A 55,482-nucleotide genomic window follows, 5' to 3' on the forward strand; every position below is an offset into this window, starting at 1 on the left:
GTCAGCCGCGCTCCGGCGCCCCTCGGCCTGACGGACCATCCGAATCACTCCCCCAACTCCTTCGCGCCCCATGGTTCCCCCGGGCGGGGGTACCGTCGGCCTGCGCCGATGGCACCCCCGTGCGACACGGGAACCGGGTCGGGGGCGTCCGGCCCCCGGTCAGTTCGTGATCTTGACGGAGTCGCCGCCGTCGAGCTGGCTCGCCACCGTGAACGGGGTGTTGTCGTTCACGTCGGTGCACAGCCAGTAGGTGGAGTCGTTGACGCTGTGGCTGCCGTCGGAGGCCCAGACGTAGCCCTTGTTACAGGTGTGCCAGACACCGCTGGAGTTGCGCAGCCGGCCGGCGTAGTAGTCCCCGTACGGGGAGGTCGAGTCGTCCGAGTAGGTGAGGTTGAGGTCGCTGCAGCTGCTGCTGGCCGACTTGTAGCGGATGGTTCCGACGCCCTCGTTGCCCCCGGTGGTGAGGGTCGTGGTCACGCAGGCCTGCGGGGCCTGCGGGGCCGCGGAGGCCGCGGGAGCGAGCGTCAGGCAGGTCGCGGCGGACACGAGCGCGAACGCGCCCGCGACGATTGCTCGGGTCATGCTTCCCCTTTTCGGTCTTCCGGTCGTCTGTCGTGCCCACGCTCGTGGACACGACCGTGGGTCCCGGGCGGGCAGTGACTGCCGTGTCCGGGGTGCACGCCGCAGACGCTCGCAGAGCGGGACCCGTACGGACCACGACCTTCGAACGGGCTCGAAAGTCCCCGGCAGGGCGGCGGAGCCCCTTACTCCAGCGGTGTCCGTGCGACCCGTGGGACCCATGGGACGGAACGAGACGTGCTCGGCCCGTCGCGGGCGGTGGGTCATGACCGGAAGTCGACGTGCGTGGCCGATGCGTTTCCCGGGGCCGCCGGTGTCCGGCGGAGCATGGCCGCCCCCAGCGGTGTGAGGGTGTGCAGCACGGTGTTGTGCCACCGCCGGCTCGTGATCAGACCCGCGTCGCGCAGCACCGTGGTGTGATGCGTGGCGGTGGAGGGCGAGACCCCGAGGGAGCGCGCCAGCTCCGAGGTGGTGGCGCCGAGGGTCAGGGACCGGAGCGCGGCGGCGCGCGTCCCGCCCAGCAGTGCGGCGAGCGGGGCGTCGCCGGCCGGGACGGCGGCGGGCGGGCGGGAGTCGTGCACGGGGTAGACCAGCACCGGGTGCAAGGTGTCGTCGGCCAGCGAGATCGGTGACTGCCAGCAGAAGTACGACGGGACGAGGCGCAGTCCGCGACCGTCGAGATGCAGGTCCCGGTCCTCCACGTAGTCGACGTGGAGGACCGGTGGATGCCAGCGCATGACCGGCGACAGCCCGTCGAGCAGTCCGTCGATGCCGGTGTCGAGGGCCTGGCGGGCCCGCAGGGCGCGCTCCCCGGCGATGCCCGCGTGGATCCGGTCGTGGTGGGGTGCGATGACCGCTTCGTGGTAGGCGCGCAGGGCCTTCACGAGCTCCTCGCGGGTGCCGCGCTCCACCAGCCGGGGAGCCCAGGCCGGGGCTCCGCTGATCCGGTCGAGCATGCTCACCTCGCGGGCGACGCGGGCGGGCGGGGTGTCGACGATCGCCGCCAGTCCCCGGTCCAGCCCGTCGGCCGCCTCGTGCGGGGTGAGGAAGTCGGGGAGGTACACCGCGCGGGGCAGGACCGGGACGAGCAGCTGGCGGACCGCCGCGCCGAGTCCGGTGCCCGCGAGGGTGGCCCGGGTGGTGCGGTACCAGTCGGCGTAGGCCCAGCGTCCGCGCGTGGTCTGCAGTCTGTGCAGGCTGCTGGTGATCTCCCAGAGCGGATCGGGTGTGCCCGCCACCCGGATACGGGTGAAGTCCTCGGGCGTGAAATGGATGCGCAGCACGGGGTTCGCTCCCCCCGGATCGACCGTCGTCCGGCTCACGAAGCAGCCTGGGACACCTGTCGTCACAGAGGCAACGGGCGGATTCGGCCGGTCCCGGCGGGTCACGGCCCGTGCACGGGTCCCGGCCACGACGCCGCACGGGTCCCGGCCATAGCGCCGCACGGGTCCCGGCCACGGCGCCGTGCGGGCCGCAGTGCTGTCGTCACCTGAGCGCCCGGACCACCGACCACAGCAGACGCCCGTTCTCCGGGGCGGCGCCGCCCGGGAAGGCGTACCGGCGGCGGGTATAGGCGTAGACGAAGCCCTGCCGCGGGTCGGCGAGGGCGAGGGAACCCGCGGCTCCGCTGTGGCCGAAGGCTCCGGCGCCGACGGAGGCGAAGTCGGTGCCGAAGGTCTGGAAGCCCAGGCCGAACGCCTTGGCCTGACCGCTCACCAGGTCCTTGCCCTCGGAGTGGATCCGGGCGAACTCGGCCGCCGTGTCCGGCTTGAGGAGCGGGCTCCGGCCGTCCAGACCGAAAGCGGCTGCCGCGTACATGCCGGCCAGACCTCGGGCGGAGCCGATGCCGCCCGCCGATGCCTGCCCGTGCGCGCGGACGGTGCGGGAGTTCGGGAAGTCGGACAGCTCCCCGTTGCCCGGGGCGTGCGCGTTGAAGGCGATGCCGCCCAGGCCGTACGGGGTCTGCTCGGCGGCCTCGATCTCGGCCTGCTGCGCCGGCGTCGGCAGCATCGGCAGGGTGGTGAGGAACCGTGGCTCCTCGGTCTCCGGCAGGCCCAGCCACAGGTCGAGGCCGTACGGGGCGCGGATCCGCTCCTCGTACCACTCCTGGAGGGTGCGTCCGGTGGCCCGGAACACGACCTCGCCGATGAGCGCGCCGATCACCACCGCGTGGTAGCCGAAGAACCGTCCGGGCTGCCAGAACGGGCGCTGCCCGGCCAGGCGGTCCGCGATCGCCCGGTCGTCGGCCAGCTCCTGCGGGGCGAAGCCGGCGTCCAGTCCGATCACGCCGGCACGGTGTGCGAGCAGTTCGCGCAGGGTGATCCCGCTCTTGCCCTCGGCCGCGAAGTCCGGCCAGTACGAGGCCACGGTGCGGTCAAGGTCCAGCACACCGTCCTGGACCAGGAGCGCGGTCACCAGGTACGCCGCGCCCTTGGTGGAGGAGAAGACACCGACCAGCGACTCCCCGGTCACCCCGTCCGACCACAGGTCCACCACCCGCTCGCCGCTCCGGTGCACCACCAGTTGCGCGCCCGGCGCGTGTTCCTCCCCCGCGAGAAAGGCGGCGAACTCGTCCCGCACTCCCTCGAAACCATCGGCCACCGTGCCGTGGACTGCCATGGACCCTCCCCAACTGCCGTACGGATCTGGTGTTTCGGCAACCCGTCGGCTCCGGGCCGGTATTCCCGGCATACACCCTGCCCCACGGCGGGCCGGGCGATAGGGTCGGGATGTGCGTTGATCTTCGAGGTGGCGGCCATGTGCGGCCACGGACGGTGCGGGGCGCCCACGACGGGTCGCCCCGGCAGGCATGCCCACCTGTCGTCACCCCACCGGAGATCCACACCATGAATGCTCAGAAGCCCCTCACCTACGACGCGTTCGTCGAGCTCGCCACCGCCGATCCCGACGTCGTCGGTCTCGTCCTCAAAGGGTCCCGGGCCCACGTCGGCATGGTCACGCCGTACTCCGACCACGATCTGTACGTGGTCGTCGCCGACGGCGCCGGGACCGGCCCGGCCCGGTTCGCGGGTCACCGCAGCGCCGGGCTCGACCTCGTCGTCGTCACCCTCACCGAGTTCCGCGGGGCCGGGATGCCGGGTTGGGAGCGTTACGCCCTCGCGCGTGCCAGGATCGTGCTCGACCGGCTCGACGGCGGCATCGCCGAGATCCTCGCCGGCTGGGCTCGGCCGGACCCCGACGAGGCGTTCCGGAACTCCGGCGCATGGCTCGACGCGTACGCCAACTCCCTCTACCGCTCCCTCAAGAACCACCGGGACGGCCGGGCTCTCGCCGCTCGCCTCGACGCGGCCGACAGCATGCGGTTCCTGCTCGAACTGCTCTTCGCACTCGACCGCCGCGTCCGCCCGTACAACACGTATCTGGAGTGGGAGCTCGCCCGGCACCCGCTGCCGGGCTGGGACACCGACGGACTGCTGCATGCCGTGGACCACATCACGGCCACGGGTGACGCGGCCGCGCAACGACGTCTGTTCACGCTGGTCGAGACGGCGGCCCGGGAAGCCGGACACGAAGCGGTACTGGACGCGTGGGGCGACGGCCTCGGCCTCATGCGGCCGCAACAGGCAGCCCCTGACCTCGACCGTCGGGTTCGGCACCCCGGGGTTCTTCCCGGGCCGCCGATGCGGTCGTAGAGGCGGGGTACCGGAAGGTGGTGCTCAGCTCCGGCGTCCAGCGGGCCGGGGCTGAGCACCGAGGATCAGGTGTGCGCGCTCCGGGGCGGGTCAGAGCGCCGGTTCGGGCAGCTCTCCGGGCTTGACCACGACGACCTCGACACAGGTGCAGCCGACCGCTTCCAGGGCACGTCGACGCCGCGTGGCGGAACGCTTGTCGTAGCGACCGGCGGCAGCCTGCGACGCGCCGTCCGGGTCGGTCCACGTCAGGCTGTAGCAGCGCTTCGCTGTCGACATGCCGCCATCCTCTCCGACACCGGCTCGTGCGGGTCCCACCGACCGGTTCATGGTCCATACGATGCAGCAGCATCACATGCTTGGGACCGCACCGGAAGAACCAACAGGTGTGGCGGACGTCATCACCTCAAGGCATGGGCCGGTGGCAGCCCGTACACATGCCGGCGGACGAACCGCGGGGAGCCGGACGCGGGCGGGTCTCCGGCCTCCGGCCTCCGGCGGCGAAGGTGCCGGCCGCAGCGCGCGTCGACGTACACGCCGGAGAAGTGGGCGAGCCGGGTGACTGCCCGGCCGGTCATGCCGCCGGCCGGCCGCGACGCGGTGGCGAACGCCTTCGCCGGGGCAGGCGCGGCCGCCCGTGCCGGGCCCTGTGCCGCCATACCGTGCCCGACCGCCAGGACGAGGCCTGCGGCGACGGCCGCGCGGCGCCCGGACGACGGTGTCCGGACGGCGGTGTCCGGACGGCGGTGTCCGGCGCGTCCCCGTCGGCTTCGATCGACAGCCGGCCCCCTGCGGTGGCCGGGCTCGCATCGCGGCCCGACACGCCGCTTCGGCTGATGTGACGCGGGTCACATCTGCTTCATGTCACGAACGGAAGGGCAGCTTGCGTCTGGTGGTCGTCCAACGGGAACGCGGGAAAGACGACACGAAAGCGGTGCACAGTGATGAAAGCGAAGACGGCGCAGCGGCACGAGATCGTGGTCCTGGGCGCCGGGTACGCCGGGCTCTCCGCGCTGGTCCAGCTCGCGGCCCGCACCAGGAAGCGCGGGAACCTGCGCGTGACGCTGGTGAACCCCTACGACACCTTCACCGAGCGGCTCCGGCTGCACATGACCGCCACCGGTCAGGAGACGGCCGAGATGAACATCCCGGAGCTGCTGGAGGGCACGGGCGCCGTCTTCGTCCGCGGCTGGGTCACGGCCGTGGACGCCCGGACCAGGACCGTCCGGGTCGACGACGACCGGGTGCTGCGCTACGACACCCTCGTCTACGGCCTGGGCAGCATCGCGGACACCGTCGCCGTCCCCGGCGTGGACGACCACGCCTACACCCTCGACAGCCCCGAGAACGCGGCCCTGTTCGCCGCCCGGCTGGCCTGCCTCGACGACGGCGCGACCGTCGTCGTCGCCGGCAGCGGCCTCACCGGTGTCGAGGCCGCGGCGGAGATCGCCGAGCGGCATCCGGGGCTCGAGGTGGTGCTGCTGGGTCGGCACGAACCGGGAGCCGACATGCACCCCAGGGCCAAGGCCTACCTGGACGCGGCGCTCGCCCGGCTCGGCGTGCGCGTGCGCGCCCGCGTCGAGGTGGCCAAGGTGCTGCCGGACAGTGTCGAACTCGGTGACGGCTCGGGCATCCCGGCGGCCGCGGTGCTGTGGACCAGCGGCACCCGCGTCTCACCGCTCGCGGCCGCCGCGGGCCTGAGCGTCGACGAGCGCGGCCGTGTGGTCACCGACAGCGCGCTGCGGTCGGTCTCCCACCCGGACGTCTACGCCGTGGGCGACGCGGCGGCGATCCGTCAGGGCTACGGCGTGATGCACGGGACCTGCCAGGGCGGCATGCCCACCGGCGTGCACGCGGCTCTCTCGATCCTGCGGGTGCTGGCGGGCAAGGAACCCAAGCCTTTCCGCTTCGGCTTCTACCACACGCCGGTCAGCCTGGGCCGCAACGATGCCGTCGTACAGTTCACCCGCCCCGACACCAGCCCGCGCCCGCTCGTGCTGACCGGCAAGCGGGCCGCGAAGTACAAGGAGACGGTCACCTCCGCACCGTGGCCGACCTTCAGCCGTATGAAGAAGATGCCCGCCATGGGCGCGTTCTGGCCGCACGGCGGCCGCTACACCCGGATTCGGAGCGCCAAGTGACCCAGCCGCAGCAGACCGGCCCCGACCAGCTCGCCTTCCAGCAGTACCGCACCCTGCTCTTCTCCGTCGCCTACCGCCTCCTCGGCAGCGCCGCCGACGCCGAGGACGTGGTGCAGGACGCCTGGCTCAAGTGGTCGGCGGCCGACCGCTCCCAAGTCGCCGACCCCAAGGGCTATCTGACCCGGATCGTCTCCAACCTGGCGATGGAGGCCCTTCGTTCGACGCGCCGTCAGCGCGAGACGTACGTCGGTCCGTGGCTCCCGGAGCCGATCCTCACCGGCCCGGACACCGCCGACGGCGTCGCCGCGGCGGACTCGGTCTCCATGGCCCTGCTGGTCGTCCTGGAGACGCTGAGCCCGCTGGAGCGCGCGGTCTTCGTACTGAAGGAGGTCTTCGCCTTCGGCTACGCGGAGATCGCGGAGGCGGTGGAACGCTCGGAGACCGCGGTCCGCCAGGCCGCGCACCGCGCCCGCGAGCACGTCCAGGCGCGCAGGCCCCGTTACCCCGCGGACCGGGACCGCCGGCGCGACGTCACCGAGCGTTTTCTCGCGGCGACCACGGGCGGCGACATCAACACCCTCATGGAACTGCTGTCCCCGGGCGTGACGTTGTGGACCGACGGCGGCGGCAAGGTCCGCCAGGCGCTCAAACCGGTCGTCGGTCTGGAGACCGTGGCCTCCTGGTTCGCCGCGCTCGGCTCGATGACCTACCAGGGCATCGCGCCCGGACAGATGCGAGCGGAACTCGCCTGGATCAACGGCGGCCCGGGCGTGATCTTCCGCGGCCCTGACCGCGTCATCGCCACCCTGACCTTCGACTTCGACCCGGAAGGCCGCATCTCGACCATCCACAACGTGGCCAATCCGGACAAGCTCCAGGCTGTCACCGACGGAACCCGATACGAACTCTCTTGACCTGAGCGGTAGTTGTCGACACATCCGACCCGACGGGCACCGATCGCAACCTGTCCGCCCATCTGTGCCACCGGGAGGCTTTCGGCGAGTACGCCGCCGCGGCCATGACGCTGTCCTGGGGAGTCCTGCCCGTCGCCTCCCTCGGCGCCGGCTTCCTCCTCACCGCTCTCGGACCGGTCGGCTCCGTCCTCGTCCTGGCCGCGGTGATGCTCGCGACCGCCGTCGCCGCCACCGCGAGCCCGGCCGTCCGCCGCGCCCCGCCGCTCCCGACCTCGACGGACACCGCTCCGCCCCGGAGAACGGAAAGCGATGACGACGGACTCCGGCGATCGAGCAGGGGGTGACCGGTACCGCGAACACATCGTCGACGATCGCCCGGAGGACTCCGGTGTCCACCACCGCATCCAGAAAGCGGCCAGGTCATGGGCCCCTCTCATGGCGTCCTGGGCCCGCTCCGGTCATCGGCTCGGGAGCGAGCGCGGCAGCCCGAACCAGGAGAGCACGCTGTTGTCGAAGCGGGTCATCGCGCAGATCCGGTCGCCGGTGAGGGTGAGGACGTAGAGGCCGACCCCGTGGCTGATGCCGTCGGGGCCGCGCAGGTAGGCGCCGAACGCCGGCTGGCCGTTGGCCCGTGTGGGGACGAGGTCGAAGCGGCGGCCGGCGTCGAACAGACCGGCGCAGAAGCGGGCCACGAGGTCGCGGCCCTGGTATTCGAAGGGCATCGGCGGCATCGCCATGAAGACGTCGTCGGTCAGGAGGGTCACGAGCGCGTCGACGTCGGCGGCCTCCCACGCGTGGACGAACTTCCCCACGACCGCGTCCTCGGCGAAGGAGCCCGAGGCGGGAGGCGGCTGGTGACCGGCGGCCGGTGCCCGGTGGCGCCGCAGACCGGCGCGTGCACGTTTGAGGGCGCTGTTGACCGATTCGACGGTCGCGTCCAGCATGTCGGCGACCTCGCTCGCCCTGAACCCCAGGACATCACGCAGGACGAGGACGGCGAGCTGGCGGGGCGGCAGGATCTGCAGGGCGGTCACGAAGGCCAGCGAGATGGATTCGGTCTGCTCGTAGCGGGCCTCCGGGCCGAGCGGCACCTCGGTCGCGTCCTCGACGAGGGCGCCGGGAAGCGGCTGCAGCCACACGACTTCGCCGAGCCGGGTCGGCTCGGGCGGTTCGACGCCTGGCACGTCCCACTCCTTGGCCGGGCGCCGGCTTGCCGCGCGGCGCGCGTCGAGACACCGGTGGGTGGCGATCCGGTAGAGCCAGGTGCGCAGCGAGGCGCGCTCCTCGAACCCGTCGAGGCCCTGCCAGGCGGCCAGCAGTGTGTTCTGGAGGGCGTCCTCGGCGTCCTCGAAGGATCCGAGCATGCGATAGCAGTGCACCTGCAGCTCCCGAAGGTGCGGCGCGGTCAGCTCCCGGAACGCGTCACCGTCCCCGGCCCGTGCCCTGTCGATCAGATCGGCTGCCGCCATCGTCACCGTCTCCTTCTTCCCGCTCCGTGCCGCTCTTCCATCCTGTACAGGCGCCGGCCGGGAGGAGAACTGGGCGGCCTGACGGCGCCCGGTTCCGCGGCACGGCGGCGCCTGTATCCGTGTGGCCGACGACAGCGTCGGCGCGAGGAAGGGATCGGTCATGGGAAAGATCGTGATGAGCGGGCCGCAGAACGTGTCGCTCGACGGAGTGGTCCAGGACCCGGACGGTGCGGAGGGCTTCGGGCTGGGCGGCTGGTTCGGCCGGTTCGGGGGCGAGGATCTCGCCGAGTGGAGCAAGGTCGCGCTCGAGGAGGCGCTGCGCGCCGAGGCGTGGCTCATGGGCCGCAGGAGCTACGAGTTCTTCGGGGCGCGGTGGCGGCCCCGGAGCGGCGAGCTCGCGGACCGGTTGAACAGCATGCCCAAGTACGTCGTGTCCTCGACGCTGGAGGAGCCCGACTGGGACAACTCGACGGTCCTGAGGGGCGACGTGGTGAGCGAGGCCGCGAAGCTGAAGCAGGAGCTGGACGGAGAGATCGTCGTTCCTGCCAGCCATCGGCTCGGCCGGACGCTGATCGAGCACGGCCTCGTCGACGAGGTGCGGCTGGTCGTCTTCCCGGTCGTGCTCGGGGCCGGCGAACGGTTCTTCGGCGACGGCGGGATCCACGGCCCGAAGCCCCTGCGCCTGGTGGAAGCCAGGACCATCGGTGGCGGTCTGGTCTTCCTCACCTACGAGTTCGCCCGGAACGTCTAGCGAACGCACAACGGGCGGCGGGGAGATCACCGGGGCCCTCGGTCGAACGGGCCTGAACCGGGTCCCGGAGGCTCGGGATGCCACGTCATTCCGGGGGTGCCTCGGGGATCTGGGCGGGGCCGTGACGGTCGAGGGCGTCTTCCAGTTCCGCTCGGATGTCATCGGGGATCTCGCCCTCGCGCCCCCAGACCAGGATCTGTTCGGCGACGTCGCGGAGCTTGGTGTTGGTGTGCTGGGAGACGTCCTTCAGTACGGCCCAGCCCTGGTCCGGGGAGACGCGGCCTAGAGCGACCATCATCCCGATGGCCTGGTCCACGACGGCGTGCGAGGTGACGGCCTCCTTCAACTGCCGTACCTCCGCCTCGAGCTCGAGGACGCGGCGGCTGTCGTCGTTCGGTTCACTGGATCCCGATGCCATGGGTCCATCCTCCTGGCTCGACCGGCACGGTGCCACCATGCACCGGGCAGCGGTGACAGTCGTACGAGCCCCTGCGGGGCGGGATCGCCGGCTCATGTCGTGGAGGGCGGGGCCGTCCGTCCGCGTTTCTCGGCGAGGCGTGTCCTGGGCGTGTCGAGAGCCACTCCGGCACCGTACAACCATGTCGCCGATCTCTGATCGTTACGTCAAGCGACCCTAATGGACTGGCAAAACCCGCTGGTTGTGGGCTTGAATGCGGCTCGGCGCGACCGTTGTCGTGGACGCGCCCATAAACACATGAGGGTGGGAACCAACATGAAGTCAGTTCCGGGACGTGTCCTGGTGGGCATCGGCGCGACGATGGCGCTCGCCATGACGGCCGCGTGCGGCGGGCAGGGTACCGACGGCGGCGGCAGCGACTCGAAGAAGCCGTCCGCCAAGACGACACCCGCCGCCCAGGAGGGTCTGAAGCCCCTCACCGAGGCGCAGTTGACGAAGGCCGCGGTCACCAAGGCGGACGTGAAGGGGTATCGCGTGGGCAACACCCCCGACGACGAGATCCCTGAGGTGAGCGTGCCCGCGAAGCCCGCCTCCTGCCAGGCCCTCGCCGACATGTTCCTGCTGGGCACCGAGCCGGACGCGAAAGCCCGTGTGTCCCGATCGCTGACGAGCCTGAAGGCGACGGACGGCACCGTGCTGCGCATCGGTCTGCTCGCGCACGAGGAGCCGGACGCCAAGAAGGTGGTCGCGGACCTGCGCGCCCAGAGCGGGACGTGCGACTCCTACGAGCACACCGACTACCAGTACACCGGGGTCAAGCCCGCGAAGGCCCCCGCCCTCGGTGACGAGGCCGTGTCGTACACGATGACCAGTGACATCGAGGGGACGAAGATCCCGGTGACCTACACGGTCGTCCGCAGCGGCTCCACCCTGGCCGTCTTCTTCGCGATGAGCGTCCTGGGAGGAAAGGCCCCCGAGGTGCCGGCCGGTGTCGTCGAGGCGCAGGTCGCCAAGATCGAGAAGGCCGTCTGACGGTTCCCGGCCCGGCGTCCGCGCAGGGCCCCACGGGCAGGCCGCGGGGCCCGCGCCGACGGTGACCGGCCGCCGCGGCGGGGCCGGGGCAGCCGGTCACGGACCCGTGGTCGGCTGCCCCGGCCCGGCTCCCCGCGACGCCGTGGAACCCCGTCCCGCATGGTCAGACCCGCCCCATGGTGCGACGCTGGGTGGGAGAGGTATCCGTGGGGCCACCGGGAGGACCTATGGGACGCGACGTTCCGGCGCTGGTCTTCACCCGCGAGGACCGCCGGCGGTACCGCATCAAGATGCAGGAATGTCTCGACGCCTTCGCGCAGATGCTGCGGGAGTCACGGTTCGACGTGGAGCGGCCCCGGGTGGGCCTGGAGATCGAGCTGAACCTGACCGACACCGAGGCCGAGCCGGCGATGCGGAACGCCGACGTGCTCGACGCCATCGCGGATCCCGCCTGGGACACCGAGCTGGGCCGGTTCAACCTGGAGATCAACGTTCCGCCCCGACGGCTGACCGCAGGCGGCCCCGACTCCTGGGAGGAGGAGATCCGCGCCGCCCTGAACCACGCGGACGAGCGCGCCAGGTCGATCGGCGTCCATCTGATCATGATCGGTATCCTGCCCACCCTGCGGGAGTCGGACGTCGGACCGGAGGCCCTGTCGGAGAACGCCCGCTACCGGCTGATCAACGAGCAGGTCTTCGCGGCGCGCGGCGAGGATCTGCTCATCGAGGTGGACGGGGTCGACCGGCTGCGGACCTACGCGGAGACCATCACGCCGGAGGCCGCGTGCACGAGCACGCAGTTCCATCTCCAGGTGTCACCGGAGGAGTTCGCCGACTACTGGAACGCGGCGCAGGCGATCGCCGGGATCCAGGTCGCGCTGGCGGCCAACTCTCCTTTCCTGTTCGGCAAGGAGCTGGCGCACGAGACCCGTATCCCGCTGTTCGAGCAGGCGACGGACACCCGCCCGCAGGAGATCAAGGCACAGGGGGTACGGCCCCGGGTCTGGTTCGGGGAGCGGTGGATCACGAGCGTCTTCGATCTCTTCGAGGAGAACGTCCGCTACTTCCCGGCGCTGCTGCCACTGTGCGAGGACCAGGATCCGACACAGACGCTGGAACGCGGGGACACCCCGGAACTGCCCGAACTCACCCTGCACAACGGCACGATCTACCGGTGGAACCGTCCGGTCTACGCCGTCGCCCAGGGCAGGCCGCACCTGAGGGTGGAGAACCGGGTGCTGCCCGCAGGTCCGACGGTCGCCGACACCCTCGCCAACGGCGCCTTCTACTACGGTCTGACCCGCGCGCTGGTGGAGGAGGACCGGCCGGTGTGGTCGCGGATGTCCTTCTCGGCCGCCGAGGACAACCTGCACACCGCGGCACGGCACGGCATCGACGCCCGCCTGTACTGGCCCGGAGTGGGTGAGGTGCCGGTGCCCGAGCTCGTCCTGCGACGGCTGCTGCCACTGGCACACCAGGGCCTGGAGCACTCGGGCATGGACGAGGCCTGGCGGGAACCGCTGCTCGGCATCATCGAGCAGCGGTGCGTCACCGCGCGCAACGGCGCGGTCTGGCAGAAGGAGATGCTGCACCACCTCGAGGCGGCGGACCACTGCGGCCGCCATGAGGCCCTGCGGCGCATGACACGGCAGTACATCGACTACATGCACCTCAACGCACCGGTCCACACCTGGCCGGTCGACTGACGAACCCCCGCCTCACGCCCCTGCTCCGGGGAAACGGGAAAGAAGACGGCCGGAGAAGGGGAACGTACGGGCCTGCGGCCCCGCGGGGTCAGTCCGTCGCCGTCCCGGCCAAGGTCTCGCGCACGATCCGTACCGCGCGTTCGGTGTCGGCGCGTGTCACGTCCAGGTGGAACACGAAGCGCAGCTGGCCCGGGTATCCCGCGCACAGCAGGCCACGGCGTGCCAGCCGGTCGCGCACCTCGTCGGTCTCCAGGCCGGGGGCGGACCTCGCGAAGACCATGTTGGTCCCGCTGGGCTCCATCGTCAGGCCTTCGACGTCCTTCAGGCCCTCGGCGAACAGTTCGGCGTGCGCGTGGTCGTCGGCGAGCCGCGTCACGTGATGGTCGAGGGCGTGCAGTGCCGCTGCCGCCAGCACGCCGGCCTGCCGCATCCCGCCGCCCAGGACCTTGCGCCAGCGCCTCGCCTCCGCCACGAACTCCCGTGATCCGACCAGCGCCGAACCGACCGGCGCGCCCAGGCCCTTGCTGAAACAGACCGAGACGCTGTCGAAGTGGCCGGCGATCAGCCGTGCCTGCTCGTACGGGTCGCCTCCGCCGGCCACCGCCGCGTTGAACAGCCGCGCGCCGTCCAGGTGCGTGGCGAGTCCGTGGTCGCGGGCGACGTGCGTGGCGGTCTTGAGGTAGTCCATCGACACGGCCCGGCCGCCGATGGTGTTCTCCAGGCAGAGCAACCGTGTGCGCGCGAAGTGCGCGTCGTCCGGCTTCACGGCCGCCGCGATGTCCAGCGGGTCCAGCGTCCCGTCCGCCCGGTGCGGCAGCGGCTGGGGCTGAATCCCCCCGAGCACGGCGGCGCCGCCGCCCTCCCACCGGTACATGTGGGCCATCTGGCCGGCGATGTACTCGTCCCCGCGGCCGCAGTGGGTCAACAGTGCGCACAGGTTGCTCTGCGTCCCCGAGGAGACGAACAGCGCGGACTCGAATCCGAGCAGCCCGGCGATCCGCTCCTGCAGTGCGTCGACGGTGGGGTCGTCGCCGAAGACGTCGTCGCCCACCTCGGCCTCGGCCATCGCCCGGCGCATCGCCTCGCCGGGCCGGGTGACGGTGTCGCTGCGCAGATCGATGAGACGACCGGGCTCGTCGTGGGCGGCATCGGCCGCGTCCACGGTGCGGGCGGCATCGACGGTGTGGGCGGCGCGGGCGGGATCAGTGGTCGGCACACGCACACTCTGCCACGCCAGGAGTGGCAGAGTGTGCCGGGGTGGCCTGCGGGTCCGGAGGTCCGGCCCGGCGTTCCGAAGAGCACGTTCATCGCCGGCCCGGATCGGGGATCAGCACCCGCAACACCTTCAGGGCCTGTCCGGGTTCGAAAGCGGCGCCTGCCGGGAGTTGTGATCAGCGCCCGCAGCCCCCTCAAGGCCTGCCCGGGAGTTCCGATCAGCACCCGCAGCGCCTTCAGGGTCTGCCCGGAGTTCCGATCAGCGCCCGCAGCGCCTTCATCAGCCGTGCCGCGTCCTGCTCGCCGAGCGGGGCGAGGAACTCACGTTCCGCCGTCTCGCGGGCTTCCTCCGCGTCGGCCCGCACCCGGCTGCCCCGATCCGTCAGCTCGACGACGTTGCGGCGGCGGTCCTCCTGACTGCGGCGCCGCTCCACCAGCCCCTTGGCCTCCAGGGCGTCGACGAGCGCGACCATCGTCGTGCGGTCCACGCCCAGCCGCCGCGCGGCCTCCAGTTGCGACAACGGGCGGCCCGCCGCCAGGACCGCGAGCACCGCCAACTCCCGCGCGTCCAGCCCGAACGGGGCCAGCGCGGGCCCGGCGTGCTCGGCCAGCCGCAGCTGCGTGTGCTTGAGCAGGTACCCCAGCCGCGCCCCGAGCAGCTCCTCGACCGCGGACCCACTGTCGTCGTTTTCCGCCATTCCGGCATCCTAGTCCGCGACTGATGGTCAGCATTACTGACGATCGACTATCGTGACGGTCATGTCTACCGATGAACTCCGTCGCACACTCCGCTTCGGCGTCAAGACGACACCCATGCACCTGTCCTACGACGAGATCCTCCGCGTCTGGGAAGAGGCCGACGAACTGCCCGAACTCGACGACGCCTGGCTGTGGGACCACCTGACCCCCCTGGCCGGACCGCCCGGCGGCGCCGTCCTGGAGGGCTGGACGCTGCTGGCCGCACTGGCCGCCCGTACGACGCGGCTCCGTCTCGGTCTGCTCGTCACGAGCAACGTGCTGCGCGCCCCCGCCCACCTCGGAAAGATCGCCACCACCGTGGACGCCATCTCCGGCGGGCGCCTGATCATGGGCCTGGGCGTCGGCGGCACGCGACAGCCCGACGGCCCCAACCCAGCCGTCGCCGAGTACGCCGCCTACGGCTTCCCGCTCCCGGGTCCCGGCGAGGGCCTGGCCCGTCTCACCGAGACGATCGGCATCCTGCGCCGCATGTGGACCGAGGAGGTCTTCGACCACGACGGCCCCTTCACCACCCTGCGCGGCACCCGCAACGGTCCCGGCCCCGTCCGGCCCGGCGGACCTCCGCTGCTGCTCGGCGGCTGGGGCGACCGCACCCTGCGGGTCGTCGCCGAACACGCCGACATCTGGAACGTGCCCGGCCCGCCCCACAACAGCACCGACTGGATCGCCGGGCGCGCCCGTGTCCTGGACGCCCACTGCGCGGCGATCGGCCGCGACCCCGCGGAGATCACCCGTTCCGCGCAGATCATCGTCGACCATGCCGACCCCGCCGCCACCCGCGCCCACGTCCACGCGCTCGTGGCCGCCGGAATCCGGCACGTCGTGCTCGCGCTGCCGCGCCCCTACCCCGACAACGCCGCCCGCCGGCTCGTCGACGAGATCGTCACCCCCGTCCGCGAGAGCGGCGTCTGACGGCGCCTCCCCTCCACGACCGCGCGCCGCCCCGGCCACGGCCCGGTCGCACAACCTTCAGGACGGGGCGGATGTCCGACTGAACGTGACAGACGACGTGCGCCGATGGGACTTCGTCCGGAGCGTGGGGTTCATCGCACTCACCGCGCTGGGGTTGCTCCTGACGGCCGCCGGCGTGACCGGACTGATCGATGATCTCGCGCTCTCACGGCAGTCCCACTCCGCGGCCCGCTGCACCGGTGCCGACCGCGCCGATCTCCATGCACCGTGCCTCCACACGGTGACGGCCGCCGTCACCTCCTCCGCCGTCGAGGGGCGCGGATCACACGTCGTACGGATCACTCTGAAGGCGCCCGAGCCCGTCGGCGGGGACGTCCGACTGGACGACCCGCCCGATGCCTTCTACCACGTGCACGCGGGCGACCGCGTCACGGTCACCGTCTGGTCCGGGATCAACATGACGATGACCGTGCACGGCCACACCCACCGGACCGAGGACTCTCCCGGAACCAACGTGCTGGTCGACCTCGGCGCCGCCGTCAGCGGCGTGGCGATGTCGGTGGGCGGCGTCTACATGACCTGGTTGTGGTTCTTCCGCCGCGAGGAACTCTCCTACGACCTGTCCGAGTTGAAGGCGGTCGGAGGCTGGGTCGGCGGCCAATGCGCGCTGGTCCTTGTCCTCGGTATCCTCCGCGGCTACGCCACCCTCACGGTCTTCCTGATCCTCTGGGGGGCGTTCACCGTTCCGATGAGCCTCTGGTACTGGATCAAACTCCGCTATGACTGATCCCGCCCGGCCCCGCTCCCCGGACGTGACGGCTCGTCACCCAGTGGCCCGGCGCGCGTACACCTCGATCTCGATCTTCATCCGGGGGTCGGCGAGACCGCACACGAGCATCGTGGCCGCCGGCCGGACGCCGCCGAAACAGCGGCGCAGGACAGGCCAGCACGGTTCGAAGTCTTCACGGTCGGGCAGCAGATAGCGCACACGCACCACGTCGCCGAAGGCGCACTTCGCCTCGGCCAGCGCGGCCTCGATGTTGCGCAGGCACTGCTCGGCCTGCTCCACCACATCGTCGGAGATCGTCATGGTGGTGTAGTCGAACCCGGTCGTGCCGGACACGTGCACCCAGTCGCCGTCGACCACGGCACGGGCGTAGCCGATCTGCTCCTCGAAGGTCGAACCGCTGAGGACCACATGTCGCTCCGTCATGCACAAAACGCTAGGTGACCAGCATGGATACGTCCAATACAGCCGCAGGCATGACCTGATATCTGTACGCGTATGGATCGTCCCGAAGTCCCCCTCCCCCAGTTGCACGCCTTCGTCGTCCTCGCCGAGGAGCTCCACTTCGGTCACGCGGCCGCCCGCCTGGGCATCGCGCAGCCCCCGCTGAGCCAGCAGATCCGCCGGCTGGAGGACAAGGTCGGCCACCCGCTGTTCGACCGCGGACCGGGACGCGTCACGCTCACCCCGGTCGGCCGCGAGTTGCTGCCCGCCGCCCGGCAGGCCCTCGCCGGCCTCGCGGACGGCCTGGCCGCGGCCCGGGCGGTCGGCGGCGGCCGGGCCGGCCGCCTGCGGATCGGCTTCGCCGCCTCCCTCGCCCTGACCGTCCTGCCCGGCCTGCTGCGCACCTTCCGGGAGCGGTTTCCCGGCGTGGACCTGGACATCCGCGAGATGACCAGCGCGCCGCAGATCGCCGCCCTGCACGACAAGGCCATCGACATCGGTCTGCTCCGCGAACCTCCCGCCGACGAGACGGAACTCGGCTTCAGGACGGTACTCAGCGAGCACTTCGTGGCCGTGCTGCCGCGGGCCCACCCACTGGCCGCCCAACAGTCGGTCCGGCTCGGCCAGTTGGCGGACTCGCCCTTCGTCCTGCTGCCTCGCGCGGTCGGCCCGCAGTTGCACGACCAGATCATCGGCCTGTGCACCGCGGCAGGCTTCGCACCGCGGGTGGCCCAGCACGCGGTGGAGTGGCAGACCGTGTGCGCGCTCGTGGAAGCCGGGCTGGGTGTCTCCCTGGCCCCGGCGAGCATCCGCCGTATCCGCCTCAAAGACGTCGCCTTCCGCAGGATCGTTCCCGGCACCGCCCGCACACGGGTCGCCGTCGCCTGGCGCAGAGACGATCAAAACCCCCTGGTGGCACACCTGTTGGCGGCCGTCAGCCGAAATCCGGCGGATCCGGCGGACGGACCGCAGCCACCCCACCGGGCGCCGACGGACAGACCCTGACGGAGCCTCTCCGCCAGACGTCGACGGACAGACCCCGACGGCCTCCGGCGGGCGTCGACGACGGGCGGACCCGACCGGGCCCGGGGCCGCTCCCCCGTACGTCGCCTTCGCGGCGTCCGGTACGTGTCCGCCGTACGCATGCCGTTCGCCCGCCGTACGCCTTCTCCCTGTCTCATTGCGGTCGGTCGTGAACACGACAGGGTGCAATCCGGCGCACGGATGCCATCCTGTGTGTCCACCTCCGTATCACCCTGGTCGCACGCGCCCGGCATTCCGTGCCGACAACGTTGTCTTCCATGAGGCCGGACCGTGCGTGAGCATGAGCAACGCTGGAGAGGTCACGTGCCCATCAGATCCCGCCCCCGCTTGCACCCCGTGATCCTTCCGAGGACCGCCCGCCGGCGTCACGGGCCGCTGCGCGCGACGGTCGTCGCGCTGCTCGCCGGGGCGCTGGTGCTCACCGCTCCGGCGGGTGGCGGCACGGCCGCGGCACTGCCCGGCGCCACCGCGTCCGCGGCGTCCACGGCATCCACGGCGTCCGGTAAGACATCCGGCAGGACGGACTACACGAAGCTCGTCGACCCCTTCGTGTCGACCGCCGGGGACGACGGCAACGACCTGCCGGGTGCCCAGGCGCCGCACGGTCTGGCCAAGGTCAATCCGATGACGACGCCGGGCCGCAACCACTCCGGGTACGACTACGACGAGGATCACATAGCCGGGTTCACCGCCACGGACCTCGACGGCGTCGGCGGCTCGGGCGGCGGTGGCGACCTGCTCGTCGTCCCGACCTCCGTCCGATACGACAAGCGCCCCGCGCCGAGCACGTACGCCCACGCGTACAGCCACGACGACGAGACCGCGACGCCCGGGTACTACCGGGTGGGGCTCGGGGCCGTCTCCGGAACCGGGTCGTCGGTGACGCAGGACTCCGGCACCGTCGAGGCCGAGGTGACCGCGACGACGCGCACGGCGCTGGAGCGGTACGGCTTCCCCGCCGGGTCGGACCCCGAACTCGTCCTCGACCTGGCGAACAACTTCACCGGCCGCACCCGTTCGACCTTGAAGGCGGCCACGCTCCCGGACGGGACGACCTCGATCACGGGGATCGTCGCGGGGTCGTTCAACGGCGCCTCGTACCAGCTGTACTACGACGCCACCACGAACCTCCCGGTGACCTCCCTCAAGAGCTGGGGCGACGACGGCAGGCTGAGCGACGCCACCACACGCAGCGGGTCCGACACCGGCGCCGTCCTCGGGTTCGACAGGTCCGCCGGAAAGGCCGTCGAACTGCGCGTCACCTTGTCGCCGATCAGCGCGGAACAAGCCGCGGCCGACCAGCTCAGCGAGGTGGGCCACCTCACCTTCGACCAGGCGCGGGCGCGGACGCACGCCGACTGGAACCGCGCGCTCGGCGCCGTCGACGTGCACGCCTCCGCGAAGTCCGACCCCGGGTCGACGCTCACCGAGGAGTTCTACACGCACCTGTACCGCATGTACGCGCTGCCGATGAACGCCACCAGCACCAGCGGAACCTACCGCGGCGCGGACGGAGCGGTGCACAAGACGAACGGCTATACGTACTACGACGGTTGGTCCACCTGGGACGACTTCCGCAAGTACTCCGTCGAGGCGTACATCGACCCGGCCGGCTACCGGGACATGGTGCAGTCGCTCATCGCGCTCTTCGCCGACACGCACGCCTCCGGCACGTCCATCGGCAAGCTCACGCACTCGGTCCCGACCGTGCGCTGGGAGCGCTCGGCCGTGCTGGTCGCCGACGCGCTCTCCAAGGGCTACAAGAACTTCGACCGGCTCGACGAGGCGTACCCGGCGCTGATGGCGTACACCGGGTACTACACGGAGGCGCAGCTGCGGCAGGGCTACATCGCCGGCGATCCGGGGACGACCGTCCAGCGCGGCTACGACCAGTGGGCGCTGTCCGTCGTGGCGGACGCGCTCGGCAAGGACGCGGACGCGAAGACACTGCGTACCCAGTCGACCATGGCGATCGACCACCTCGTGAAGTCCGGCGCCTGGACCGCGGCCGACGGCACCGAGGTGGGTCTGCTCACCCCGCGGGCCGCGGGCGGTGACTGGCAGAGCGCCGACCACGAGAAGTTCGAGGCGGCCGGCCTCTACCAGGGCACGCTCTGGCAGTACCACTGGTACGACGCCTACGACATGGGCGGCCTCATCGCGGCCATGGGCGGCGCGAAGGCGGCCAGGGTCGCCGTGGAGCACATGTTCGGCGAGGACTCCGACGCCGACGACGGCTCGGCCATGCTGCACTCCAACGCGAACGAGATCGACCTGCAGGCCCCGTACCTCTTCAACTACGTCGGCGAGCCGAGCCTGACGCAGAAATGGGTGCGCGCCATCTACACCGGCACCACCTGGAACCGTTACATCGCGACGGGCTCCTCGAACGAAGTCCCCAGCTCCGGCGGCGAGTTCCGCCCGCCGGTCAGGACCCGGGTCTACCGACTCTCCCCGAAGGGCTTCCTGCCGACCATGGACAACGACGCCGGCACCATGTCGACCATGTTCGTCGGCGCCGCCCTGGGCCTGTTCCCGGTGACCGCCGGTGCCGCCCAGTTCCAGATCGGCAGCCCGTTCTTCGACTCCACGACGATCCGCTACGCGAACGGCGCCCGGTTCACGGTGAAGGCCGACGGGGTGTCGCCAGACGACTACTACGTACAGAAGGCCACCCTCAACAACGCGCGGCTGTCGAACACTTGGCTCGACTATGCGCAGATCGTCTCCGGCGGGACCCTGGACCTCACCATGGGTTCACGGCCCTCCGGGTGGGGCTCGCGCACGAAACCCGCGTACTCGCTGAACACCGACTCGGGTGACACCGGCGGCACGGGCGGCGGCGGTACGGCACCGGGCAAGGGCGACACCGTCGTCTCCGCCCGCCCGGGAACCGTCGCCGCCTCTCAGGACGGCACCGTCGACGGCAGTGTGCACCTCACCCTGACCGGACCGGCGTCGTTCGCCGCCCGCAAGGGAACCAGCCTCACGAGGACCGGGGCGGCCACCGTGACGGGCCTGCCCGGCGGTGTCACGGCGGACCTCCGTGTCGACGGGTCGCGTACGGCGACGCTGTCGCTCACCGGCAGCGCCGAGGTCGACGCGCGCCTCGGCATCACGTTCCGGGACGCGGCCTTCGCCCACGGTGTGCGGGCCCGGACGGTGCACGGCACCGGAACCTCCCCGACCGACCCGCTCCTCCTCTCTGCCGCCGCCGTGCAGCGCAAGACGCTCGGCGAACTCGTGGACCAGGCCGTGCTGGTGCGCGCCGGCAGCTACTCGGCCGGCTCGTGGAGCGTGTTCCGAGCGGCGCTCGAACGGGCGCGGACCGTCCTCGCGGACACCGCCTCCGGGACGGGCACGATCATGGCCGCGGACGACACGCTGCACCACGCCGTCGACGCGCTGACCATCGACGAGGACCCGCACACCTCCGTCGCGTTCGACGCCACCGCGTTCCGCTCCAGCAGTGGCGGCGGCCTCAAGAGCGAACCGGTCGGCTGGAGCGGCTCGGGTTCCACCACCGACCTCGGCGGCACCTACGACGGAGCCTGGCTCGACTACGGGAACATCGACTTCGGCGACACCCCCGAGAACACCGTCACGCTCACCTACGTCAACAACTCCGCCCGCTGCGGCACCGGTTCCGCCGTCCAGCTCTACCTGGACGGCTTCGACCCGGCCGACCCCGGTGCGCCGTACGCGACCGTCCCGCTGCCCGTCACGGGAGCCACGTGGTCGTCGGGAGGAACGACGAACCTGACGCTGCCCAGGGCGATCTCCGGCACACACTCCGTCCACCTGCGGCTGGTCACGACCCCGGACTCCTCGCACCCCTACGTCGCGAACCTGGGCCGGATCACCTTCGACCACGTCGGCTCACCCGCCGTCACGGACAAGTCCGCCCTGCTGAAGGCGATCGACCGGTACGCGGGACCGTCCGATCACGCGGAGCGCTACGACACGATCGACTTCGGTGTGTACCGGCGCGAACTCGCCGCCGCGCGCACGCTCGTCGACGCCGATGCGGCGACCCAGCTCGAAGTCGACGCCCAGACCCGCCGCCTCACCCTCGCCGCCGGACAGTTGGTCCCGCTCCCGAGACTGCGGCTGGAGTACCTGGTCGCCACCGTGGCGGACCTCGACGACGACCGCTACACAGAGGCGTCGTGGCAGGCGTTCACCGAGACACTCGCCGAGGCGAGGACCGCGGTCGCGGACGACACGGCCACCGACGAGACCCTCGACGCGCGGTACGCCGCGCTCGACCACGCCGTGTCATCGCTGGCCAAGAGGCCCGAGACGGCACCCGCCACGCCGGGCATCCCGGGGGTGACCGGCACGACGTGACCGCGGAAGGTGCCTGGTGCTTCAGAATCCGATCGCTTCGCGGAGCAGCAGGACGGTGCCGCGCCCCGGGTGGGGTTCCGCGTTGAGGACGAGGAGGCGGTTGAGCGCGCTGGGCACCCCGTAGACCTGCCTGGCGCGTTCGTCCTCCAGCGGGACGCAGTGCTCGTCGATACGGCGCAGCGCGGTCTCCAGGTCGGGCACCACCTTCTGCGCCCCGACCACCAGAATCATGCGGGGCGCGGCGCCGGCGTAGGCGGGCAGTTGGCTTCCGCTGGCCGAGGCGGCCACGAGGGAGCCGGTCTCGGTGACCGCGCAGACGCTGCCCACCACGACGTCGGGGCAGGCGAGCATCCGCCAGATCTCGGCCATCTGGGTGGCACGGTCCATGGCCAGCCCGCGTGCTTTGACGGAGTCGTACCGCCCGCTGTCGTTGATGTCCGCGCCGATACCGGACAGACGGAGGGTCTCGCTGGCCACGGTGAACACCGTGCTGCCCTCGGGAATCAGGTCCTTGACGCGGGCCCGTGCCGCGGCGGCGTCGTCGAGGATCTCGACGTCGAAGTTCCTCTCCTTCAGTGCGGTGGCCACCCGTTCCAGTCGCCCGTCGGTCGCCGGGGCGGTGAACGGCGTGGCCTGTTCCGTCGATGTCGTCGGTGTCGAGGCAGTCATGATGTCTCCGGTCTTCCTGTCCGCTGGATGATGTGCCGGTCTCACCTGTTCGACAACGCAGCCCCGCGGAATGTGAGGCGCGGCTCCGGCCGGGTCCCATGTGAGGTGCCCCTCCGGCCTCACATTCCGGTGCGCTGTCCTGTCGTACCGGTGAGAACACATGCGACCGAGGGAGCTGTCGGCACCATGACCACCCGATCCGACTCAGGGCACGACCGGCACGATCCGGGCCTGGACGCGGTGATGAGCGAGCGGCGTCACCTGATCAATCTCGCCTACCGGCTGCTGGGTTCCCTGACCGAGGCCGAGGACGCCGTCCAGGAGACGTACACCCGCTGGTACGCCATGTCCCGGCAGCAGCAGGACGCCATCGAGTCCCCCGGCGCCTGGCTGACGACGGTCGCCGGCCGCGTCTGCCTCAACGTGCTCGGCTCGGCACGGGCCCGACGGGAGACGTACGTGGGTGAATGGATCCCCGAGCCGCTGCCCGGGGGCGCGGAGTGGGTCAGCGGGCGGCAGGGAGGTGCGGCCGTGGACCCGGCGGACCGGGTCACCCTGGACGAGTCGGTCAGCCTGGCGTTCCTGGTCCTGCTCGAATCGATGACCCCGGCGGAGCGTGTCGCGTTCGTCCTGCACGACGTCTTCTGCCACTCCTTCGCCGAGGTGGCCGAGATCGTCGGCCGTACGCCGGGGGCGTGCCGCCAGCTGGCCTCCTCGGCCCGCCGCCGTGTCCGGGCCGCGCGGCCTTCCGCGACCTCGGCGGGCCGGCGTACCGACGTCGTCAGTGCCTTCAAGAAGGCGTGGGAGGCCAAGGACATCGAGGCCCTCGTCGGCCTGCTCGACCCCGACGCCACGGCGGTCGCCGACGGCGGCGGCCTCGCCGCGACCTTCCTGCACCCGATCGAGGGCGGTGAGCGGATCGCGCACGCCTGGGCCGAGCTCGCCCGCCGGAGCCCCGCGGACATGCTGCTCCTGGAACGCACCGTCAACGGCCGGCCGGGCCTGGTGGCTCAGCAGGACGGCGTCACCGTGACGGTGCTCGCGTTCGAGGTCGTGGGCGACCGGATCCGGCACATCTGGGTGGTGCGCAACCCCGAGAAACTCCGGCGCTGGACCACGGATTGACCCGTGCCCGTGCGACGCGTGCCTCATGCGACACGCGGCTCGTACGACGCGCGCGGTGCCCGATGCCGTCGGCCGGCCCACCCCAGGGGTGGGCCGGCCGGCGGAGGCCGCTACGCCACGCGGAGCGTGTAACGGCCGGAGGTGTGCGCGGTGAGCCGCCAGCCGCCGGGCTGCTGCGCCATCCGGATGCCGGTCAGGCCACGGCCCGTGGCCTCGGGGCGGACCGGGCCGGGGACCCACACGTCCAGGGTGCCCGTCCCGGAGCCCGACAGCCGCAGGTCGCGCTCGGTGGTGGAGGACCGCAGGGAGCTCAGACGCCCGGGAGCGCTGCGCGGGTACGCCTGGGACAGCGCCGTGGTCTCGAAGGCCGGGCTCGCCAGCGGCTTGCCCTCGGGGCAGGTGGAGAGCACGACGCCGCCGCCCGAGGTGGTGGCCGCGGGGTCGTTCTGGGGATCACCGCAGGCCTTCTTCCACACCCAGATCGCCGATCCGAGCATGTCGGTGTTCTGCCGGTCCAGGAAACGGCCGAAGCGGGAGCGGAAGTCGTCGGGTTCCCCGAACCATCCCCACTCGCCCGACCACAGGGGTGCCCCGTATGCCCGGGCGGTGCGCTCGGCGGTGGTGTAGCCCTGCTCGATCGAGGTCAGGGTGATGCCCAGGCCTTGGTCCATGGTGATCGACTCGCTGTACAGGTGGGGCGAGAACACGAGCAGGGGGTCGTCGGAGAACCCGGCCGGCGGGGTGGTGTCGAAGCCCAGGCCCGACCAGAGGATCGACGGCTCGAAGAACACCAGGTGGTGGAAGCTGCCGGGCACCTTCGACTCCGCGGTCCGGATCGAGGTGATCGCCTGCTGGTAGAGGCGTCCGAGCAGGATCGAGGACGTCACGCCCGGGGCGTTGCCGGGACCGGGCTCGTTGAGCAGGTCGTAGCCGGCGACGGCGGGGTCGTCCGCGAACGTCTTGGCGAGGTGGCCCCACATGCGGGCGAACTCGGTGCCGATGCCGTCGGTGTCGTCGTAGAGGTTGGTGAACGCCTGCTGCACGTTGGGCGCGAGGTCGCGGCCGAGGAAGCCGCAGGCCTTGGCGCCGTCGGTGCGGGTCGCCCACTTCGGGGCGCCGTCGTTGCCGAACTCCGGTGAGGCGTTGGCGCGGCATCGCGTTCCGGGCGCGGCACTGACGTACTTCGAGAAGGTGTCCTGGTGGATGTCGAGGACGGTGTGGATCCCGTGCGCGGCGGCCTGGTGGACGGCGGTGCGCACCCGTGCCAGATATCCCTCGTCGAAGACGCCCCGCTTCGGCTCCAGGGCCGACCAGGACAGGGCGAGGCGCTGGACGTCGAACCCGTACCGTGCCATGAGGGCGTAGTCGGAGTCCTTCAGCGGCCACACCGTGGGCTTGGCCGGGTCGGGCTGTCCGTAGTCGATGAGCTGGTTGACGTTCACGCCGCGGAGCAGCACCTGGCGGCCCGTGCTGTCGCCGATCACCGGGTCCTGTCCCTCGCGGCGCAGGACGGTCAGCGGCAGCAGCTCGTCGCGGTCGCCGGTGGCGGCCTGCTTCGGCGCGCCGATGGCGGCGACCGTTGTCGCCGTTCCCGGTGCCAGGGTGCCGGCGGCGAGCGCCAGCACGGCGGCGATCGCGACCGGCGGCGCCCAGCGGACGGCACCGGCGAGGGCGCCGCGCTCGACCGCGGGCTCCCTTCGGCGTCTCCAGGCCAGTTCCGCGACCCAGGGCACGCACACGATGCCCGCGCACACGCCCGCGGTCACGCCCTCCGCGACCCGCGTGAGCGCGGACGCGACCGGGAACAGGGCCCCGCCGAGTCCGTTCAGGCAGGCGTCGAGGATCCACAGGGGCACGAACCCGAGAGCGCCCGCCGCGGTGAGCGTCGTCGCCAGCGACCACAGCGTCGCCCCGGTACCGGCGTGGGTCAGTCGGGGCGCCACCACCCGGCGCCAGAGCCCGAGACCGGCGAGCACCGCCGCGGACCCGGCGACCAGCGTGGCCACCCCGAGTCCGCCGGGTATCGGGCCGGCGGCCCAGGAGAACATGCCGGTGCCCGCGTGGAGCGCGACGGCGGCACCGGCGGGCAGCCACGCGAACCCGGCGATCTGGCTGAGGTCGGCACCCGGAGCCTCCGCGACGCGCTCGCCGCCTTCACCCGCCTCGTGACCCTCGGCCGACTTGCCGCCTTCGGGGCTCTCGGCCGACTTGCCGGCCTCGGGACCCTCGCCCGCCCGGGCGGCCTCGCCGCTCTTGCGGCGGAGGCGCCAGGCGCCGATCCGGTACGCGGCTGCCGACAGGCCCGCGACCAGCGGCCCGAACACGGCGTACTTCGCACCGGTGAGACCGCACTCGCCGAGCAACGCGCCCGCTGTCGGGAAGATGTGCAGCCCGCTCGGTCCGGCGACCGCCAGCAGCAGCACGCTGTAGGCCAGTTTGGCCAGGAACGCCACGAGGACCAGGCTCGCCCAGACGGCACCGAAGACCCACCGCGCCCTCGCCGCGGGAGCCGCGGCACGCACCACCTGGTGGACGGCCAGCGCGGCGCCACCGATCAGCAGGGGCAGGAACACCACCGTGGCCCAGGCGGGGCTTGTGGCGTTGTCCGGCAGGAAACCCGCGTCCAGCCAGTTCTCCGGGGCGAACAGTCCGGTCCCGTCGGCATAGCCGAGGGCAGTACTGAGGACCGTGAGGACGACCACGGTGGTGAGGGACGTTGCGCGCGCGAGCCGACGGCCGCCGCGCTGATCATCGGCTACGGGCATGGTTGGAGAACATAGGGCAGTGTGAAGGTTTTGCGAAAGGCCTGTGAACAGGAATTTCTCCGGATCCGCGGGGCTCGGACCGGTCCCGGCGGCGGGACGACCGGGAGCTGCTGGACAGAGGCTCTTCCGTCGGATCGGGTACGAAGATCCGAACTCGCGTGCCGGGCCTGGGAGTCACCGGATCCGCCGCTGCTCAACCTCGCCGGGCCGGCGCCCCGCGGGCGGACCACGACCCTCCGTACGAACGCCGGACGGCCGTGATCACACCACGATAACGGTCAGGTTTTCCGCGACTGTCGGTCGGCAGTGGGGCGTCGTCACCGACCGCCACACCTGCCGGACTTACCGGACTTGTCCGGGACGCGGCCCCTCAGTCGAGGCAGAACTCGTTGCCCTCGATGTCCTGCATCGGGATGCAGGACTCGTTCTCGTCATCGGCGTACAGCGTCTGCACGTGCACCGCGCCGAGCGCGACCAGCCGTGCGCATTCGGCCTCGAGCACGGCCAGGCGTTCCTCACCCACGAGTCCGGTGCCGACCCGCACGTCGAGATGGACCCGGTTCTTGACGACCCTGCCTTCGGGAACGCGCTGGAAGTACATTCGCGGGCCGACCCCGGAAGGATCGACGCAGACGAACCATGAACCCCGGTCCTCGGCCGGCCGCGAGAGCTCGAATTCCTCCCACGTGGCGAACCCGGCCGGCGGCGCCGGTACGACGTACCCCAGGACCTCGCACCAGAAGCGGGCGACGCGCTCGGGTTCCTTGCAGTCGAAGGTGACCTGGAACTGTTTGACGGATGACATCGGCCCACCGTAGCAGGGGGTATTTGCCGCCCAACTCGCCCTGGGAACAGGCCTGCTGACAGATGGTCGCGCCTCATGCCGTCCGAGGGAGGCGCCCGGTCGCCAGGGCGTCGCCGCTCGCCGAGTGTCCGCGTTCTCTCTCGGAATTGTCCGTGATCTGTAACAGGCGGATCCCCCGGCCGCCGCCGCTCGTCCTGCCAGTTGGTCGGACGGCGACCGGGTAACTGCGGCAGAGCGGGGCGGACATGGCACGGCACGGCAGCAAGCGGGGCTGGTACGGCAAGGTGGCCGGGGCGGCACTCGGGGTGACCTTGCTGGCCGCCGGGGCCTCGGTGTGGACCGCGCAGGCCGGTGCCGTGCACCCCTCATCGCCCCGCCCGTCCGCGTCGGCCACGGCGGACCGTGTCAAACCGGTGGCGGTGACCATCGTGCACGCCTCGGACAAGGGGGCGCAGGGCGTCAACATCACCATCGACGACGGCCCCGACCCCGTGTGGACCCCTCAAGTACTGGACGTGCTGCGCGAGTACGGGGTGAAGGCCACCTTCTGCATGGTGGGGACGCAGGCGCAGGCCCACCCGGACCTGGTGAAGAAGGTGGTCGCGGCCGGACACCGGCTGTGCGACCACTCGGTGTCGCACGACACCACCATGGACACGAAGTCCGAGGCGTACCAGTCGCAGCAGATACTCGACGCCGAACGCATGATCACCAAGGCGTCCGGGGGCGTACGACCCCAGTACTACCGGGCGCCCGGCGGGGCCTTCACCCCGTACAGCCGCAAGCTGGCCGCCTCCCGGGGCATGCGCCCGCTGGGCTGGAACGTCGACTCCAAGGACTTCGAACGGCCGGGCACGAACGCCGTCGTCGCCACCGTCGAGCGGGAGCTGCCGAACGGCCCGACGCTCCTCTTCCACGACGCGGGCGGCGACCGCTCCCAGACCGTGGAGGCGCTGCGCCAGGTCCTGCCCTGGCTCAAGGAGCAGGGCCGCACGTTCGGCTTCCCGGTGCGCTGAACACGGGAAGGAAGCCGCGCCAGTGGCTTGCGAAGACCGGCGGCCACACAGGTCCGGTTCGTCCCGGTCCCGGAAGCCGTCGGCTTCCGGGCTGCGGTCGAGTCGGCCGGGGGCAGGGTCGGTCTTGCGAGGCCGATCAGCCCTGCTGCGTCCCGGGCGGGAGCGCCAGGCCGACGGGGGCACCGGACCAGGAGGGCTCGGCCGGGGCGGGCGCCGAAGTCCGGAGAGGCGGCATCACCCGCTGCAGGTCGCTCTTGATCCGCTCGGCCTCACCTCGGACCTGCGCGGGGACGTCACCGCGCTCCGCGACGAGCTGGCGGTAGATCGGGGCTTCCTGGAACACGGACAACGCGTCCTTCCTCTCGGGGCCTCGCGCCGGACACGGAGGCGGTTGCCGAGTGTACGGGCCTCACGGCCCCTTCCTGTCCAGCTCGGGACGCCGGCGGCCCCTCCGTGCGCCCGTCCGGCCGCGGCCGGACGGGCGCGCGGCGCTTCCCCGGGTCCCCCTCGGGCCCAACAGACCACAAAGAGGCGGCTCTTCGGAGTCGGCCGTTTCCCTCCCCGGCACCGGATGTGCAACCGGCCACACCGCCGCCGTGGACAGGGTCCGGAGCGCTCCTTGATCCGCCGGACAGCGCCCGCGGGGCCCGGCGACCCCATGCAGCGCCCGGACGGTCCGGGGCGGGCCGTGTCGACCGTGCCGGGAACCGGAAGCCGGACGGCTGCTCGCCCCCGGGGTCAGACCTCCGGTCCCCGCCACGAGGGCGAGACCAGGGCGATCGGGCCGACCCCACACTCCGGCGCCGGCGATCAAGCATGACGATTCCGACATGCTCATGCTAATCATGTGCGGGTCCTCACCGCCCCTGCCACGCTACGGAGCCCGCAGGGGTCCTGACGAGGATCCCGCCGACCTGCCGAGCATCACCGGAGCAACCGTGCCCCCACAGATGAAACTGGCCGCGATCACGCTCGACTGTCCCGACCCGCTCGCGCTGGCGGCGTTCTACCAGCGGGCCACCGGCCTCGAACCGCACCCGAGATCGAACCCCGACTTCGCGGGACTCGACGGCGAGCACGGGCTGTTCATCGGCTTCCAGCGGGTCGACGGCCACCGGGCACCGAGCTGGCCCGGCCAGACCGTCCCCCAGCAGCTTCATCTCTGCTTCACGGTGGACGAAGACCTGGACACGGCCGAAGCCCGGCTGCTGGAACTGGGCGCGGGCAAGCCGGACCACCAGCCCCACGGCTCCAAGGCCCGCGTCCTGACCGACCCGGCGGGACACCCCTTCTGCATCACGACACACTGATGATCCGTCAAGCCGGCGTTTCCACCAGAGGTTTGCGGGCCAGCAGATGGATCTCCTGGAACTGCCGCCGGTCGGTGGGCTGAGGCTCGCGCGCCATCCGGGCCACCTCGCCCAGCCCGGCCTCGCGCAGCAGCGCGGAAAGGTGATCGGGCGACCAGCGATGAGCCGCCGTGACGGCGTGGTCGAAGACCTGGGTCGGATGTGAGGGGTCGTCATTTCCCCAGAAGCCGACCAGAAGGTGGCCGCCGGGCGCCAGTACGCGATGGAACTCCGCCAGGATGCCGGGGAGTTCGTGCGGCGGCGTGTGGATGATGGACCAACGGGAGAGGACGCCGTCCAACACGCCGTCGGCGATGTCGAGCGCGCCCATCGAGCCCACCTCGAACCGAAGTCCGGGATAGGTCTGCCGAGCCAGCTCGACCATCACCGGTGAGGCGTCGATCCCGAACACCTCAAGCCCCGCGTCACGGAGATGGGCGGTGACATGCCCCGGCCCACACCCCAGGTCCGCGACCTGCCCTCGCCCGTCGGCCCCGACGACCTCGGCGAAGACACTCAACATGGCCCGGTCCAAGGGCCTTTGACTCAACTCGCCCCGGAACAGCCGCGCATATTCGGGAGCGGCGGCATCGTAGGCATCACGGACAGCACACAGCGCATCATGTTCGACCACATGCGAGACGCTAACGCTTCGAACCGACAGGCGGTGCCCTGCCCGGCCGCACAGGCCCGCCGGTGACCGACCCTGATCCGAACGCCGCCCGATCCGAACGGCGCCTGATCCGGGTGCCGCCGGGGCCGGCGGTCCGGGGCCGACGGTCCGGGGCCCCGGCCGGCTGCCTCAGTCCAGTTCGAGCACGCCCACCGTCTGACCGCCGCTGGTCTCTCCGGTCGGCCTGAATCCGAGGCTGCGATAGAAGCCCACCGGACCGTCCTCACCGGGGTGCCAGGTGGTGGTCAGGTGCGTACCGCCCCGGCGCCGGATCTCGGCGGCCACGGACTCCACCGCGAAGCGTCCGTAACCCCGGCCCTGCTGCCCCTCCGCGATGTTCAGACGCCACAGCCCGGAGCGGAAGTCGGTGCCGCCACCGGTCCAGTCGATGCGGAAGAAGGCCATGAGGAACCCGACGACCTCGTCGTCGGCACAGATGAGACGGGGCCAGGCGACCCCGGGGTGCACGTAAGCCTCGGCGAGCGACTTCACCACGGGATCCACCAGGTGTTCCTGGTCCGGGCGGACCCTCAGGCCGACAGCGGCCTCGAGGTTCGAGGACGTGATCTCTTGCAGGTATGGCGAAACTGACATGTCCGAACTTTATGAGGTCGTCTCAAGTGACAGGTCAGCGGCAGTCGCCGAAGGCGCGGGCGGTGGCGGTGGCGGTGGCGGTGAACACGAGGAGGGGCAGCCTCGGGTCCAGGAGGGGCAGCCTCAGGTCACGGCCCGATACCGTGCCGGGCCATGGGTGAACTGATATTGATCAGGCACGGCCAGACCGAGTGGAGCCTTTCGGGCCGCCACGCGGGCCGTACCGACGTGCCGCTGACCGCCACGGGCGAGGTCACGGCCAAGGCGCTCGCTCCCCGGCTGGCCCGGCACTCTCCGGTCGCGGTGTTCAGCAGCCCGCTGAGCCGCGCCTTGCGGACGGCCGAACTGGCGGGCCTGATCGGAGTCCGGCCCGATCCCGACCTGATGGAGTGGGACTACGGCGGCTACGAAGGTCTGACCGCGGCCCAGATCCAGGAAACGAGGCCCGGTTGGGACCTGTGGCGCGACGGCGTCGTCCCCGGCGGCCCCGACCGTCCCGGCGAACGGCTCGAGCAGGTGGCCGCACGCGCGGACGCGGTGCTGGACCGGATCCGGCCGCTGCTGAGCGACGGTGATGTCGCCGTTGTCGCACACGGCCATCTGGCGCGCATCCTCGCCGTGCGCTGGCTCGGGCTCGACGCGTCCGCGAGCCGGCTTCTCGGCCATCCGCACCCGGGCACGCTCGGCTTCCTGGCCACCGAGGGCGAGCAGCCGTTCATCGCCGGCTGGAACGTCCCTTAACGGAAGGCCGATCGTCTCCGTGGCCACCGCGGGCCGCACCGGTCGCGGGCCTCACACACATTCTCGCCGCGTCACGCACTCCCGTCCACTTCCGCGCCAGGAGCCCTGCGGCGTCAGGGCCGACGGCCCTGGTCGCGCGCCCCCGGCCCCTCGAAAGGCGTCCCCGCGCGGCCGGGCTCGGCCCATGTACCCGGAGGTACCCTGGACACAGCAACTGACCTCCCGCTGAAGACGAAAGCGGTCCGCAGCAGGCATTCTCGGAGTATCCACATGGCATCGCACCGGTCGTCCACCCGTCGCTCCGGCATCAACCGACGTGTCTGGCTCGCGTCCTCGCTCGTGGCGTCTCTCGCGGTGGCCGGAGTGGGAGGCGTCGCGATATCGCAGGCCGCCTCGATAGACCCGTCCGCCGCGACCTCCAAGGCCGCGGCGTCCACCTGTGCCGACAGGACCTACTCGGCGATGACGGCCGCGCAACGCGTCGGTCAGCTCTTCATGGGCTCGGTGACACCGTCCGCTCCGGACAGCACGCGGATCGCCCTCATGCGCCAGTATCACGTCGGCTCGGTGTTCCTCGCCGGGCGGAGCAAGGCCGGGACGAGCGCGACCAAGACCCTTGTCGACGGTCTTCAGGCGAAGGCGGACACCGTGGCCGGGCATCGTGTCGGCCTTCTGGTCTCGACCGACCAGGAGGGCGGAATGGTGCAGGTGCTGTCCGGCCCCGGTTTCTCGACCATACCGAGCGCGCTGACGCAGGGAACGTGGACGACGACGAAGCTGCGCAGCGAAGCCGCCGTGTGGGCCAAGGAGCTCAAGTCGGCCGGGGTGAACCTGAACCTCGCGCCCGTCGCGGATGTGGTCCCCGCGAGTCTGGGCACGGCCAACGCTCCGATCGGCAAGTACAACCGCGAGTTCGGTCATACCGCCGCGGTGGTGGCCCCCCACAGCAACGCGTTCCTCGCGGGCTCCCTGCAGTCCGGGGTGCTGGCCACGCTCAAGCACTTCCCCGGGCTCGGTTACGTCCGGGGCAACACCGACACCACGGCCGGCGTCGTGGACACGGTGACGACGAGCACGAGCCCGAGCGTCACGGTGTTCAAGTCCGGCATCGACGCCGGGGCGCCGTTCGTCATGATCTCCTCCGCCACGTACAGCAAGATCGACCCGAACAACCGTGCCGCGTTCTCCTCGAAGGTGATCCAGACGCTGCTCCGCAACAACCTGGGCTTCAAGGGCGTGGTCATCTCGGACGACCTGGGCAACGCGGTGGCGGTGAAGGCCGTGGCACCGGGTGACCGCGCGGTCAAGTTCATCTCCGCGGGCGGTGACGTGGTCCTGACCGTCGAACCGAACCTGATCCCGGCCATGACCAAGGCGGTCCAGAACCGGATGACGCAGAGCGCGACCTTCCGCACGCAGGTGAGCCAGAGCGTCCACCGCATCCTGAACGCCAAGCAGAAGGCGGGCCTGCTCACCTGCAGCTGACCCGGGCCGCCGCCGAGGCCACGCACGACGGATGCTCTTCGACCCGGCCCGCCACCCCTTCTGCCTGTGCTTCGACGAGGCATGACGCGTCGTCGCCCGGTTCCGGGCGCCGGCGGCGTCGGACATCACCGGACCGTGCCGAAACCCTGGCACGGTGAGAAGCGGACCGGCACCGGGGTCGACTACGGTCAGAGCATGGTGGAGACCCTTCCCGCGGATGTCGCCGAGGTGCTCGACGCCGTCCTGGGCACGGACGATCCCGTTCACCTCGCGCTCCGCGCACAGCTTCCGCACGTCCGCGTGCGCGAACGCTGCACGTGCGGGTGCGGCACCGCGTACTTCGACATCGATACGAGCGCCGCAGCGCCGGCGGCGGCCGGGACCGGCACCGTCGTGGCCGCCGAGGCCTCCCTCTTCACCGAGTCCGGGGAGTGTCCCGGGGAGGTCGTCGTGTTCACCCAGGGCGGTTGTCTGTCGTGGCTCGAGGTCTGTTCCTGGAGTGACGACAGCACGGTGACGCTGTCTGCCGCCCGGCAGTGGCTGCGGACCCGGAACGAGCCCTCCGCGTGAGCGGTACGCGGTCTTCCGCACCAGGTCCACGTCACCTGGACGCCGACAGCCCGGGGCCCGGGTCTCGTCGTCCTCATCCTCCGGCGTAGAGCCGTCGATGCCACCACGGATACGGGCTTCCGCTCCAGTCCACCCAATGGCTCGGATCGGGATCGGGAAGTGTCCTGCGGCGGAACTCCGCGTCGAGGCCCGCCAGTAACTGTCGCAGTTCGGTGCGCGCCGGGAGCGGGAGCACGCCCGTGATGTGCTCCAGCCCGTCGCGGACCACGGCGACATCGTCGTACTGGCACCCGGGACAGGCCGGGCACTCCGATGCGGTCAGTCTCAGTTTCCGACCGCGCTGCCGCAGGAACTGCCGGTAGCTGTAGAGAAAATGCGCGGTCCACCCCGGCTGGACCTCGTGGTGCTGACCGCCGTGCTCCAGCAAGTGGATCGCGGCGCTCGCGTCACGCGACAGACGGTCGACGGGAGGCAACTCGCGTGCCCACTGGGGTGGTCGACGCTCCCGTGCGGCGCGGATCGCGCCCGGACGTCTACGCGGCACGGGCCTTTCTGGTGATCTTCATGGAGGCCATCCTGTCATCGGCGGCACCTGATGCGCCAGGGCCGTGCCGCAGCGGAGGCCCGACCGGCGCGCGGTCGGCGACACCCCCTCTCCCGCCGCGCTTTCGACCGGCCCCTCGCCCCGACGCCGTGCGGTTCGAGCCCCCGTGTCCCGGCGGACACCGCACGGCGTCGGCCGCCCGTCCGTCACTCGGTGCGCAGCGCCGTGGCCGTGCGGACCTTGGCCGCCCATCCCGCCGGGACCATCGCGCCTAGCAGGGCGACGAGCACCCCGGCCAGGCCCAGCAGCACCAGTTGCCAGGTGTCGTACACATCGAGGACCGACGGCGGCAGGCCGGTGCCCGCGGCCTGTCCCATGACTGGCAGCACGTAGTCGTGCAGGGCGAACCCGGCCGGGACGCCGATCAGTCCGCCGACCACGCCGATCCCGGCCACCGAGGCGAGCACGAGGCTCACCGTCTGCCGCGGGGACATGCCGAGCGCCTTGCACACGCCCAGGTCGTGGACGCGCTCACGGGTGTCGAGGACGACGGAGTTGAGGACGCCGAGCCCTGCCACGGAGACCAGCATGAGGGTGAGAAGCGCGGCCATCGCCTCCAGCAGGACGATCATGTTCTCGCCCTCGGGGGCGGATTCGGCGAAGGCGTCGCCGCCCAGCGGCTTGACCACCCCGGCGAGCTTCTGCGCGTAACCGGCCGGAGAGACACCCGACTTGACCTCGATGTGGAAGGCCTCCGGCTTCGCCTTGGTGAAGCTGTCGAGATCCGCGTGGACCCGCATGCCGTCGTTCGCGGTGTCGAAGGCCTCGCCGACGATCCGCAGGCTCACCGTCTCCTTCTCGAAGGTCACCCGGACGGTGTCGCCGATCCGGTCGCCCGTCCGCTCCAGGAAACCGGTGGGCACCACGACCTGGCCCCGCCCGGAGAGCCAGTGCCCGGCGATCATCTCGTAACTGCCGGAGCGGGAATCACCCTGGTAGAGGGTGGCCCGGACGGTGCCGGAGACCCCGGCCACCGTGGCGTCGCCCGTCGCCGTGCCGAAGTACGCGGCGGTGCCGGACTGCTTCGCGATCGCGGCACGCACCGCGGCCGGATCGGCCGACGGCTGCTGCTCGTTCGACCCCGAAGCGGCGGGCGCGCGCTCGGCACCGGCCGCGGGCGCCTTCTGCACCCGGCCGGTACCAGGGCCCGGCCCGGCCGCCCCGGTGACGGCGGTGACATCGGCGCGGTCCTCGGGGTCCTGCGCGCTCGCCACCGCGTTGAGGGACTGCGTCAGTCCCACCGCGAACGTCGCGGCCACAGTCCCGAAGGTCACCGCCAGCACCATGGCGATCGCACGCACGGGATGCGCGAAGGGACTCGCGAGGCCGTACGTCACCGGGCGCGGCAGCGGGAGCCGTCCGGCGGCCCGGTGTGCCCACTGTCCGCGCGTGGTGCGTGGCGCCCTGCCGACGGCGATGGCCTCGACCGTACGCAGCCTGCCCGCCCTCAGCGCGGGCACCAGCGCCGCGACCGCCACCACGAGCAACGCGCCGGCCGGCACCACGACGTCCACCCACCAGGCCACGGAGAGCGACACGGTGCCGTACACGGACTCGGTGTCGTTCAGCAGCGGCACGGCCAGCAGGTTGCCGAGGACGACGCCGAGTGCGATGCCGGCCGCTGCGGGGATCAACGCCTGGGCCACATAAGCCTGTACGACCTCACGCGGGGTGAATCCGATGGCCTTGAGGATGCCGATCCTGCGCAGACTCGTACCGACGGCGCCGCTGATCACGCTGCCGACGATGATCACCGACATGACGATGCCGAGCACGCCGAACGCGAGCAGGAACGGGATCGTCGCCGCCGCGCCCTGGTCGGTGGCGTGCTTGGTGTCCAGCCACGACTGGGTGCCGACCAGCGCCCCCGAGGGCAGGGCGGCGGCGAGCTTCTTCCGGTCGGCGGTGATCTGCGCCTTCGTGGCCGCGGAGTCGAAGCGGTAGAGCATCTGGTGTGTGAGGACGCTCTCCCCGGTGGCGAGGGACCTGACCTGAGCGGGGGTCGCCCACATCTCGGCGGTCCCACTGGCCGACAGCGCGAAGCCGACGACGGTCAGCGTCTGGGCGTCCGCGGAGTCGGAACTCTTGAGTTTCTCACCGAGCGGGAGGAACTGGCCGGCGAACGAGGCGGACAGGACGATCTCGCCGGACTTCCGTGCCCACCGGCCCGACTTCAGGTCCAGTGCGTCCACGTCCTTCCCCGGCCCCGACCGTCCGACCAGGGTCAGCGCGGGCAGGTGTCCGCCGTCCGGTCCCACGGGCTTGATCGTCGTGGACGGGAACGGTCCCGCGCTCGCCGTGACCCCCTCCAGGCTTCGGGTGCCCGCCAGTTGGGCCGCGCTCGCCCGGCCCGGGTCGAACTCCGCGGTGAGGTGGGCCCCGTGCTGCTTCGCGAAGGCATGGTCGAAGGGCGCGTTCGTGGCGACCATGAGGGAACCGGCGACCACGGCCGAGGCCACCGCCATCATCGTGGCCACGGCGATCACCAGTGTCTGGACACGTCGTCTGCCGACCCCGGAGCGCACGACCCGCCCGAGGGCACCGCTGCCGAACCGGATCATCGGACGGCCTCCGCGTGCGTGTCGACGGCGACCCGGCCGTCGACCAGGTGGATCGTGCGGGTCGCGCACGCCCGGGCCAGCTCCAGGTCGTGCGTGACCAGGACGACGGTCTGCCCTCCCCGGTGCAGATCCACGAGCAGTTCTCGTACGTCCTGCCCCGACGCGGTGTCCAGCGCGCCGGTCGGCTCGTCGGCGAGCAGCAGGGCGGGCTTGTTCACCAACGCCCGTGCCACGGCGACCCGTTGGCGTTCGCCGCCGGACAGCCGCCCCGGGTAGGCGCGGGCGTGCTTCTGGATGCCCAGCACCTCCATCAACTCTCCGGCACGGGACGCCGCCGCCCGCCGGGCGGTCCCGGTGAGCTGGGCGGGAAGCTGGATGTTGTCGGCGACGGTCAGGTCGTCGAGCAGATTGAAGAACTGGAAGACCATGCCGATCCGCTCGCGGCGGAAGCGGGCCAGCGCGTGCTCGCTCAGCCGGTCGACGCGCTGCCCGGCCACGGTCACGGTGCCCTCGCTCGGCCGGTCCAGACCGGCGATGAGGTTGAGCAGCGTGGACTTGCCGCTGCCGGACGGCCCCGTCACGGCCAGGGCCTCGCCCTGGGCCACGCCGAGATCGACCGGTCCGAGCGCCGGGGTGTCGGCGCCGCCGTACCGCTTGGCCACGCCCTCCAGTTCGATCACGTGAGTCATGGGTGTGTGTCCTTCGTGGGTCGGGGAGTCGATGCCCGGTGCGGGCCAGGTGAACGTACGGGCGGGCGTCTCGGGAGCGCGTCGGCCGTGGCACCGACATACGGCCCTCCCCGCGGAGGACCCGGCCACGGGGTCATCCTCGAGGAGTACGCCTGACGGACAGACGGGCTGGTCACGCAGGTGGACGTGAGCCTGTGCCGCGGGACCGCACAATGTGCGGATGGAGAAGGAGGACCCGTACGGGCGGCCGCGCGACGCGTCGTGGGCGGGCACAGGGCGAGAACGGGCCGGCCACTGGCGAGAGCGGGCGGGCGACCTACTGCGGCCGGGGACGTGGTGGGCGCATGTCCGCGACGCGATGCGGCCGGAGGGCGAGCACGCCCCGTTGTCCCGGCGGGCGGTCGGCCTGGACGTGGTGCTGGCACTCGTACTGACCGTCATCGCGCTGGTCGTGGCGACGCGCTATCCCGGGGACGGGCCGGTACGGATCAGCTCCCGGGCCGTGTCCGTGAGCCGGGACGGGCTGCCGTACCCGGTGCGGCCTCCGGCCCCCGGCCCGGGGGACACGTACGACCCGCGGTCCTCCGCGCCCTCGGTCCTGGTCGTGCTGTCGGCTCTGCCGCTCGTGGCCCGGCGCAGGTATCCGCTGCTCGCGTTCGGAGTGATCGCCGCCGCCGCGCTGGCCCTGGGTGACGCCGTCTCCTGGATCAACGTGCTGACCTGCAGTGTCGCGGCGTACGGAGCCGTGGCGCACAGCCGCTACCGGAAGCGGTCCCTGGCCGCGCTGATCGCCGCCGCGGTGCTGGCGGGTGTCGCGTTCCGGGACACGGACCCCATGCTTCCCGGCTGGTCCAGTCCCGCCGTGGTGCTCCTGGTCGTCGGGGTGCTGGCCACCCTCGTCCGCCTCGGGCGGCAACGGCTGGAGGCCAGCCGCAAGCGTTTCACGGACCTGCAGAAGACTCAGGAGAAGGCCATGCGCCGGGCCGTGGAGGAGGAGCGCGCCCGGATAGCCGCCGAGCTCCACGACGTCGTCACCCACAATGTGAGCGTGATGGTCATACAGGCGGGCGCGGCGCGCAAGGTGATGGACGCGGCCCCGGAGCGGTCCAAGGAGGCGCTGCTGGCGGTGGAGGCCGGGGGCCGCGCCGCGATGGCGGAACTCCGTCATGTGATGGGCCTGCTCGCGGGCCCGGACGCGAGTGCCGACACCCCCGCCGACGGCCTGGAACCCCAACCCGGCCTCGGTCAGCTCGACGCCCTCGCCGAGCGGGTGCGGGCCGCCGGGACACCGGTGGGTCTGACGGTGTCGCTGCCCCCCGCTCCGCTGCCTCCCGGGGTGGAACTCACGGCGTACCGCGTCGTCCAGGAGGCCCTCACCAACACGATCAAGCACGCGGCGGGCGCCGGCGCGCGGGTCACCATCGGCTTCGCCGACTCCTGGCTGGAGATCGAGGTCAGCGACACGGGGGCCGTCCGGGGCTCTCCTCCGGTGGACGGCAACGGCCGCGGGCTGATCGGGCTCCGCGAGCGGCTCGCGCTCTACGGCGGCGAACTCGCCGCCGGGCCGACGCCCGCCGGCGGATACCAGGTCACGGCCCGCATCCCGTGGGAGGCGGTGTGAACGGGCCCGCCCTGCGCGCCGTCATCGCGGACGACCAGGCCCTGGTCCGTACGGGCTTCGGGATGATCCTCGCCGCCGACGGCATCGAGGTGACGGCCGAGGCGGCGGACGGGGCCGAGGCGGTCGACGCCGTCAGGCGCACCCGGCCCGACGTCGTCCTCATGGACATCCGGATGCCGCGGATGGACGGCATCGAGGCCACCCGGCGCATCCTCGGCAGCGGCCCGGACGGCTCAGAGGACACCCGGGTCATCATCCTCACGACGTACGACCTCGACCATTACGTGTACGCGGCGCTCACCGCCGGCGCGAGCGGCTTCCTGCTCAAGGACGTCACCCCCGAGCACCTGGTGGCGGCCGTCCGCCTGGTGCGCTCCGGCGACGCGCTGCTCGCGCCGACGATCACCCGCAGGCTGATCGAGCGCTTCGCGCACCGCCAGGAGTCGCCGCGGACCGGTCTTCACCGGGATCTGTCCGGGCTGACCCCGCGCGAGCTGGAGGTGCTCCGGCTGCTGGCGACCGGCCTCAGCAACGCCGAACTCGCGGACCGCCTCTTCCTCAGCCCGACCACGGTGAAGACGCATGTGGGCCGCATCCTGTCGAAGCTCGACCTGAGGGATCGCGTACAGGCCGTCGTACTCGCCTACGAGAGCGGTCTGATCTCCCCGCAGGGGCCGCCCGGAACGGGCTGAGGGCTCGGGCAGGGCCGGCAGCGCGCCGCAAGGGGTCAGGCGGACGCCCGCCAGACCGTCATGTCAGCGGTCAGGAAGCTGCCCTTGTCCGCCAGCGCGGTCGACTTGACCTGGATGACGAGCAGCGCGATGTCCCCGGAGGGGTGCTTGACGCAGATCTCGCTCCCGGCCGCCGCCGCGGCGAGCGGAAGACGGTGGCTGGTGGCTCCGCCCAGGGCGATGCGGCACGAGTCGAGCGTGGCGCCGGGCTTCTCGGTGTACAGCATCGTGATCACACTGGTGTCGCTCGTCAGAGCGCAGCTGCTTGCGTCGCAGACGAAACGGATGTCGCCCTTGGCGTCGTCGCGGTCGACCGGCTGCTCGATGTACAGGGAGTGCTTGTCGTCCAGCCACTGGAGCGGATGCGCCTCGGGCAGCGGGGTGGCGGACGCGGTCGCCGGGGCGTCGGAGGGCCCAGGCGTCCGGCGGTCCGCGCCGGACACGGTCCCCGATCCCTTCGCGGGGGCCGACGTCCTCGGGGACGCACCGTGCGTGGACGTCGACGTGGCGAGCGCGTCGATCCGGCGGAACTGTTCAGCCCCTTCCACGATCGTGTACACCAGCCCCGCGAACAACAGCGTGATCGCCACGCCGAACGCCGCGAACCGCGCGGCGCGCCGCCGCGGCGACGAGGGCCGTACGGGGAGTGCCGCCTGCGGCCAGACGATCAACGGCATGGCGTGCACCGGGGTCGGATCGGGCACGGGAGCCGGCACCGTCATCTCCGGGCCGGTGATGTCCCGCCAGACGGCCGGACCCGCGCCGTCGTCCGCGTCCCGGCCCAGTCGCTGCCGGCACATGTGGACGATCTCCGCGGGAGTGGCCCGCTCCGTGGGATCGGCGGCGAGACAGCGGGCGATCACCGGCCGTATCTGCTCGGGCAGCGGCGACAGGTCGGGTTCCGAGTGCACGATCCGGTAGAGCACGCCGACCGACGGGCCGTCCCCGTACAGCGGTTCCCCCAACGCGGCGAACGCGGCCGTCTGCCCGAGCGCGAACACGTCGGTGGCGGCGGTGACCTCACTCGCCGACGCCTGTTCGGGTGCCATGAACTGGGGTGTGCCGATGGCGGCGCCCGTAGCCGTGTGCCAGGTGATGCCGGAGGCCAGCGAGATGCCGAAGTCGATCACGCGTGGCCCGTCCGCGGCCAGGAGCACGTTGGACGGCTTCAGGTCGCGGTGCACGATGCCCGCGCCGTGGATGGCCTCCAACGCTTCGGCCACCCCCGCCATGAGCCACAGCACCGCCTGCACCGGCAGTGGGCCGCGCCGGGCCACCACCTCCGACAGGGAGGGACCGGGCACGTACAGCGTGGCCAGCCAGGGCGGTGTGCCGTCCGCGTCCGCGTCGATCAGCTCGGCCGTGTAGGCGCCCCGGACCCGCTGGGCCGCCTGGATCTCCCGGCGGAACCGGTGCCTGAAGTCGGGTGAGTCGGCGAGCTCGGGCCGTACGACCTTGATCGCCACCGGCCGGCCACCGCGCGTGTGGGACAGATAGACCCGGCCCATGCCGCCCGCGCCGAGTCTGGCGGCGATGCGGTAACCGGCCACCAGACGCGGATCCTCCGCCTCCAGCGGCTGGAAGGTCTCGGCTGCGCTCTTCATCGGACTTGGTCCCCCCGACCCCGTACTCCTGGCCCCGGCGTTGATCAACGGCAGCCTACGGCCTGCCTCATGACGATGCGTCAGCGCCCCGTGTCCACGCGCCTCAGGAAGCTGTCGGCGTCAGCGGGTTGCGCCAGGCGGCCCAGCTCCAGCCAGGAGCCGTCGGTGAAGCACAGCCGGAACGTGGCGAAGCCCCGCGGCTGACCGGCCTCGCCCTCCACGCGCACCTCGGAGGACGGGTACTCCACGACGATCCGGAAGTCGTCCGCTTTCGTGGGCGACAGGCGGCGCCGGGGAGAGGCGGCCAGGCAGACGCGGTCGGGGGTCAGCATCACCAGCCGTTTCGGGTTGGGCGACTGGGTGTACCAGCGCAGGAGCAGCCGGCCGGCTGTCAGGTCCCAGTCTCCGTCGAAGACACCGTCGGTCCGCTCCCCGCGCTCACGGTCCCGCGCCGTCGGCCGCCCGTCGACGGACGTCCCCCCAGGAGCCGTTCGGGAGCTCCGTGATCGTCTCGCCGGCGACGGACCACCGAGACGGTCGCCGAGCTTGTCGATCAGCATCATCGGCACGACCACGAAGAAGAACGCCACCGCTCCGACGTACAACAGCCAGTGGTGACCCGGCTTGAGCCGGCCCTTGCCGGCGGCGCGGTGGACATCGGCAGGCGGTTTCGGGATTCCCTTGTGGACCTCGCACCAGACCATGGCCGTGGGGTCCTCCCCCAGGATCGTCCGCACCCGCCGCTGCACCTTGCGCTTCGCCATGGAGGGAATCCTAAGAGGCCGCGAGCTGCCCGGAACCGGCCCCTCCCGGCCCCGCTCTGCTCGAAGTACGGCCCGTGCCGCCGGTGTTCCCCAACTGTCCTTCTCCCGTGCCGGGTTGGTCAGTCCTTCACGATCCTGGTCTCGGCACCCGGGATTCCCTTGTCCCACCAGTGGTTGTAACGGCTGTACGGAGCCGGGTCCCGCTCCGCCAGCAGTGCCGCCAGCTTCTGCGCCTCCTCGGTCAGACCGCGCCACGCCGCCTTGCCGAGTTCGCGGAACGCGGTCAGTTCCAGCCCTCCGTTCATGGTGCGCCACACTCCGGCGACCCGGCCGTCGACGAGCAGGGTGGGCAGGATGTCGCCGTTGCGCCGGACGACGAGCGGCCGGTACTCCTGGGGCATGACGCGCCCGGGGACGGCGTGGGCCAGCAGCACGCTGTCCCACATCGGCAGCAGCCTCGGCGGTGCGGGAGTGTCCTCGGCCGGCACGGTGGCACCCGGCAGGTCGTACAGGACGGCGCGGCCCGGACCGGGTACCCGCACCACCTGGTCGCCGAGTTCGCCGAGCGCCTGGGTGATCACCGGGCGCCCCAGGAGGGTGAAGCGCGCGAAGTCCTGTGCCGACGCCGGTCCGAACGCCCGGAGATGGGCGAGCAGGAGCCGCCGTACTCCCGCCGCCGCGTCCTGTGCCACGGCCGCGGGGCCGGCGGGCGAGGCGAGGTAGGTGTTCGGCAGCTTGAAGGACCACGGACCGCCGGTCGGCACGTGCTGGATCGGCGCGTACGTCTTCAGCGCCCACCACACGCGGCGCGCCTGTTCGCCGAAGCCGGCCGTGACCTCGCTCTCCACGTCGGCCCCGGTGTGGGGGCGCGCCAGGAACTCGGCGAGCCGCGGAAGCAGTCCGTCGGCGTCCTCTTCGGTCAGCTCGGTCGAGGTGTACCGGCGGTCGTAGAGCCGCGAGGCCCGCAGGTTCCGGACCATGGCGGCGTGGTACGGCGCGTAGTCGTCGGCGTGGACGGCGTGCAGCGTGATCCGCATGAGGGTCGCCTTCACGATCCGGCGATCCGCGAACGCCGCGTCGAGGTCCTCGGGGGCGAAGTCCTCCACCCGGTTCCACAGGGCCACGTACGGGGACACGGGTGACTGTGCCTGCACGGCGCAGACCCGGCGGACCGCCTCCGCCACGTCGAGGCGCCCGCGCTCCAGCAGGAGCTGACGGTCCAGGGTCGCCAGGGTGAGCTGCCGCTCGGTGAGGGTCACACCCGGATTATCCCCTCCTCCACCACCCGGCACTTCGTGTTCCGGCACCTCTCCTCCGTTCCGGCACATCAGTTTCCGGCACCCGCGTGCCCGAGCCGGTCCCACGGCCGGCCTCGGCACCGCCCGCGTCGGCCCCTCCTTCTGTCCTCGGAAGAGGGGGTGTCATGACCGAGCGGCATTGGTACGACGACAGCGACTACGAGAGCGCGGTCGAGCGGTCCGAGCGGGTCACCCGGGCGGGGTGGACGGCGATTCTGGGTGTGACGGGACTGTTGGGCGTTGCCGCGATCGCGGCCGTCGTCGTCTGCCTGGCAGGCGCAGTCGGCATGTTCTACGTCGTCGTGGTCGCCAACCGCTAGCACGGAGAAGCCCGTTGCCCCAGGGGCCCGGTGCAGGGGCCGGTGCGACCTCGGGGGCCCTCATCGGCCCGACGGCGGATCAGGTCGGTGCTGCTCAAGGCACCAGGCCCGCCAACACGCTCCGAGCGGCTGCGCGAAGCTTGATGTCGTCGTGAATGATCTCGGTGTGACTGCCCCACCGCACGACGCGGTGTTCACCGTCGGCGAGCAGCCGGACGCGGTCGAGCTGGGGCTGTGTGAACGCTGCGGGGCCGATGGCGGCGAGGGCCTCGACCGCGGCCGACGCCGGGTTCAGGTGCCCGCCGGGAGCGTCTGCCGGGAGGACGCGGTCGACGAGGTCGGTGAGCGGGACACCGGCGGGCCTGTCGCTGCCCGGGTGAACGGCCACCAGTGCTCGGGCGGCCGACGCCGCCGTGTCGGGGCGGTCGAGCATCGCGAGCAGGTGGGGAACGGCCTGCCGTGCGTGGGGGCCGAGGAGGACGACGACCTCGGCCGCCCTGTTCGCGGCTTGGTGCCCCCCTGGCCGGGCTGCCCAGCTCAAGCCTTCCAGCACCATGGGCAGCACGCTGTCCTGATCCCCGGTCAGCTCCCACACCGCTCCGGCCGCCGTCAGCCCTGCCCACACCGCTGCCCCGCTGGTCCGCGTCTTTGCGGGTTGGGCCAGCATGGCCAAGAGGTGGGGCAGCAGTGGACGGGCTTGTTCGCCGAGCGCGACGGCGGCCTGGACCCAGTGGCCGCGCGGCCCGCTCCGCTCGCCGAGCGCCGGTCCCAGGACGGCCACCAACGCGTCGGCCTCACCCGTCAGCGCGTGGAGCGCGGTCGCGGCCTGCACGCGGCCCGGCAGCGGGCCCGCCTCCACACACGATCGCAGGGCGGTGATCACGTGGGGGTGGAGCTCCGCGTCGGCGACGGCGGCGAGCGCCCGGCTGACCACGGTGGTGCGATACGGAAGCGCGTCCACCAACTCGGGTATCGCGGCCCGGGCGGAACACCCCCAGCCGGCCAGGAGCCCCGTGAGGTGGACCGGTTCGTTCTCGGCCGCGAGCCCGTCCGTCATGAGCGACCTGCGCTCGCCCCCGCGCGCGAGGCCGGCCGTCACGGCGGCCAGTCGTACGCGGACCGCGTCGAGCAACGCCGGCGTGCACGGCAGCGGAGCCGGTGGACGCCACGTGGTCGCACGCTCCCAGGCCGCTTGCAGCGCACGGGGCCGCTCCGTCAGATGACGCGCGAGGAGATCCGACGCCTGGGGCGTGCCCAGGGTCACCAGGGCCGCCAACGCACGATCGGTCACCTCGCTCGTCCCTTCGGCAAGACGCACCAGTGCCGGGACAGCCTGTGGAGCGGGTTCGCCCCACTCGCACACCGCGTCGATGACGGCTGCGGCGGTGGTCGCGCTGTCCAGCAACGGCAGCATCGCGGGCAGCAGTCGCGCCGGTGCGGTTCTGGAGCGCAGGGCGAGCGACTGGGCCGCCCAGGTCGCCTCGGTGACCGCTGCCCGAGCATTCTCGTCGGCTCGCGACGCCGCCTCCACCGCACGTTCCAGCGCCGCGACGACGACTTCGATCGCCTCGTCCACGCTGCCGCGCTCGTGCAGACCGTCGGCCAGGGCCCCCAACGGCTGCCGCTCCCCCAGGCTGTCCGTCATGTGCCGCTGCAACGGCGCCAGCGCCGCCACGACCTCCGCCGGCCCACCGTCCCAGGGCCGACCGACGTCCACAACGGCCAGGAGCCCCGCCACGCGCACCGACGGAGGCTCGGCCGCGCTCAGGGCGGCCGTCACCAGGTCGTCAGCCGCATCGCGTTCGACCGCGACGCACGCGCTCACCACATCCGCCCGTACCACCGGATCGGCTTCCGTCTCCCAGCGCCGACGCAACGCCGCCGCAGCGGCCGGGCCCGCCGCCGGCCCGCACTGGGCCACCGCCCGTGCCGCGCGCTGCCTCACGCCGGGAACGTCGTCGGACAGCAGGGGCACCATCAGCGGAAGCTGCGCGACGACAGCCGCGCGCGCCGCGCCGGCTCGGTCGATGCCCCGCTCGTCCGTGCTCTCGGCGATGGCACCCAGCATGTCGAGCAACTCCGCACGACACGGGCCCGCCACCGCCAGGGACGCCAGAAAGGGAACGGCCACCACGGTGGCCTCGTACACCGAGCCCTGGTGGACGAGGCTGCTCCACAGCTCCTGCTCGGCCTCCGCCGCGGTCTCCTGGTCCTCACCGGTGAACGCGCGCAGCAGACCGGGAACATCCTCGGCCGGGCCGTAGGCATGGTGCACTTCGGCCCAGGCCACCCGGTCGAGGTCCGCGAACACATCGGCAAGATCCATGTACCGGATGCTGCCAGACGGGTCTGACAACGCCGCGAACTCGCACAGGCGAAGGCACGCACGCCCGTACCCGCACCCGCGAGTCGACGTCACGGATCGATGCCGCCTGTCGGCGTCGCCGGGGAGAACGGCCTGAACCACAGCGGGGAGGCGAATTGTCGTGCCCCCACCACCGGCGCCCCAGGAACCCGTGGACACGACAACGACCACTCCTCATCCCTGACAAGTCGTCAGGGTCGGCTCAGGGTCGAGGCGGGGACGTCACCGATGGCGCCCGCCCGGTCATGACCAGCACGCTGTGTTCATGTTGAACACGACCACCGATGACCGCCGCCCGTCCCTCGCCCGCCGCGCCGCGCTCACACTCGCCGGAGCCGCCGCCCTGGCAGGACTGGTGGGGGCGTACGCGCCGAACTCCGCTTACGCGGAGCCCGGTTCGGCCCCCATCGAGTCCGCGACCGACTTCAGCGACTGCCCCGCCCTCCCGGCCGGCGTCGACCCGGCCCGCTGGCGGTGTGAAGTCCACACTGCCGCACCGCGGTTGACGCTGGGCAAGGTCACCGTGGACCTCGCTCCGATCACCATGACGCATGCCGAGGGGCCGATGCCGGACGGCACCGCGGGACAGGTGTGGGGCGCGATGCACAGCGCGCCCACCGCCGTTCCGGGCGGGCTCACCGGCACAGAGGCAGGTGAGCACACGCGACGGCTCCCTCTGGCGATCAAGCCGGAGTACGGAGGCCGATCCGACTTCTACACCGGGCAGTTCAGCCTTCGCTTCCGGCTGTCGAGTCCGCTGCTGACACACGGATGCACCGTCGGAGCGAGCGCGCCGGTCGATTTCCGGCTGAAGCGGTCGGGGCCCTCGGAATGGGTCTCGCAGGATCCGCCCGTCATCAAGTTCTCGGCCTACGACGACACGTTCACCGCTCCCGCGGCCGAACACTGCGGCCCCCTGACCGGACCGCTCGACCGGCGCCTCGGGCTCCCCGCGGCGAGCGGAAATCTGATGACCTACGACGCGACCTACACGTTCAGGATGTACGACCACCTGCCGGTCGCGTGACGCCCGCAGCCCGCCTCCGCCCCCGCCGACCCGTCTGCCCGTCTGCCCGTCTGCCCGTCTGCCCGTCTGCCCACCGGCCGGTGTCCCGCCCGCAGCTCCGCCTCCGCCTCCGCCTCCGCGGAACGAACGGGTGAGACGCGAGCGCGCACGGGACCCTGCGAAATCGGTCTCTCACCCGGTGGTGTGAACTTGCCGGTCGTGCCGTAGCGGCTGATCAACGCCGTGCGTTGGGGCAGGCGTGTCCGCTCTAGACTCCTCGCACATCTCGCTCTGGCTGCTCAACCACTTCAGCACCTTCACCCTGGCCGTCGTCACCGTCGGCGGGACCGTCCTCCTCGCGGTCGCCGGCAGCGTGCTGCTGCGCCGCAGGTACCCCTCGGTGGCCCATGGCGAACACAACGAGATGGTCGGGGTGACACTCGGCATGTTCGGCGCGATCTACGGGATCATCCTGGCCTTCGTCATCGTCACCCTGTGGACCCAATTGGAGGACACCCAGACCATCGTGGCTTCCGAGGCCACCGACGCGGCGCTCATCACCCGGGACGCCACCGCGTTCCCGGCACAGGTGCGTGCCCGTCTCGACTCCTCCATGAGCGGATACGTCCACGCGGTCGTCGAGGACCAGTGGCCCCGGATGCGCGCGGGAAACCCCAGCTACGGGGCGACGGAGACCCACCTGGGAGCCGCTTTCCAGGCACTCCAGGACTACGACCCCAAGAGCCAGAGCGAGCAGGTCTTCTACGAGGAGGCCGTCACCCATCTCAACGACGTGGCTTCCCAGCGCCGCGCCCGCATCACGATGGCACGCCAGGAACTCCCGCCTCTGCTCCAGGTCCTGGCCTTCGGCGGCGCACTCGTCCTGGTCCCCCTCACGTTCCTCTACGGCATGCGCAAACTGAGGGTCCAGATCCTCTTCGTGGCGTCGGTCGCCGGACTCGTCGGCTTCAGCCTGCTCCTGGTCTTCGTCCTGGACCGCCCGTTCGCCGGCGAACTCAGCGTCAGCCCGGCCCCGTACCGGGAAGGGGCCCTCGCCCAGTACTGGAGCCAGGGAGCCGACGACGTGAGCGCCGGGCACCGGGCACCGGACCACTGAGCCCGGCGGCTCTCGCTCCCGCCGCCTAGGACTGCGCCTCGTACCGGCGTTTCTCCACCACCAGCGGCAGTCCCTCGACGTCCGGAACCTGCAACTGCGCGGGCACCTCGGCCTCCGGATCGACGGTGACTTCCAGCACGAGCCTGTCGTCCCGCAGTTTCACACCGATACCGGTCACGGACGGCAAGGACAGGATGCCCTGTTCATGGCGGCGCTGAATGGACAGCGCGTGTTCGAGGGTCGTCTCCACTCCTTCATTGTGTCTGCTCGGCCCCGAGATCACCCGGTACGGGCAACTCGCCGAGCGAAGTCCCGGCGCACGTGGGAGCGTGATGTGTGATGCCCATGACGACCGAAAAGGTGCATGATGCCAACGCTCGAAGAACTCCTTGCCATCAAGCAACAGGTCGAACAGCACTACATCGACCAGCCGGGCGTCACCGGAATCGATGTCGGCTACAAGGAAGTCGGCGGCGAGCTCACGGACCAGATCGCCGTGCGCGTTCATGTGGCACGGAAAACCGATGACGTACCGGCCGATCAGAGAGTTCCCGAGGAGATCCACGGCGCCGTCACCGACGTGGTGGAACGCGTCTACGAACTCCACGCCGTCTCCGTGCCCGAGAGGTCTTTGCTGGCGGACTCCAAGCACTACTCGCCCCTTCTGGGAGGCGTGAGCATGGGCCCGAGCAGAGCCGTCGGCAACAGCATCTTCGCCGGCACGCTCGGTGCCGTGGTCATCGACAACGAGACCCAGGCCCGTGTGGCGCTGACCAACTTCCATGTCGCCGCCGTCGACGCGACGGGCCAGGTGGGCGACCGCATGGTGCAGCCGAGCCGTATCGAGCACGGCAAGGTTCCCCAGGACGAGTTCGGAGCCACCCTGCGCCTCGTCCTCTCCGACCACGTCGACGGTGCGGTGGTCTCCATCGACGAGGACCGGCAGACGTCGTGCGACATCGCCGAGATCGGCAGCGTGCTCGGGACGAGGACCGCCACGCTCGGGACGGCCGTGCGCAAGCGCGGACGGACCACGGAGCTGACCCGCGGCTCGGTCGACGGAATCTCGGCCACCGTCCAGGTGGACTACGGCCCGGGCCTCGGCGTGCGCACCTTGCGCGACCAGGTGAGCATCACGGCCGCCACCTCCCCCGACGCCGTCTTCTCCGACCACGGTGACTCGGGCTCCGTCATCGTCGACGAGGACGGTTTCGTGGTGGCGCTGCTCTTCGCCGGTGCGGGGGCGAACACGGTCGGCAATCCGATCGCCTCCGTGCTTCAGGAGCTGAACGTCTCCATGTGCACGGGCGGGCCGGACGGCCACCACTGACCATGTGCGCGGTCCCCCACGGCTGAGGATGCGTCACGTCCTCGGGCGAGGCAGACCGGCCGTGGAGTGCAAGGCACTCACCCCCTGACACACCGCTCCCACCTCACTGGACACCTGTGGGCGACGAAAGGCCGAGTCGGTGGACGGCGCACGAGAGCATCGCCGGGCAACGGCCTGGTTGCAGCAGGCCCGCGCCGCGGAGACCCGCGGCTCCCCTCCTGAAATCGCACACCCTGCCGGCGCCGCGGTCCGGGCCGCCCTGGGCGACGTGGGCTCCCCCGACCGGGAAGCGCCGGGACTGTACCGCTTCGTGGTGGGCGTCGACCAGCAGGCCCGTCCGCTGGACGCCCGGGAGCTGGCGGAACTGGGGGATCCGATGGCCGAGTTGTTCTTCCGCAAGGGCGCCTTCCCGCTGACGGTGCAGGATCTCCTCGCCGGGCTGCCCGAGCCCGCGACGAAAGCGAACCAGTCCGTGTATCTGATCGGCGAGGCCGGGCAGATCCCGCCCGGCTCCACCCCCGGGCTGCCGCGTTCCATGCGGTTCGCCGTCGCTCGCGCCACCACCGGCCGGGACGTGGACCTGTTGGTGAGCACGGCGGCGAACGAGGATCCGGCCGCGACGTTTCTGCAGGTTGCCGCCTGGGATCCGGCCGCGAAGGTCTTCAACTACTACATGCGGATCAGCCCCGCGTGGGTGTGGGCGGGCAACTCGTGGTCCGCTCTCGCCCCCGGCTCCCGCGGCCGCGGCTGCTTCGACAGCCACATCAACGGCAGTGTCGTGATGAAGGAGCTGAAAGCGCCCTGGAGCAACTGGCAGTCCCAGGCGGCGACGATCCGCCTGGCTCCGGACGACCCCTTCCGTGACGACCCGCTGTATCAGCAGGTCATCGGCGCCGAGAATCTCGAGCTGACCGTCCGCGCGCTGATCAGCCGCTGGACCGCCGCCCGCCTGGCAGCCGTCGCGCAGAACGGCGTCGTGGAGCATCCCGAGCAGTTGATGCGTCATCTGTTCACCACGACCGCGGTGAACCTGGCCAGCACGGCGACCCAGAGTTCGACGATCACCCCCTCCAGCCGTGACCTGCTGCTGCCCCCGGGTTTCTGGCTGAACGTCGACGCGCTCCTGAGCGATCTCGAACTGCCCGTCACGGCCTCTCTTCCTCCCCTGGCCCCGGCCGCCCACTACGTCGAGAGCCTGGCGACTTTCGACTTCGCCCTGGAGGAGAAGAGCAGCGGTTTCTCCCAGCCGGGGGACACGTTCTTCGCTTTCGTCGTACCGGAACCGGCCTGCGAGGACAACGACGTGGTACGGCAGATGGTGGAACAGGGCCTGATCACCGGAAAGTTCGCCGCTTGCGCGTTCATGGTCGATTTCACCAATCCGGTCTTCAGCCCCGTCCGGGCGCAGTTGATGGCCCATGTCCCCACCACGCCGACCGCTGTGACCGAGCTGCAGGAGCACACCGCACAGGCGATCCTGGAAGCCGCCACGCGTCTGCCGTCCAGCAGCCCTGAAGGCCGTTTCGCCGCCGACTGGGCCCTTGCCGACGACGCCTGGCCCAAGGCCTTCGCCGAGCGGATCGACGACTACCTCGGCCACGTGGGCCAACGGATCCGGGAGTCCGCCGGTTTCGACGACTACGTCCGGCTGGCGGAGTCCCGCCGCCGCGACTTCAAGACGATGCGGCTCAACGAGTTCGAGCTGACCCTGCCGACCACCAACATCCCCGCGGACGCCCCGCGGCTCGGGATGAACGACGACGGCACGGTCACGCCTGCCTCCTGACAGCCGCCGCCGTCCGCGACCCTTCCTCCCCGGCCACCTCTCAGCGAAGGAGTACCCATGAGCCTGCTCGACTCCTACGGCCCGCCCGGGCACCTCGACGATCTCGACGAGACCGGCCTGAAGGCCTGGAACATGTACATCAGCGACCGGGTCGACAACTCGATCACCGGCCCCGACCCCCACGAGGTGCTCAACGACAGCCCTCGCGGTCAGTTCTACAACCTCACCAAGACCGACACGGCAGCCGACGCCCAGGAAGCCTCCGTCACCTGGACGGCCTTCCCCCGTCTGGTCAAGATCCAGTCTCTGTCCGACGCCCAGCGGTGGCAGCGGGCCGACGCCAGCCGGGACGTCCAGGACGAGTACTGCGAGTGGAGCGTCACCCGTAATGCCGCCGGGAAGATCACCAAGGTCATGTTCACCTGCGAGGGCCCCGAGTACTGGCATCTGCTCTCCCAGTCGAACCCCGCCAAGGTCCTCGATCTCTACCGGACGTACATCGACCCGAACGTCCAGCACGGCGACCTCTTCGGACCCACCGGCACCTACAACCCCCGTAACCGGTGGAACGACTCCACGACGGACGGCGCCATGCATCTGATCCAGCCCAACAACACCCTGGGCGCCGAGATCGAACTCGCGGCCGCGGCCACCGTCGTACGGGTCATCGACGGCCACGAGCTGACCACCGAGCAGGAACTCATCGACTGCAGCAAGTACGGCGCGCCCGAGCGCAACAGCGACCCGCACATCGGCGGAGCCGTGAACGCCCTCGCCCGGCAGAAGGCGGACGTCTCCCTCGCCGACCCGGTCGGTCTCTACTTCGACGGTCTGACCACGGACGGCTGGGCCACCCCGGACGGCTCGGACCCCAAGGACTACTGGACCAGGCAGCGCGGCAGCGCGACCCACCCCGTGCGGTTCGTCTACGAGGTGCCCCAGGACAAGGGCTTCACCGTCGGCGACATCAAGATCAACGGCAAGCCCATCCAGTTCGGCGCGCAGATCACCGACTTCATCACCATCAAACTGACCGGCGTGGCCTGCCGGTTCGGACAGAGCACCACGCAGCCCAAGACCGCCTGCGTGCAGGTGGCCCCCGCGCCCGTCGAGCCGGCCGCGCTGGCACAGAACCTCAGCGCGGCATCGGCCCCCGGCTACCACGCCGCTCCTCTCGCCACTGCCTGGACCCGCCGCCGCTGAGCCGCGAAAGCCCCGCAAGTGCTGCCGGCAGAACCGGCTCGACGGTCACAGGCCTTCACCAACATGCCTGTTTTCAAAGGGAGTTGGTTAAAGTCCCCTTCTTCCAAGAAGGGGAGGACGTCACATGACATTCACCGAGCCGGACATCACGGAGGACTTGATCCGGGACCTGTTGCGCGAGCAGCGCCCACACCTGGCCGATCTGCCCCTGAAGTTGGGAGCGCTCGGCTGGGACAACCAAGTGTGGCGGCTCGGCGACGACCTCGCCGTCCGGTTGCCCTGGGCGACACAGTCCGCGGACGCGCTGCTGCGCAAGGAGCACACCTGGGTGCCCCGGCTCGCCCCGCACCTTCCTCTTCGGATTCCCGTCCCGCAGTACCTCGGCCGGCCCGGCGAGCGGTTCCCGCGGCCCTGGCTCGTCACCACCTGGGTACCGGGCGAGCCCGCCGACCGTGCGCCCGCGACCCGCCCGGCGGAGGCGGCCGCCGCCTTGGCCGCCTTCCTGACCGCGCTCCACCGGCCCGCTCCCGACACGGCACCGACGGGGCGGGACCGCGGCGGCCCTCTGGCCGACACCGCCGAACACTTCACCCGGGCTCTCGACTCGGCCACCGAACTCGGGCTGGTCGACGATCCGGCCGTCGTCCGCGCGGTCTGGGAGGACGCCGCCGCCGCGCCCGGCCGGGCCGGCCCACGCCTCTGGCTCCACGGCGACCTGCACCCCGCCAACGTCCTGACCACGGACGGCACCATCTCCGGCGTGATCGACTTCGGGGACCTCTTCGCCGGCGACCCGGCTTTCGACCTCGCCGCCGCGTGGATCCTGCTCCCGGACGGCGCCGTCGACCGCTTCCACGAGGCTTACCTGCCGGGCCCCGACTCCGCGACCCTTCGCCGCGCCCGCGGCTGGGCGGTGCTGCGGGCTCTCAGCTGCCTCCACATCGCCGACGCCGGCGTCCACGGCCGCCCCGGAGGCAAGGCAAGCTGGGGCCCACCCGCCCAAGCCTCGCTGCGCCGCCTCACCGCGACAGCGAACCAGAACACTTGACATGCTCCTCACCCTGAAGGGTGAGGATTCTGGCCTTCCTTGACTGGTTGCTGTGCCGCTATGCGGCACGGTTTCCGGTCGGGAATCCGTGGCTTCCTGTTTCTTCGCGCTGCGCCGGGATTGCTCCTGGTCTTACCGGCGCTCCGCAGGCCGATGCCGCCAGTCCGGCGGCCGTTTTGATGTTGAGTGCGGCGTTGTGGTCCCGATCGTGGTGGGTGCCGCAGGCGGTGCAGGTCCATTCCCGGATGTTAAGGGGTTTGGGTCCGTCCTTGACCCTGCAGGTGGAGCAGGTCTGGGAGGTCGGTTCGAACCGGCCGATCTTCACCAGGGTGCGCCCGTACCGGGCGGCCTTGTACGCCAGCATGTTCACGAACTGTGCCCAGCCCGCGTCGTGTACGGACTTGGCCAGCCGGGTGCGCGCCAGTCCCGCCACCGACAGGTCCTCCACGCCGATCGCTTGGTTCTCGCGGATCAGCCGGGTGGAGAACTGGTGGAGGAAATCACGGCGCGCGTCGGCCGCCTTGGCGTGGGCGCGGGCGACCTTCAGGCGGGCCTTGGCCCGGTTCTTTGATCCCTTCTGTTTGCGGGACAGCTCCCGCTGGGCCTTCTTCAGCTTCTTCTCCGCCCGACGCAAGAAGCGCGGCGAGTCGATCTTCGTACCGTCGGAGAGGACCGCAAAGTGCATCAGGCCGAGGTCGATGCCGACCGTCTGGTCGGTGTCGGGCATCCGGACGGCGTCTTCGGCGGGGTCGGTGCCGACGACGAAGGAGGCGAAGTACCGTCCCGCGCTGTCCTTGATCACGGTGACGGAGGTGGGAACGGCAGGCAGGGTGCGGGACCACTTCACCCTCACCGCGCCGATCTTGGGCAGGTTCAGACGGCCGCTGCCGGTGATGTTCCAGCGGGCGTTGGCGGTGAACCGGATCGACTGCCGGGTGTCCTTGCGGGACTTGAAGCGGGGTGCACCCAGCCTGGGGCCTTTGCGGGTGCCCTTGAGGGAGGCGAAGAAGTTGCGGTAGGCGGCCTCGGCGTCCCGCAGGGACTGCTGGAGCACGACCGCGGACACCTCGCCCAGCCAGCACCGCTCCGCCGTCCGTTTCGCCTCGGTGATCAGCTTCCGGGACACCTCGCCCGCCGTCGGGAACGGCTGCCCGGCCCTGCGGGCGTCCTCGCGGGCGCGGACCGCGTCGTTGAACACGACCCGCGCGCACCCGAACGCCCTCGCCAAAGCGGTCCGCTGGCCGGCGTCCGGGTACAGACGAAAGCTGTACCGGAGCTGCACGGCGATCACACTAGGCATATCGAACCCGCGACGTCACCGGGAACACACAAGCGATCCGTCACCGTCACCGTCACCGTCACCGTCATCGTCACCGTCACCGTCACCGTCACCGTCACCGTCACCGTCACCGTCACCGTCACCGTCACCGTCACCGTCACCGTCACCGTCACCGTCACCGTCACCGTCACAC

General features: G+C 71.3%; 51 protein-coding genes. 26 read left to right on the top strand and 25 right to left on the bottom strand.

Going from position 1 to position 55,482, the window contains the following annotated elements:
• Window positions 1-159 precede the first annotated feature (159 nt).
• The 3 genes from ACH4S8_RS31480 to ACH4S8_RS31490 all read right to left on the bottom strand — a co-directional run bounded on the left by ACH4S8_RS31480 (window position 160) and on the right by ACH4S8_RS31490 (window position 3,198).
• The gene (locus ACH4S8_RS31480; RefSeq protein WP_398400037.1) at window positions 160-582 is read right to left on the bottom strand and encodes a hypothetical protein; all 423 of its coding nucleotides are present in this window, start codon (window positions 580-582) and stop codon (window positions 160-162) included.
• Between the two features lie 260 nt (window positions 583-842).
• Window positions 843-1,862, bottom strand: a complete 1,020-nt coding sequence (locus ACH4S8_RS31485) for an ArsR/SmtB family transcription factor (protein WP_398400039.1) — start codon at window positions 1,860-1,862, stop codon at window positions 843-845.
• Window positions 1,863-2,064: 202 nt separating this feature from the next.
• The gene (locus ACH4S8_RS31490) at window positions 2,065-3,198 is read right to left on the bottom strand and encodes a serine hydrolase domain-containing protein (protein ID WP_398400041.1); all 1,134 of its coding nucleotides are present in this window, start codon (window positions 3,196-3,198) and stop codon (window positions 2,065-2,067) included.
• A 227-nt stretch (window positions 3,199-3,425) separates the two neighbouring features.
• On the opposite strand from ACH4S8_RS31490, the gene ACH4S8_RS31495 reads away from it, so the two are divergent.
• The gene (locus tag ACH4S8_RS31495; RefSeq protein WP_398400043.1) at window positions 3,426-4,232 is read left to right on the top strand and encodes a hypothetical protein; all 807 of its coding nucleotides are present in this window, start codon (window positions 3,426-3,428) and stop codon (window positions 4,230-4,232) included.
• 90 nt (window positions 4,233-4,322) lie between these two features.
• On the opposite strand, the gene ACH4S8_RS31500 is transcribed toward ACH4S8_RS31495, so the two are convergent.
• Window positions 4,323-4,508, bottom strand: coding sequence for a hypothetical protein (locus ACH4S8_RS31500; RefSeq protein ID WP_398400045.1), 186 nt, complete (start codon window positions 4,506-4,508; stop codon window positions 4,323-4,325).
• Window positions 4,509-5,173: 665 nt separating this feature from the next.
• Here ACH4S8_RS31500 and ACH4S8_RS31505 point away from each other — a divergent pair.
• From ACH4S8_RS31505 to ACH4S8_RS31515, 3 genes are all read left to right on the top strand, one after another.
• Window positions 5,174-6,370 (top strand): NAD(P)/FAD-dependent oxidoreductase, encoded by a 1,197-nt coding sequence (locus tag ACH4S8_RS31505; RefSeq protein ID WP_398400047.1) that lies wholly within the window; start codon window positions 5,174-5,176, stop codon window positions 6,368-6,370.
• Window positions 6,367-7,284, top strand: a complete 918-nt coding sequence (locus ACH4S8_RS31510) for an RNA polymerase sigma-70 factor (protein ID WP_398400049.1) — start codon at window positions 6,367-6,369, stop codon at window positions 7,282-7,284. Before ACH4S8_RS31505 ends, ACH4S8_RS31510 begins: the two co-directional genes overlap by 4 nt.
• 104 nt (window positions 7,285-7,388) lie before the next feature.
• On the top strand, window positions 7,389-7,628 hold the full coding sequence (locus ACH4S8_RS31515) for a hypothetical protein (protein ID WP_398400051.1): 240 nt from the start codon (window positions 7,389-7,391) through the stop codon (window positions 7,626-7,628).
• Between the two features lie 114 nt (window positions 7,629-7,742).
• Here the strand turns inward: ACH4S8_RS31515 and ACH4S8_RS31520 are convergent, their stop codons facing one another.
• Complete coding sequence (locus ACH4S8_RS31520) at window positions 7,743-8,753, bottom strand: sigma-70 family RNA polymerase sigma factor (RefSeq protein ID WP_398400053.1); 1,011 nt, start codon at window positions 8,751-8,753, stop codon at window positions 7,743-7,745.
• Window positions 8,754-8,913: 160 nt separating this feature from the next.
• Between ACH4S8_RS31520 and ACH4S8_RS31525 the strand changes: the two genes are divergently transcribed.
• Window positions 8,914-9,504: a dihydrofolate reductase family protein gene (locus ACH4S8_RS31525; protein ID WP_398400055.1), complete on the top strand. Its 591-nt coding sequence runs from the start codon at window positions 8,914-8,916 to the stop codon at window positions 9,502-9,504.
• A gap of 85 nt (window positions 9,505-9,589) precedes the next feature.
• On the opposite strand, the gene ACH4S8_RS31530 is transcribed toward ACH4S8_RS31525, so the two are convergent.
• Window positions 9,590-9,922, bottom strand: coding sequence for an ANTAR domain-containing protein (locus ACH4S8_RS31530; protein ID WP_398400057.1), 333 nt, complete (start codon window positions 9,920-9,922; stop codon window positions 9,590-9,592).
• Between the two features lie 315 nt (window positions 9,923-10,237).
• Here ACH4S8_RS31530 and ACH4S8_RS31535 point away from each other — a divergent pair, with 315 nt between their 5' ends.
• Both ACH4S8_RS31535 and ACH4S8_RS31540 read left to right on the top strand, forming a co-directional pair.
• Window positions 10,238-10,954 (top strand): hypothetical protein, encoded by a 717-nt coding sequence (locus ACH4S8_RS31535; RefSeq protein ID WP_398400059.1) that lies wholly within the window; start codon window positions 10,238-10,240, stop codon window positions 10,952-10,954.
• 227 nt (window positions 10,955-11,181) lie between these two features.
• Window positions 11,182-12,660, top strand: a complete 1,479-nt coding sequence (locus tag ACH4S8_RS31540; RefSeq protein ID WP_398400061.1) for a glutamate--cysteine ligase — start codon at window positions 11,182-11,184, stop codon at window positions 12,658-12,660.
• An 88-nt stretch (window positions 12,661-12,748) separates the two neighbouring features.
• On the opposite strand, the gene ltaE is transcribed toward ACH4S8_RS31540, so the two are convergent.
• Together ltaE and ACH4S8_RS31550 are read right to left on the bottom strand one after the other, a co-directional pair.
• Window positions 12,749-13,876: a low-specificity L-threonine aldolase gene (gene ltaE / locus ACH4S8_RS31545; protein ID WP_398400063.1), complete on the bottom strand. Its 1,128-nt coding sequence runs from the start codon at window positions 13,874-13,876 to the stop codon at window positions 12,749-12,751.
• A 235-nt stretch (window positions 13,877-14,111) separates the two neighbouring features.
• The gene (locus ACH4S8_RS31550; RefSeq protein WP_398400065.1) at window positions 14,112-14,573 is read right to left on the bottom strand and encodes a MarR family winged helix-turn-helix transcriptional regulator; all 462 of its coding nucleotides are present in this window, start codon (window positions 14,571-14,573) and stop codon (window positions 14,112-14,114) included.
• Between the two features lie 61 nt (window positions 14,574-14,634).
• Between ACH4S8_RS31550 and ACH4S8_RS31555 the strand changes: the two genes are divergently transcribed.
• Window positions 14,635-15,546 carry an LLM class flavin-dependent oxidoreductase gene (locus tag ACH4S8_RS31555; protein WP_398400067.1) on the top strand — a complete coding sequence of 304 codons (912 nt, stop codon included), beginning with the start codon at window positions 14,635-14,637 and terminating at the stop codon, window positions 15,544-15,546.
• A gap of 124 nt (window positions 15,547-15,670) precedes the next feature.
• Window positions 15,671-16,333 carry a hypothetical protein gene (locus ACH4S8_RS31560; protein ID WP_398400069.1) on the top strand — a complete coding sequence of 221 codons (663 nt, stop codon included), beginning with the start codon at window positions 15,671-15,673 and terminating at the stop codon, window positions 16,331-16,333.
• Between the two features lie 36 nt (window positions 16,334-16,369).
• Here ACH4S8_RS31560 and ACH4S8_RS31565 read toward each other — a convergent pair whose 3' ends face one another.
• Window positions 16,370-16,759, bottom strand: a complete 390-nt coding sequence (locus ACH4S8_RS31565) for a RidA family protein (RefSeq protein ID WP_398400071.1) — start codon at window positions 16,757-16,759, stop codon at window positions 16,370-16,372.
• A gap of 72 nt (window positions 16,760-16,831) precedes the next feature.
• Here ACH4S8_RS31565 and ACH4S8_RS31570 point away from each other — a divergent pair, with 72 nt between their 5' ends.
• Both ACH4S8_RS31570 and ACH4S8_RS31575 read left to right on the top strand, forming a co-directional pair.
• Window positions 16,832-17,782 (top strand): LysR family transcriptional regulator, encoded by a 951-nt coding sequence (locus ACH4S8_RS31570; protein ID WP_398400073.1) that lies wholly within the window; start codon window positions 16,832-16,834, stop codon window positions 17,780-17,782.
• A 375-nt stretch (window positions 17,783-18,157) separates the two neighbouring features.
• On the top strand, window positions 18,158-22,171 hold the full coding sequence (locus ACH4S8_RS31575) for a glycoside hydrolase domain-containing protein (protein ID WP_398400075.1): 4,014 nt from the start codon (window positions 18,158-18,160) through the stop codon (window positions 22,169-22,171).
• Window positions 22,172-22,192: 21 nt separating this feature from the next.
• Here ACH4S8_RS31575 and ACH4S8_RS31580 read toward each other — a convergent pair whose 3' ends face one another.
• Complete coding sequence (locus tag ACH4S8_RS31580; RefSeq protein WP_398400077.1) at window positions 22,193-22,840, bottom strand: LUD domain-containing protein; 648 nt, start codon at window positions 22,838-22,840, stop codon at window positions 22,193-22,195.
• A gap of 186 nt (window positions 22,841-23,026) precedes the next feature.
• Here ACH4S8_RS31580 and sigJ point away from each other — a divergent pair, with 186 nt between their 5' ends.
• Complete coding sequence (gene sigJ, locus ACH4S8_RS31585) at window positions 23,027-23,965, top strand: RNA polymerase sigma factor SigJ (protein WP_398400079.1); 939 nt, start codon at window positions 23,027-23,029, stop codon at window positions 23,963-23,965.
• Between the two features lie 110 nt (window positions 23,966-24,075).
• Here sigJ and ACH4S8_RS31590 read toward each other — a convergent pair whose 3' ends face one another.
• The gene (locus tag ACH4S8_RS31590) at window positions 24,076-26,730 is read right to left on the bottom strand and encodes a cellulase family glycosylhydrolase (protein WP_398400082.1); all 2,655 of its coding nucleotides are present in this window, start codon (window positions 26,728-26,730) and stop codon (window positions 24,076-24,078) included.
• Between the two features lie 370 nt (window positions 26,731-27,100).
• Window positions 27,101-27,535 carry a VOC family protein gene (locus tag ACH4S8_RS31595; RefSeq protein WP_398400084.1) on the bottom strand — a complete coding sequence of 145 codons (435 nt, stop codon included), beginning with the start codon at window positions 27,533-27,535 and terminating at the stop codon, window positions 27,101-27,103.
• A 245-nt stretch (window positions 27,536-27,780) separates the two neighbouring features.
• Between ACH4S8_RS31595 and ACH4S8_RS31600 the strand changes: the two genes are divergently transcribed.
• Window positions 27,781-28,551, top strand: a complete 771-nt coding sequence (locus ACH4S8_RS31600) for a polysaccharide deacetylase family protein (protein ID WP_398400086.1) — start codon at window positions 27,781-27,783, stop codon at window positions 28,549-28,551.
• Between the two features lie 136 nt (window positions 28,552-28,687).
• Here ACH4S8_RS31600 and ACH4S8_RS31605 read toward each other — a convergent pair whose 3' ends face one another.
• Window positions 28,688-28,894, bottom strand: coding sequence for a hypothetical protein (locus ACH4S8_RS31605; protein ID WP_398400088.1), 207 nt, complete (start codon window positions 28,892-28,894; stop codon window positions 28,688-28,690).
• Window positions 28,895-29,489: 595 nt separating this feature from the next.
• Between ACH4S8_RS31605 and ACH4S8_RS31610 the strand changes: the two genes are divergently transcribed.
• Entirely contained in the window at window positions 29,490-29,861 is a 372-nt protein-coding gene (locus ACH4S8_RS31610; RefSeq protein WP_398400090.1) for a VOC family protein, read from the top strand.
• Window positions 29,862-29,868: 7 nt separating this feature from the next.
• On the opposite strand, the gene ACH4S8_RS31615 is transcribed toward ACH4S8_RS31610, so the two are convergent.
• Window positions 29,869-30,534, bottom strand: coding sequence for a class I SAM-dependent methyltransferase (locus tag ACH4S8_RS31615; protein ID WP_398400092.1), 666 nt, complete (start codon window positions 30,532-30,534; stop codon window positions 29,869-29,871).
• 168 nt (window positions 30,535-30,702) lie between these two features.
• The gene (locus ACH4S8_RS31620; protein WP_398400094.1) at window positions 30,703-31,167 is read right to left on the bottom strand and encodes a GNAT family N-acetyltransferase; all 465 of its coding nucleotides are present in this window, start codon (window positions 31,165-31,167) and stop codon (window positions 30,703-30,705) included.
• Window positions 31,168-31,320: 153 nt separating this feature from the next.
• On the opposite strand from ACH4S8_RS31620, the gene ACH4S8_RS31625 reads away from it, so the two are divergent.
• The 3 genes from ACH4S8_RS31625 to ACH4S8_RS31635 all read left to right on the top strand — a co-directional run bounded on the left by ACH4S8_RS31625 (window position 31,321) and on the right by ACH4S8_RS31635 (window position 33,963).
• Window positions 31,321-31,908: a histidine phosphatase family protein gene (locus tag ACH4S8_RS31625; protein WP_398400096.1), complete on the top strand. Its 588-nt coding sequence runs from the start codon at window positions 31,321-31,323 to the stop codon at window positions 31,906-31,908.
• Window positions 31,909-32,178: 270 nt separating this feature from the next.
• Complete coding sequence (locus tag ACH4S8_RS31630; RefSeq protein ID WP_398400098.1) at window positions 32,179-33,393, top strand: glycoside hydrolase family 3 N-terminal domain-containing protein; 1,215 nt, start codon at window positions 32,179-32,181, stop codon at window positions 33,391-33,393.
• Between the two features lie 195 nt (window positions 33,394-33,588).
• Window positions 33,589-33,963, top strand: coding sequence for a hypothetical protein (locus ACH4S8_RS31635; RefSeq protein WP_398400100.1), 375 nt, complete (start codon window positions 33,589-33,591; stop codon window positions 33,961-33,963).
• Window positions 33,964-34,036: 73 nt separating this feature from the next.
• Here ACH4S8_RS31635 and ACH4S8_RS31640 read toward each other — a convergent pair whose 3' ends face one another.
• The 3 genes from ACH4S8_RS31640 to ACH4S8_RS31650 form a co-directional block, all read right to left on the bottom strand.
• Window positions 34,037-34,507 carry a hypothetical protein gene (locus ACH4S8_RS31640; protein ID WP_398400102.1) on the bottom strand — a complete coding sequence of 157 codons (471 nt, stop codon included), beginning with the start codon at window positions 34,505-34,507 and terminating at the stop codon, window positions 34,037-34,039.
• A gap of 206 nt (window positions 34,508-34,713) precedes the next feature.
• Window positions 34,714-37,128, bottom strand: a complete 2,415-nt coding sequence (locus ACH4S8_RS31645; RefSeq protein WP_398400104.1) for an ABC transporter permease — start codon at window positions 37,126-37,128, stop codon at window positions 34,714-34,716.
• A complete protein-coding gene (locus ACH4S8_RS31650) occupies window positions 37,125-37,817 on the bottom strand; it encodes an ABC transporter ATP-binding protein (protein WP_398400106.1) in 693 nt (230 codons plus the stop codon). The genes ACH4S8_RS31645 and ACH4S8_RS31650 overlap by 4 nt, the downstream gene beginning before the upstream one ends.
• Window positions 37,818-38,175: 358 nt before the next feature.
• Here ACH4S8_RS31650 and ACH4S8_RS31655 point away from each other — a divergent pair, with 358 nt between their 5' ends.
• Together ACH4S8_RS31655 and ACH4S8_RS31660 are read left to right on the top strand one after the other, a co-directional pair.
• Window positions 38,176-39,438, top strand: a complete 1,263-nt coding sequence (locus ACH4S8_RS31655) for a sensor histidine kinase (RefSeq protein ID WP_398400263.1) — start codon at window positions 38,176-38,178, stop codon at window positions 39,436-39,438.
• On the top strand, window positions 39,435-40,130 hold the full coding sequence (locus ACH4S8_RS31660) for a response regulator (protein WP_398400108.1): 696 nt from the start codon (window positions 39,435-39,437) through the stop codon (window positions 40,128-40,130). The genes ACH4S8_RS31655 and ACH4S8_RS31660 overlap by 4 nt, the downstream gene beginning before the upstream one ends.
• Window positions 40,131-40,165: 35 nt before the next feature.
• Here ACH4S8_RS31660 and ACH4S8_RS31665 read toward each other — a convergent pair whose 3' ends face one another.
• The 3 genes from ACH4S8_RS31665 to ACH4S8_RS31675 all read right to left on the bottom strand — a co-directional run bounded on the left by ACH4S8_RS31665 (window position 40,166) and on the right by ACH4S8_RS31675 (window position 43,796).
• A complete protein-coding gene (locus ACH4S8_RS31665; protein ID WP_398400110.1) occupies window positions 40,166-41,773 on the bottom strand; it encodes a serine/threonine-protein kinase in 1,608 nt (535 codons plus the stop codon).
• Between the two features lie 80 nt (window positions 41,774-41,853).
• Entirely contained in the window at window positions 41,854-42,537 is a 684-nt protein-coding gene (locus tag ACH4S8_RS31670) for a hypothetical protein (RefSeq protein WP_398400112.1), read from the bottom strand.
• A 119-nt stretch (window positions 42,538-42,656) separates the two neighbouring features.
• Complete coding sequence (locus ACH4S8_RS31675) at window positions 42,657-43,796, bottom strand: winged helix DNA-binding domain-containing protein (RefSeq protein WP_398400114.1); 1,140 nt, start codon at window positions 43,794-43,796, stop codon at window positions 42,657-42,659.
• A 164-nt stretch (window positions 43,797-43,960) separates the two neighbouring features.
• Here ACH4S8_RS31675 and ACH4S8_RS31680 point away from each other — a divergent pair, with 164 nt between their 5' ends.
• On the top strand, window positions 43,961-44,155 hold the full coding sequence (locus ACH4S8_RS31680) for a hypothetical protein (RefSeq protein WP_398400116.1): 195 nt from the start codon (window positions 43,961-43,963) through the stop codon (window positions 44,153-44,155).
• A gap of 94 nt (window positions 44,156-44,249) precedes the next feature.
• Here ACH4S8_RS31680 and ACH4S8_RS31685 read toward each other — a convergent pair whose 3' ends face one another.
• Window positions 44,250-46,481 carry a hypothetical protein gene (locus tag ACH4S8_RS31685; RefSeq protein ID WP_398400118.1) on the bottom strand — a complete coding sequence of 744 codons (2,232 nt, stop codon included), beginning with the start codon at window positions 46,479-46,481 and terminating at the stop codon, window positions 44,250-44,252.
• 304 nt (window positions 46,482-46,785) lie between these two features.
• Here ACH4S8_RS31685 and ACH4S8_RS31690 point away from each other — a divergent pair, with 304 nt between their 5' ends.
• Both ACH4S8_RS31690 and ACH4S8_RS31695 read left to right on the top strand, forming a co-directional pair.
• Window positions 46,786-47,547 carry a hypothetical protein gene (locus tag ACH4S8_RS31690; RefSeq protein ID WP_398400120.1) on the top strand — a complete coding sequence of 254 codons (762 nt, stop codon included), beginning with the start codon at window positions 46,786-46,788 and terminating at the stop codon, window positions 47,545-47,547.
• Window positions 47,548-47,809: 262 nt separating this feature from the next.
• Complete coding sequence (locus ACH4S8_RS31695; RefSeq protein ID WP_398400266.1) at window positions 47,810-48,643, top strand: DUF4239 domain-containing protein; 834 nt, start codon at window positions 47,810-47,812, stop codon at window positions 48,641-48,643.
• A 25-nt stretch (window positions 48,644-48,668) separates the two neighbouring features.
• Here ACH4S8_RS31695 and ACH4S8_RS31700 read toward each other — a convergent pair whose 3' ends face one another.
• The gene (locus ACH4S8_RS31700) at window positions 48,669-48,893 is read right to left on the bottom strand and encodes a hypothetical protein (protein ID WP_398400122.1); all 225 of its coding nucleotides are present in this window, start codon (window positions 48,891-48,893) and stop codon (window positions 48,669-48,671) included.
• Between the two features lie 114 nt (window positions 48,894-49,007).
• Between ACH4S8_RS31700 and ACH4S8_RS31705 the strand changes: the two genes are divergently transcribed.
• From ACH4S8_RS31705 to ACH4S8_RS31720, 4 genes are all read left to right on the top strand, one after another.
• Window positions 49,008-49,973, top strand: a complete 966-nt coding sequence (locus ACH4S8_RS31705; RefSeq protein ID WP_398400124.1) for a hypothetical protein — start codon at window positions 49,008-49,010, stop codon at window positions 49,971-49,973.
• Between the two features lie 139 nt (window positions 49,974-50,112).
• Window positions 50,113-51,759 (top strand): hypothetical protein, encoded by a 1,647-nt coding sequence (locus tag ACH4S8_RS31710; protein WP_398400126.1) that lies wholly within the window; start codon window positions 50,113-50,115, stop codon window positions 51,757-51,759.
• A gap of 57 nt (window positions 51,760-51,816) precedes the next feature.
• The gene (locus ACH4S8_RS31715) at window positions 51,817-52,962 is read left to right on the top strand and encodes a hypothetical protein (RefSeq protein WP_398400128.1); all 1,146 of its coding nucleotides are present in this window, start codon (window positions 51,817-51,819) and stop codon (window positions 52,960-52,962) included.
• A 124-nt stretch (window positions 52,963-53,086) separates the two neighbouring features.
• Window positions 53,087-54,010, top strand: a complete 924-nt coding sequence (locus tag ACH4S8_RS31720; protein WP_398400130.1) for an aminoglycoside phosphotransferase family protein — start codon at window positions 53,087-53,089, stop codon at window positions 54,008-54,010.
• A gap of 58 nt (window positions 54,011-54,068) precedes the next feature.
• Here ACH4S8_RS31720 and ACH4S8_RS31725 read toward each other — a convergent pair whose 3' ends face one another.
• Both ACH4S8_RS31725 and ACH4S8_RS31730 read right to left on the bottom strand, forming a co-directional pair.
• Window positions 54,069-55,292: an RNA-guided endonuclease InsQ/TnpB family protein gene (locus ACH4S8_RS31725; protein WP_398400132.1), complete on the bottom strand. Its 1,224-nt coding sequence runs from the start codon at window positions 55,290-55,292 to the stop codon at window positions 54,069-54,071.
• A gap of 5 nt (window positions 55,293-55,297) precedes the next feature.
• On the bottom strand, window positions 55,298-55,482 hold a 185-nt coding region (locus tag ACH4S8_RS31730; RefSeq protein ID WP_398400134.1), incomplete at its 5' end, for a hypothetical protein.

This window comes from Streptomyces sp. NPDC021080 (genome assembly GCF_044333225.1).
Lineage (GTDB): Bacteria > Actinomycetota > Actinomycetes > Streptomycetales > Streptomycetaceae > Streptomyces.

Bases quoted from the DNA above. Each gene is read 5' to 3' on its own strand.
- ACH4S8_RS31480 (WP_398400037.1), bottom strand. From the start codon at position 582: ATGACCCGAGCAATCGTCGCGGGCGCGTTCGCGCTCGTGTCCGCCGCG.
- ACH4S8_RS31490 (WP_398400041.1), bottom strand. From the start codon at position 3,198: ATGGCAGTCCACGGCACGGTGGCCGATGGTTTCGAGGGAGTGCGGGAC.
- ACH4S8_RS31495 (WP_398400043.1), top strand. From the start codon at position 3,426: ATGAATGCTCAGAAGCCCCTCACCTACGACGCGTTCGTCGAGCTCGCC.
- ACH4S8_RS31500 (WP_398400045.1), bottom strand. From the start codon at position 4,508: ATGTCGACAGCGAAGCGCTGCTACAGCCTGACGTGGACCGACCCGGAC.
- ACH4S8_RS31505 (WP_398400047.1), top strand. From the start codon at position 5,174: ATGAAAGCGAAGACGGCGCAGCGGCACGAGATCGTGGTCCTGGGCGCC.
- ACH4S8_RS31515 (WP_398400051.1), top strand. From the start codon at position 7,389: ATGACGCTGTCCTGGGGAGTCCTGCCCGTCGCCTCCCTCGGCGCCGGC.
- ACH4S8_RS31520 (WP_398400053.1), bottom strand. From the start codon at position 8,753: ATGGCGGCAGCCGATCTGATCGACAGGGCACGGGCCGGGGACGGTGAC.
- ACH4S8_RS31525 (WP_398400055.1), top strand. From the start codon at position 8,914: ATGGGAAAGATCGTGATGAGCGGGCCGCAGAACGTGTCGCTCGACGGA.
- ACH4S8_RS31530 (WP_398400057.1), bottom strand. From the start codon at position 9,922: ATGGCATCGGGATCCAGTGAACCGAACGACGACAGCCGCCGCGTCCTC.
- ACH4S8_RS31535 (WP_398400059.1), top strand. From the start codon at position 10,238: ATGAAGTCAGTTCCGGGACGTGTCCTGGTGGGCATCGGCGCGACGATG.
- ACH4S8_RS31540 (WP_398400061.1), top strand. From the start codon at position 11,182: ATGGGACGCGACGTTCCGGCGCTGGTCTTCACCCGCGAGGACCGCCGG.
- ACH4S8_RS31550 (WP_398400065.1), bottom strand. From the start codon at position 14,573: ATGGCGGAAAACGACGACAGTGGGTCCGCGGTCGAGGAGCTGCTCGGG.
- ACH4S8_RS31555 (WP_398400067.1), top strand. From the start codon at position 14,635: ATGTCTACCGATGAACTCCGTCGCACACTCCGCTTCGGCGTCAAGACG.
- ACH4S8_RS31565 (WP_398400071.1), bottom strand. From the start codon at position 16,759: ATGACGGAGCGACATGTGGTCCTCAGCGGTTCGACCTTCGAGGAGCAG.
- ACH4S8_RS31570 (WP_398400073.1), top strand. From the start codon at position 16,832: ATGGATCGTCCCGAAGTCCCCCTCCCCCAGTTGCACGCCTTCGTCGTC.
- ACH4S8_RS31580 (WP_398400077.1), bottom strand. From the start codon at position 22,840: ATGACTGCCTCGACACCGACGACATCGACGGAACAGGCCACGCCGTTC.
- sigJ (WP_398400079.1), top strand. From the start codon at position 23,027: ATGACCACCCGATCCGACTCAGGGCACGACCGGCACGATCCGGGCCTG.
- ACH4S8_RS31590 (WP_398400082.1), bottom strand. From the start codon at position 26,730: ATGCCCGTAGCCGATGATCAGCGCGGCGGCCGTCGGCTCGCGCGCGCA.
- ACH4S8_RS31595 (WP_398400084.1), bottom strand. From the start codon at position 27,535: ATGTCATCCGTCAAACAGTTCCAGGTCACCTTCGACTGCAAGGAACCC.
- ACH4S8_RS31600 (WP_398400086.1), top strand. From the start codon at position 27,781: ATGGCACGGCACGGCAGCAAGCGGGGCTGGTACGGCAAGGTGGCCGGG.
- ACH4S8_RS31620 (WP_398400094.1), bottom strand. From the start codon at position 31,167: ATGTCAGTTTCGCCATACCTGCAAGAGATCACGTCCTCGAACCTCGAG.
- ACH4S8_RS31625 (WP_398400096.1), top strand. From the start codon at position 31,321: ATGGGTGAACTGATATTGATCAGGCACGGCCAGACCGAGTGGAGCCTT.
- ACH4S8_RS31630 (WP_398400098.1), top strand. From the start codon at position 32,179: ATGGCATCGCACCGGTCGTCCACCCGTCGCTCCGGCATCAACCGACGT.
- ACH4S8_RS31635 (WP_398400100.1), top strand. From the start codon at position 33,589: ATGGTGGAGACCCTTCCCGCGGATGTCGCCGAGGTGCTCGACGCCGTC.
- ACH4S8_RS31645 (WP_398400104.1), bottom strand. From the start codon at position 37,128: ATGATCCGGTTCGGCAGCGGTGCCCTCGGGCGGGTCGTGCGCTCCGGG.
- ACH4S8_RS31650 (WP_398400106.1), bottom strand. From the start codon at position 37,817: ATGACTCACGTGATCGAACTGGAGGGCGTGGCCAAGCGGTACGGCGGC.
- ACH4S8_RS31655 (WP_398400263.1), top strand. From the start codon at position 38,176: ATGCGGCCGGAGGGCGAGCACGCCCCGTTGTCCCGGCGGGCGGTCGGC.
- ACH4S8_RS31665 (WP_398400110.1), bottom strand. From the start codon at position 41,773: ATGAAGAGCGCAGCCGAGACCTTCCAGCCGCTGGAGGCGGAGGATCCG.
- ACH4S8_RS31670 (WP_398400112.1), bottom strand. From the start codon at position 42,537: ATGGCGAAGCGCAAGGTGCAGCGGCGGGTGCGGACGATCCTGGGGGAG.
- ACH4S8_RS31680 (WP_398400116.1), top strand. From the start codon at position 43,961: ATGACCGAGCGGCATTGGTACGACGACAGCGACTACGAGAGCGCGGTC.
- ACH4S8_RS31685 (WP_398400118.1), bottom strand. From the start codon at position 46,481: ATGGATCTTGCCGATGTGTTCGCGGACCTCGACCGGGTGGCCTGGGCC.
- ACH4S8_RS31690 (WP_398400120.1), top strand. From the start codon at position 46,786: ATGTTGAACACGACCACCGATGACCGCCGCCCGTCCCTCGCCCGCCGC.
- ACH4S8_RS31705 (WP_398400124.1), top strand. From the start codon at position 49,008: ATGATGCCAACGCTCGAAGAACTCCTTGCCATCAAGCAACAGGTCGAA.
- ACH4S8_RS31715 (WP_398400128.1), top strand. From the start codon at position 51,817: ATGAGCCTGCTCGACTCCTACGGCCCGCCCGGGCACCTCGACGATCTC.
- ACH4S8_RS31720 (WP_398400130.1), top strand. From the start codon at position 53,087: ATGACATTCACCGAGCCGGACATCACGGAGGACTTGATCCGGGACCTG.